At 43.1% G+C, this 57,671-nt stretch carries 50 protein-coding genes (1 of these 50 running past the window's edge); 23 read left to right on the forward strand and 27 right to left on the reverse strand.

The window, feature by feature from the left end:
• Positions 1 to 127 precede the first annotated feature (127 nt).
• The 4 genes from NI469_RS04695 to cxpE all read right to left on the reverse strand — a co-directional run bounded on the left by NI469_RS04695 (position 128) and on the right by cxpE (position 6,408).
• The gene (locus NI469_RS04695) at positions 128 to 2,539 is read right to left on the reverse strand and encodes a CSLREA domain-containing protein (protein ID WP_253174531.1); all 2,412 of its coding nucleotides are present in this window, start codon (positions 2,537 to 2,539) and stop codon (positions 128 to 130) included.
• Between the two features lie 9 nt (positions 2,540 to 2,548).
• Entirely contained in the window at positions 2,549 to 4,348 is a 1,800-nt protein-coding gene (rbtA, locus tag NI469_RS04700) for a rhombotarget A (protein WP_253174532.1), read from the reverse strand.
• A gap of 120 nt (positions 4,349 to 4,468) precedes the next feature.
• Positions 4,469 to 5,173, reverse strand: a complete 705-nt coding sequence (hda, locus tag NI469_RS04705; protein ID WP_004645685.1) for a DnaA regulatory inactivator Hda — start codon at positions 5,171 to 5,173, stop codon at positions 4,469 to 4,471.
• 14 nt (positions 5,174 to 5,187) lie between these two features.
• Entirely contained in the window at positions 5,188 to 6,408 is a 1,221-nt protein-coding gene (gene cxpE / locus NI469_RS04710) for a chloramphenicol efflux transporter CxpE (RefSeq protein WP_004645686.1), read from the reverse strand.
• 135 nt (positions 6,409 to 6,543) lie between these two features.
• Here cxpE and purM point away from each other — a divergent pair, with 135 nt between their 5' ends.
• Both purM and purN read left to right on the forward strand, forming a co-directional pair.
• Positions 6,544 to 7,614, forward strand: a complete 1,071-nt coding sequence (gene purM, locus NI469_RS04715; protein ID WP_253174533.1) for a phosphoribosylformylglycinamidine cyclo-ligase — start codon at positions 6,544 to 6,546, stop codon at positions 7,612 to 7,614.
• Between the two features lie 6 nt (positions 7,615 to 7,620).
• A complete protein-coding gene (gene purN / locus NI469_RS04720; RefSeq protein ID WP_044108829.1) occupies positions 7,621 to 8,250 on the forward strand; it encodes a phosphoribosylglycinamide formyltransferase in 630 nt (209 codons plus the stop codon).
• Between the two features lie 65 nt (positions 8,251 to 8,315).
• Here the strand turns inward: purN and NI469_RS04725 are convergent, their stop codons facing one another.
• Both NI469_RS04725 and sppA read right to left on the reverse strand, forming a co-directional pair.
• The gene (locus NI469_RS04725) at positions 8,316 to 9,119 is read right to left on the reverse strand and encodes an alpha/beta fold hydrolase (protein WP_180037143.1); all 804 of its coding nucleotides are present in this window, start codon (positions 9,117 to 9,119) and stop codon (positions 8,316 to 8,318) included.
• Positions 9,116 to 10,138 carry a signal peptide peptidase SppA gene (gene sppA / locus NI469_RS04730; protein WP_071850628.1) on the reverse strand — a complete coding sequence of 341 codons (1,023 nt, stop codon included), beginning with the start codon at positions 10,136 to 10,138 and terminating at the stop codon, positions 9,116 to 9,118. Before sppA ends, NI469_RS04725 begins: the two co-directional genes overlap by 4 nt.
• 126 nt (positions 10,139 to 10,264) lie before the next feature.
• Here sppA and NI469_RS04735 point away from each other — a divergent pair, with 126 nt between their 5' ends.
• Complete coding sequence (locus NI469_RS04735) at positions 10,265 to 11,239, forward strand: lysophospholipid acyltransferase family protein (protein WP_222112221.1); 975 nt, start codon at positions 10,265 to 10,267, stop codon at positions 11,237 to 11,239.
• Here the strand turns inward: NI469_RS04735 and NI469_RS04740 are convergent.
• The 3 genes from NI469_RS04740 to NI469_RS04750 all read right to left on the reverse strand — a co-directional run bounded on the left by NI469_RS04740 (position 11,228) and on the right by NI469_RS04750 (position 15,688).
• Positions 11,228 to 13,690: a DNA internalization-related competence protein ComEC/Rec2 gene (locus NI469_RS04740; protein ID WP_222112222.1), complete on the reverse strand. Its 2,463-nt coding sequence runs from the start codon at positions 13,688 to 13,690 to the stop codon at positions 11,228 to 11,230. The two genes, NI469_RS04735 and NI469_RS04740, sit on opposite strands and share 12 nt — an antisense overlap.
• Before the next feature lie 86 nt (positions 13,691 to 13,776).
• The gene (lolD, locus tag NI469_RS04745; RefSeq protein WP_004645694.1) at positions 13,777 to 14,460 is read right to left on the reverse strand and encodes a lipoprotein-releasing ABC transporter ATP-binding protein LolD; all 684 of its coding nucleotides are present in this window, start codon (positions 14,458 to 14,460) and stop codon (positions 13,777 to 13,779) included.
• Entirely contained in the window at positions 14,453 to 15,688 is a 1,236-nt protein-coding gene (locus NI469_RS04750) for a lipoprotein-releasing ABC transporter permease subunit (RefSeq protein ID WP_005106390.1), read from the reverse strand. The genes lolD and NI469_RS04750 overlap by 8 nt, the downstream gene beginning before the upstream one ends.
• Before the next feature lie 26 nt (positions 15,689 to 15,714).
• Here NI469_RS04750 and NI469_RS04755 point away from each other — a divergent pair, with 26 nt between their 5' ends.
• Entirely contained in the window at positions 15,715 to 16,278 is a 564-nt protein-coding gene (locus NI469_RS04755) for a PilZ domain-containing protein (protein WP_004279140.1), read from the forward strand.
• A gap of 9 nt (positions 16,279 to 16,287) precedes the next feature.
• On the opposite strand, the gene NI469_RS04760 is transcribed toward NI469_RS04755, so the two are convergent.
• Together NI469_RS04760 and NI469_RS04765 are read right to left on the reverse strand one after the other, a co-directional pair.
• Positions 16,288 to 17,202, reverse strand: coding sequence for a DMT family transporter (locus NI469_RS04760; RefSeq protein ID WP_253174534.1), 915 nt, complete (start codon positions 17,200 to 17,202; stop codon positions 16,288 to 16,290).
• A 21-nt stretch (positions 17,203 to 17,223) separates the two neighbouring features.
• Positions 17,224 to 17,709 (reverse strand): YaiI/YqxD family protein, encoded by a 486-nt coding sequence (locus tag NI469_RS04765; protein WP_171260766.1) that lies wholly within the window; start codon positions 17,707 to 17,709, stop codon positions 17,224 to 17,226.
• 250 nt (positions 17,710 to 17,959) lie between these two features.
• Between NI469_RS04765 and NI469_RS04770 the strand changes: the two genes are divergently transcribed.
• Positions 17,960 to 18,892 carry a hypothetical protein gene (locus NI469_RS04770; protein WP_005247636.1) on the forward strand — a complete coding sequence of 311 codons (933 nt, stop codon included), beginning with the start codon at positions 17,960 to 17,962 and terminating at the stop codon, positions 18,890 to 18,892.
• 410 nt (positions 18,893 to 19,302) lie between these two features.
• Here the strand turns inward: NI469_RS04770 and NI469_RS15840 are convergent, their stop codons facing one another.
• Both NI469_RS15840 and serC read right to left on the reverse strand, forming a co-directional pair.
• Positions 19,303 to 19,434 (reverse strand): hypothetical protein, encoded by a 132-nt coding sequence (locus tag NI469_RS15840; RefSeq protein ID WP_005103875.1) that lies wholly within the window; start codon positions 19,432 to 19,434, stop codon positions 19,303 to 19,305.
• A 39-nt stretch (positions 19,435 to 19,473) separates the two neighbouring features.
• Positions 19,474 to 20,553, reverse strand: a complete 1,080-nt coding sequence (gene serC / locus NI469_RS04775; RefSeq protein ID WP_005106386.1) for a 3-phosphoserine/phosphohydroxythreonine transaminase — start codon at positions 20,551 to 20,553, stop codon at positions 19,474 to 19,476.
• Positions 20,554 to 20,913: 360 nt separating this feature from the next.
• Here serC and NI469_RS04780 point away from each other — a divergent pair, with 360 nt between their 5' ends.
• Genes NI469_RS04780 through NI469_RS04795 form a run of 4 tightly spaced genes read left to right on the forward strand, consistent with a single transcriptional unit; the run spans position 20,914 to position 25,743 of the window.
• On the forward strand, positions 20,914 to 22,374 hold the full coding sequence (locus tag NI469_RS04780; protein WP_253174535.1) for a TolC family protein: 1,461 nt from the start codon (positions 20,914 to 20,916) through the stop codon (positions 22,372 to 22,374).
• 11 nt (positions 22,375 to 22,385) lie between these two features.
• Entirely contained in the window at positions 22,386 to 23,516 is a 1,131-nt protein-coding gene (locus NI469_RS04785) for an HlyD family secretion protein (RefSeq protein WP_253174536.1), read from the forward strand.
• Positions 23,516 to 24,646 carry an ABC transporter permease gene (locus tag NI469_RS04790; protein WP_048881914.1) on the forward strand — a complete coding sequence of 377 codons (1,131 nt, stop codon included), beginning with the start codon at positions 23,516 to 23,518 and terminating at the stop codon, positions 24,644 to 24,646. The genes NI469_RS04785 and NI469_RS04790 overlap by 1 nt, the downstream gene beginning before the upstream one ends.
• Entirely contained in the window at positions 24,643 to 25,743 is a 1,101-nt protein-coding gene (locus NI469_RS04795) for an ABC transporter permease (protein WP_253174537.1), read from the forward strand. The genes NI469_RS04790 and NI469_RS04795 overlap by 4 nt, the downstream gene beginning before the upstream one ends.
• Positions 25,744 to 25,770: 27 nt before the next feature.
• Here the strand turns inward: NI469_RS04795 and NI469_RS04800 are convergent, their stop codons facing one another.
• The 6 genes from NI469_RS04800 to NI469_RS04825 all read right to left on the reverse strand — a co-directional run bounded on the left by NI469_RS04800 (position 25,771) and on the right by NI469_RS04825 (position 33,238).
• Positions 25,771 to 26,196, reverse strand: a complete 426-nt coding sequence (locus NI469_RS04800; protein ID WP_253172427.1) for a DUF3887 domain-containing protein — start codon at positions 26,194 to 26,196, stop codon at positions 25,771 to 25,773.
• 68 nt (positions 26,197 to 26,264) lie between these two features.
• Positions 26,265 to 29,246 (reverse strand): DNA gyrase subunit A, encoded by a 2,982-nt coding sequence (gyrA, locus tag NI469_RS04805; RefSeq protein ID WP_253174538.1) that lies wholly within the window; start codon positions 29,244 to 29,246, stop codon positions 26,265 to 26,267.
• A 320-nt stretch (positions 29,247 to 29,566) separates the two neighbouring features.
• The gene (locus NI469_RS04810; protein ID WP_253174539.1) at positions 29,567 to 30,226 is read right to left on the reverse strand and encodes a hypothetical protein; all 660 of its coding nucleotides are present in this window, start codon (positions 30,224 to 30,226) and stop codon (positions 29,567 to 29,569) included.
• Positions 30,227 to 30,405: 179 nt separating this feature from the next.
• Complete coding sequence (locus NI469_RS04815) at positions 30,406 to 31,338, reverse strand: FAD-binding protein (protein WP_004280494.1); 933 nt, start codon at positions 31,336 to 31,338, stop codon at positions 30,406 to 30,408.
• Positions 31,339 to 31,356: 18 nt separating this feature from the next.
• The gene (locus NI469_RS04820; RefSeq protein WP_004731799.1) at positions 31,357 to 32,109 is read right to left on the reverse strand and encodes an electron transfer flavoprotein subunit beta/FixA family protein; all 753 of its coding nucleotides are present in this window, start codon (positions 32,107 to 32,109) and stop codon (positions 31,357 to 31,359) included.
• Positions 32,110 to 32,632: 523 nt separating this feature from the next.
• Positions 32,633 to 33,238, reverse strand: coding sequence for a LysE family translocator (locus tag NI469_RS04825; RefSeq protein WP_085064932.1), 606 nt, complete (start codon positions 33,236 to 33,238; stop codon positions 32,633 to 32,635).
• Positions 33,239 to 33,350: 112 nt separating this feature from the next.
• Here NI469_RS04825 and NI469_RS04830 point away from each other — a divergent pair, with 112 nt between their 5' ends.
• The gene (locus NI469_RS04830; protein ID WP_004645712.1) at positions 33,351 to 33,845 is read left to right on the forward strand and encodes an Lrp/AsnC family transcriptional regulator; all 495 of its coding nucleotides are present in this window, start codon (positions 33,351 to 33,353) and stop codon (positions 33,843 to 33,845) included.
• Positions 33,846 to 34,054: 209 nt separating this feature from the next.
• On the opposite strand, the gene NI469_RS04835 is transcribed toward NI469_RS04830, so the two are convergent.
• Complete coding sequence (locus NI469_RS04835) at positions 34,055 to 34,438, reverse strand: hypothetical protein (RefSeq protein WP_005103897.1); 384 nt, start codon at positions 34,436 to 34,438, stop codon at positions 34,055 to 34,057.
• A gap of 231 nt (positions 34,439 to 34,669) precedes the next feature.
• On the reverse strand, positions 34,670 to 35,587 hold the full coding sequence (gene xerA, locus NI469_RS04840) for a site-specific tyrosine recombinase/integron integrase (RefSeq protein ID WP_213687525.1): 918 nt from the start codon (positions 35,585 to 35,587) through the stop codon (positions 34,670 to 34,672).
• Positions 35,588 to 35,765: 178 nt separating this feature from the next.
• Here xerA and NI469_RS04845 point away from each other — a divergent pair, with 178 nt between their 5' ends.
• On the forward strand, positions 35,766 to 36,095 hold the full coding sequence (locus tag NI469_RS04845; protein WP_005103900.1) for a hypothetical protein: 330 nt from the start codon (positions 35,766 to 35,768) through the stop codon (positions 36,093 to 36,095).
• 54 nt (positions 36,096 to 36,149) lie between these two features.
• On the opposite strand, the gene dapF is transcribed toward NI469_RS04845, so the two are convergent.
• The 4 genes from dapF to NI469_RS04865 form a co-directional block, all read right to left on the reverse strand.
• Positions 36,150 to 36,995, reverse strand: a complete 846-nt coding sequence (dapF, locus tag NI469_RS04850; protein ID WP_222112228.1) for a diaminopimelate epimerase — start codon at positions 36,993 to 36,995, stop codon at positions 36,150 to 36,152.
• Positions 36,996 to 37,007: 12 nt separating this feature from the next.
• Entirely contained in the window at positions 37,008 to 38,252 is a 1,245-nt protein-coding gene (gene lysA, locus NI469_RS04855) for a diaminopimelate decarboxylase (protein ID WP_222112229.1), read from the reverse strand.
• 24 nt (positions 38,253 to 38,276) lie between these two features.
• Positions 38,277 to 38,510: an LPS translocon maturation chaperone LptM gene (gene lptM, locus NI469_RS04860; RefSeq protein WP_004645718.1), complete on the reverse strand. Its 234-nt coding sequence runs from the start codon at positions 38,508 to 38,510 to the stop codon at positions 38,277 to 38,279.
• Between the two features lie 132 nt (positions 38,511 to 38,642).
• Positions 38,643 to 40,046 carry an amino acid permease gene (locus NI469_RS04865; RefSeq protein WP_004731814.1) on the reverse strand — a complete coding sequence of 468 codons (1,404 nt, stop codon included), beginning with the start codon at positions 40,044 to 40,046 and terminating at the stop codon, positions 38,643 to 38,645.
• A 319-nt stretch (positions 40,047 to 40,365) separates the two neighbouring features.
• Between NI469_RS04865 and NI469_RS04870 the strand changes: the two genes are divergently transcribed.
• The gene (locus NI469_RS04870) at positions 40,366 to 41,712 is read left to right on the forward strand and encodes an alanine/glycine:cation symporter family protein (RefSeq protein ID WP_004731815.1); all 1,347 of its coding nucleotides are present in this window, start codon (positions 40,366 to 40,368) and stop codon (positions 41,710 to 41,712) included.
• A 102-nt stretch (positions 41,713 to 41,814) separates the two neighbouring features.
• Here NI469_RS04870 and NI469_RS04875 read toward each other — a convergent pair whose 3' ends face one another.
• The gene (locus tag NI469_RS04875; RefSeq protein WP_004645721.1) at positions 41,815 to 42,219 is read right to left on the reverse strand and encodes a hypothetical protein; all 405 of its coding nucleotides are present in this window, start codon (positions 42,217 to 42,219) and stop codon (positions 41,815 to 41,817) included.
• 174 nt (positions 42,220 to 42,393) lie between these two features.
• On the opposite strand from NI469_RS04875, the gene radA reads away from it, so the two are divergent.
• The 6 genes from radA to NI469_RS04905 all read left to right on the forward strand — a co-directional run bounded on the left by radA (position 42,394) and on the right by NI469_RS04905 (position 48,174).
• Positions 42,394 to 43,785 (forward strand): DNA repair protein RadA, encoded by a 1,392-nt coding sequence (radA, locus tag NI469_RS04880; RefSeq protein ID WP_138743374.1) that lies wholly within the window; start codon positions 42,394 to 42,396, stop codon positions 43,783 to 43,785.
• Positions 43,786 to 43,903: 118 nt separating this feature from the next.
• Complete coding sequence (locus NI469_RS04885) at positions 43,904 to 44,908, forward strand: Tim44 domain-containing protein (RefSeq protein WP_222112230.1); 1,005 nt, start codon at positions 43,904 to 43,906, stop codon at positions 44,906 to 44,908.
• A gap of 223 nt (positions 44,909 to 45,131) precedes the next feature.
• Positions 45,132 to 45,488, forward strand: a complete 357-nt coding sequence (locus tag NI469_RS04890) for a hypothetical protein (RefSeq protein ID WP_034438312.1) — start codon at positions 45,132 to 45,134, stop codon at positions 45,486 to 45,488.
• A 1-nt stretch (position 45,489) separates the two neighbouring features.
• A complete protein-coding gene (locus tag NI469_RS04895) occupies positions 45,490 to 47,223 on the forward strand; it encodes a PepSY-associated TM helix domain-containing protein (protein ID WP_222112231.1) in 1,734 nt (577 codons plus the stop codon).
• Positions 47,220 to 47,558: a DUF3325 domain-containing protein gene (locus tag NI469_RS04900; protein WP_180086270.1), complete on the forward strand. Its 339-nt coding sequence runs from the start codon at positions 47,220 to 47,222 to the stop codon at positions 47,556 to 47,558. Before NI469_RS04895 ends, NI469_RS04900 begins: the two co-directional genes overlap by 4 nt.
• Positions 47,559 to 47,655: 97 nt before the next feature.
• Positions 47,656 to 48,174 (forward strand): tetratricopeptide repeat protein, encoded by a 519-nt coding sequence (locus tag NI469_RS04905; protein ID WP_180086272.1) that lies wholly within the window; start codon positions 47,656 to 47,658, stop codon positions 48,172 to 48,174.
• A 34-nt stretch (positions 48,175 to 48,208) separates the two neighbouring features.
• Here the strand turns inward: NI469_RS04905 and NI469_RS04910 are convergent, their stop codons facing one another.
• Positions 48,209 to 49,237, reverse strand: a complete 1,029-nt coding sequence (locus NI469_RS04910; protein ID WP_224215610.1) for a DUF4917 family protein — start codon at positions 49,235 to 49,237, stop codon at positions 48,209 to 48,211.
• A gap of 223 nt (positions 49,238 to 49,460) precedes the next feature.
• Between NI469_RS04910 and ahcY the strand changes: the two genes are divergently transcribed.
• From ahcY to NI469_RS04935, 5 genes are all read left to right on the forward strand, one after another.
• A complete protein-coding gene (gene ahcY, locus NI469_RS04915) occupies positions 49,461 to 50,843 on the forward strand; it encodes an adenosylhomocysteinase (protein ID WP_005103920.1) in 1,383 nt (460 codons plus the stop codon).
• A gap of 181 nt (positions 50,844 to 51,024) precedes the next feature.
• A complete protein-coding gene (gene metF / locus NI469_RS04920) occupies positions 51,025 to 51,861 on the forward strand; it encodes a methylenetetrahydrofolate reductase [NAD(P)H] (protein ID WP_085064772.1) in 837 nt (278 codons plus the stop codon).
• A gap of 37 nt (positions 51,862 to 51,898) precedes the next feature.
• Positions 51,899 to 52,609 carry a 16S rRNA (uracil(1498)-N(3))-methyltransferase gene (locus tag NI469_RS04925; protein ID WP_005265841.1) on the forward strand — a complete coding sequence of 237 codons (711 nt, stop codon included), beginning with the start codon at positions 51,899 to 51,901 and terminating at the stop codon, positions 52,607 to 52,609.
• 177 nt (positions 52,610 to 52,786) lie between these two features.
• The gene (locus tag NI469_RS04930) at positions 52,787 to 55,663 is read left to right on the forward strand and encodes a putative bifunctional diguanylate cyclase/phosphodiesterase (protein ID WP_253174540.1); all 2,877 of its coding nucleotides are present in this window, start codon (positions 52,787 to 52,789) and stop codon (positions 55,661 to 55,663) included.
• A gap of 140 nt (positions 55,664 to 55,803) precedes the next feature.
• On the forward strand, positions 55,804 to 57,671 hold the 5' portion of the coding sequence (locus NI469_RS04935) for an NADP-dependent malic enzyme (RefSeq protein WP_004280528.1). 412 nt of this gene lie beyond the right edge of the window; 1,868 of the gene's 2,280 nt are visible here — the first part of the coding sequence; it begins with the start codon at positions 55,804 to 55,806; the stop codon falls past the right edge of the window.

Consider the following 57,671-nt stretch of genomic DNA (forward strand, 5'->3'; position numbering starts at 1 on the left):
TTTCAGATAAAGTCATAAAAAAAATGAGCGTATTGGCATACACTCATTTTTACTACATTTTTCTAATGTCTGCTTAACTGACTGGCATTACTCCATATGGAGGCTTTTTTGATGTTTCAATCATATTTTATTTTCTTAAGCGGCGATAACCTGCAAGCCCTAATAATCCTAGTAGCCCCCACATTCCAATTGCCCCACCACCACTTGAGGACGTATTCGTATTTTTAACTGTATTACGTAACAAGATTGTCGCTTTTTCTGACATTTTTTCATCAGCATCGAAAATCGCATAATCCATGCTGTAATTTGCCTGGCTTAAATTATTTTTTACACTAAATGTCAGCTGTCCCCCATAACAGGTCTGATTTTGATAGGTGTCAGGACAGGCTCCTTGTCGCTCTGCCTTCAGTGAAACTCCCGCAGGCAGCTTAACAATATGAATCGGGATCTCTTTTCCATCTTTATCTTGATAAAAAGCCGACTTTCCTGATGGTAGAGGCCCATCCCCATCATCACTATCATTTTCAAGCGGATTTACCGTCACTGTAAGATTATTCTCTGGACTAAGCTGATATTCATCATCTTTTGCAATTGGTGCAATGTTGTTAAAAGCTGCTCTTAAGAGGCCAGCACTGCTCGCACCTGTAGCCCGGTCTTTAAGGGTATAACTACAGAACTCCATATCAACCGAACTGGTCTGCTTACCATCAGTGCGATACATCATGATCCGGTTTAAATCAGGTTTCCACTCACATTTAAGATTTGGATCATTTGGATTTCCTTCCACAGTGGTCGAATTACCAGTACCAATTAACTTACCAACACCTAAAGTTTTTACACTGACCTCATAATTTTGTGAATTTAAGGCTTTAATTTGAATCTTATCATTGGTTAGAGTTTCTTGAGGCATAGCCAAGATAAAAGGATTAATATAGATTGCACGATATTTCTGATATTGCTTGGTATATTTAAGTAAATCCTGATAACTTTTCAATTCTTCCTTTAAACCAGGAAGCTCATTTTCTGGAGTATTTTTATCAGCAATGATTTCTTCGAGATCATCTATATTCTCCTGATAAAAGTCATTGAGTCCTACCAAACTCTTATTTTGCAAGTCCGTAATATCGGCTGCAGTCAAACGTCGGATTTCAACTGAGCCGATCTCACAGGTATTTTTTGCACTTGGATCAAATGTTAATGTGGATCCAATCACACGATCAATACCACGCTGGTCTTGTTCAATACAGCCACTCACTCCGATATCTACCAAATCCGTTGCGGTCTGATTATCACGCGGGTAATATAGCCCTAAATAGCGATTATCAATAGCAGGCTCAATATAATTTGTTAATAAACTGCTGATTATATTGTTAGAGACATCAAGATTATTTGAAGTAGTATTTTCGTCTAATTCTGGCAATACGCAACGTGATGGTCCAGTCGTTTGAATTGCATTTCGAATTGTTGAAAATTCAACGCGTTGTGGCTTGGTTGGATTTCCCTGATTTAAGGCATATTCACAAGACAGGCCTTGGTTAAAGGCTAAAACATTGAAATTAAAATACCTAAAACCGGTATTGTCATAAAATAAAGTAGATTGGGCTATATTTTCAACAATAGTATTACTTAATGCAGTTAAACTGGAGAATTTACTGAGCGGACGATTAACTTCATTCGTCATACGCACAATATGTCCTGTGGTACTTGCAGTATTCTTCGCAATAGTAGAGTTAACAATTTCTACTGTGGCATAGCCACAAAAATCAATAATACTGTTAGTAGTGTCTGAACCGTTTTTAACAATACTACTGGAATTAATTTTCACATTGGTTTGAGTTGTCCCTAAATTTCCCTGACAGTCCATCGCCAAAACACTACCATATGAACTCGCCTGATTTTTTTGAATCAAAGAATCCTGAATGACAATATTCCTTTCCGTATTCATTGCTACACTATAAATCGCCCCACCTTCTGCAGCTGCTCGGGAATTTACTATTTCACTGGTATTAATACTTAAAGGCCCAGCTACATAAAAAGTACCGCCATTACCCTTATCCAAGGTATTTATTGCTGCATAGCCATCCTTTAAGATCAGATGATGAATTTCCAGACTGGATTGGCTGGCCATACTATTAAATAATCTGGTTTTCCCCTGGCCTGAAATAGTACTTTTTAAAGCCTCCCGGGTTGGATATAACAGCGTAATCGGACTACGACTAGCATAGTTAAGCGGAGTTTTCCCATAAATTTTGAGCGCTGACTCTACGATCAGCTCTTTATCTAATTTGTACTCGCCTGCTTCAAGCTGAATCACATCTGCAGCTGAACCATCCAATCGAAGCGTACGTCCTACATTACATCCGCCATAAGATTTATCCAGTTTTGCAGTTTTAATGGCTTCTCGCAAAGAACAGGCATTATTATTCTCGCCATCTTCATCAGCAAAAGTAGTTACATATATCGTTTTATCTTCGGCTGCCATCAAACTCATGGCAGATAAAATCATGGCCGCAAGCAGTCCTTTTTTATAATTTTTCATGATTTTTCCTTAATCTTTTAATCCACGGCGTAAACCTATTAATCCGAGTAAAATCAGTAGCCCACCACCACCCCATGAGCCGCCTGAAGTTTTGACTGCTTTGTCTTCCATTTCATTTTTTGGCTCCTGAACAATTTGAGTAGTAATAGTCAAATAAGGTTTACTTTTATTAAACCGTGTCGATGAGGTCACCACTTGTAGTTCGAAAATATCTGCTCCATGCCAGGTAGAATCCGGGGTATAAACGACATTGCCATGAATATCGATGATTGTTTTACCCTTGGAAGCTGTTTTGGTTTGTACCACTTTCAAACAGCCATCTTGCCAAGGCTCCCCCGTCGGATTCTGACCAACAATGGCATTACACTGTTCTTTTGGAATTAAATCACTATCTCCCAGATAAGATTCAATTGAAAACTTGGCAATTTCACCCTTTAACAGATCTTGTCCCACCAGACTGCCTGAGATTGGTATCGTGATTTCAACAGCACCACGATCACAAAACAGATTATCCATCAAACGGTTGATCCCGCGCTGATCTGCCGCTTCACATGCTACCGTTGGATTTGCTAAACTCAATCCTGTGCCTCTATTCACAATCGGTGATTCACTCACAAGGATATAGTTCAACAAAATTCGTGGGCGCATATAACCGAGAAATTGTCCTTTAGGAACGCTATATGGACAAAGTATGGCATTATTATTTTCTTGTAGGGTCTGACAAATACCTTCACTTTTATCTGAGGATTCAGCAAAAAGTCGTGTACCATTCCAGAACTGGTTCGGCGCGACGGCATCCCCTACACCACACGAGGCTGTCAGCAGATTATTTTGCGACACAGACTTATCACCAGTGATAATTTGGCAATCCTGTGTACCATTTCTTAAAATAATACTATTCGCTACATAAGCTCTTCCATACGGTGCATGGATATTTAAAGCAGTATTTTCATTGTCAACTATGGTGAGATTATTCAATCCCATCCCGTCCAGGACATTAATGAGTACACCCTTATTTTTTAGTATCGTACTACTTAATACCTCCCCACTAATACCTTGATCTTTACTGGAGTCAGCAAACTGTCCCGCGCTATAAATATTGGTCGCGGAATTATCCAGTGTCTGATTATTTTTAAGTACACTTTGATAAATGAGGAAAGCAGGTAGCTCACTATACAGGATCCCGCCTCGTTGGGCTTTATTATTTTCGATCAGACTATTTTTAATTTGTGCACGGCTTGTTAAGTTCTGACCAAACTTGCCAGCATTATAAATTGCCCCACCCAAGTTGGCAGCAGCATTAAATAGACGGTTATATTCTAGAATTAGCTGACCTTTATTATAAATTAGGCCACCTTGTTCAGCACAACTGGTTTTACCACAGCCTTCAAGATCCAGTTCTTTCAAATTTACCTGAACCAATGTATCTGTACTGTTGATCCGGAAAAGGTTATCAGTACCTTTCATTTGAATATGAGCATTATGCAAGCCTAATGCTTTTTCATCCGTACTGAATTCGCCATCACTTTCTGCGACCGCACGGATGGTAAGAGATTTTTTAATCGCGATATGCTGGTTCAACACATAGGTATTTTTTTCTTTTAAAATAATGGTACTGGATGAGTTCTCCCCACCACACCCCATAAAACCTGATTTAGCTAAGCCACGGTTAACATACTCAACAGCTTCTCGAAGTGAACATTCCTTGTCATCTTTTTCAATATCTTCTGTAGTGGTTACAATAATATCTGCACTATACGACTGCCCCGCTATACATAGCAAAGCTATGCCTATGCTCTTCTTGAGCATAACCTTCTCCTTAATTTTTATTTCTTTCTTTTTCTTCTAAAGTTGCAGAATCCTTGCAACAGCGAATTATTTTGCCTTACTGTGTCATAGACTGAGTAATTACTCAAGAATTTTTATATTTTACCGATATTCGTCAATCAAGGCATATATCTGCCGCAGATTAGCATTGCTGACTTTCAATTTTTCCCCTTTAAGCAATTGAATAATCTGCTCTAATCTTTGAAGCAGCACTGAAGTTTGATGTGGCCCATGGCTTAGTAAATAGTCAAAGATTTGAGGGTCTAAATGGATCCCACGACGATCGAGTACCGAGGAAACCAGCGCATAGCGATCAGCATACAAACTGCCACTCGGAACACGGGTACTGACCGCCTGCGTGAGACGGGATTGTAAATCTGGCAATTCGAGTTTGAGTTCGATAGGTGCAAAACGTGACGAAAACACCAACTGCCCACCACCTTCATTATTATAATTAATCAAGTGAAATACTGCGCGTTGCCAATGGGGTACGCCACTAATCGCTTCGATATCATCAAGTGCTACCAGATCAAAACGATCTAGAGAAGTAATCGCCTCAGTCGGTGCATCTAAAAGCTCAAGCAAAGATACCTGAATTGCAGATTTACCTACTTCCAGATAAGAGTCACAGATGGCAGACAACAAATGACTTTTACCTGTACCGGCTCCCCCATAGACATAAAATTGGTTGATCAGGCCTGCATGTAATTGACGGACAGCATCAATGACATGCCCCCAACCCGGCCCTGAAAAATCACTGATTCGGGCATCGAGCTGAGGTTCTATATCTAACTGCAATTGACGCATACGATTTTTTGGCCTTATGAGTCTTTACGATGTGGATCGTGAATTTTACTTGAGTTCTCCTCTGCTTGCAGCGGTTTTTTCTGTGGCTTTTTCATTTCAATATCAACATCTAAGTCTGCTGTTTCAATATTGATTGAACCGGTAGAGGCATCTTGTATGATAACAGCCCGATCACCATAAAATGGCGTATGTTCATAATACTCACGGATATGCCGCAGCAGTACCACAATCACGGCTGCCACCGGTAAGGCAATCAGCATGCCCAAGAAACCGGCCAGTTGTGCACCTGCCAGAACTGCAAACACTACAGCTACAGGAGAAAGACCGATTTTATCACCTAGCAAGAACGGTTGCAGAATATAGCCTTCGACGGCCTGCCCGACCATAAAGACAATCCCGACCAATACCAGTTGCCACCAGTCGATTCCAAATTGGAAAAAGGTTGCAATGACTGCGGCAATAATTCCAACCGCAAAACCAAGATACGGAATGATACTGCACAATCCGGCAATCATCCCAATGATCAGGCCAATCTCTAGGCCAATCAGTTGCAGTCCCACTGCATAGACTACGCCCAGCAGAACCATGACTAGGAACTGACCTTTAACAAAGGCACCTAACACACTATGACATTCACTCACAATAGTTAAGGTTGTTTTTTCATAAGGACGGGGAATTAGACGGCGTAAGCTGTCTAACATACGATCCCAATCCAGCAAGAAATAAAAGGCAATAATCGGAATCAGGACAATCGTGCCACCAATCTGGATAAAGTTCAGACCAGATTGTGCCAGTTTCAGCAGCATTGCCTGAATACTGTCAGCACTATAATTGGTCTGGACATAGTCCATTACTACTGAGGAAATCTGGTCAGTATCGATCTCCATCGGAACCAGATTAAAGCTATCGGAAAGCCAAGGTAGGAACGTGTAATTGATCCAGTGAATCCCGGCCGGAATGCTATCACGCGCATACATCAGCTGCTGCCAGACTAGTGGCACCAGATACCACATCACCAATGTAACCACGATCCCAATCCCGATAAATACGATACTGATCGAGAGCCATCGAGCCAGCCCAATGCGGTGCAAAACATTAACCAAGGGGCTAAATAAATAAGCAATTAGAAAAGCTGCAACAAAAGGAACTACAACTGGTTTAAGCAGATATAAAACCCAAAGTATCAATGCTATACCAGCAAGTATAAGAATGCGCCGTAAAGTACGATCGACCATAGAATCTTGCCTTTTCTCTATTAATCATTCTAAAAATTAAAATATTTTAATAAAGATAGCATTTTAGGCCACAAATACCATAAGAGTTTTACATATTCAGGTTATAATCGCACCCGCGAATGCGGAGACTTCATTATGAGCAACTCAACTTCTACCCCAAACACTGGTTTAAGCTACAAAGATGCAGGTGTCGACATTGAGGCGGGCGACGCGTTAGTCGATCGTATCAAATCTGTCGCTAAGCGTACCTCACGTCCCGAAGTTATGGGCGGTCTAGGTGGCTTTGGTGCACTTTGTAAAATTCCTAAAGGTTATGAAGAACCTGTTCTCGTATCTGGCACAGATGGTGTTGGTACAAAATTACGTCTGGCACTGAATTTGAACCGTCATGACACAATTGGTCAAGACCTGGTTGCAATGTGCGTGAATGACCTTCTTGTCTGTGGTGCTGAGCCACTGTTCTTCCTTGATTATTATGCAACTGGTCACTTAAATGTTGATGTTGCTGCAAATGTAGTCACTGGTATTGGCGCTGGTTGTGAACTTGCTGGCTGTGCATTAGTTGGCGGTGAAACTGCTGAAATGCCAGGCATGTATGAAGGCGAAGATTACGATCTTGCAGGTTTCTGTGTCGGTGTTGTTGAGCAAAGCAAAATTATTGATGGCTCTAAAGTCAAAGCGGGTGACGTTTTAATTGGTGTAGCTTCTTCAGGTGCGCACTCAAACGGCTACTCACTGCTTCGTAAAATTTTAGACGTGAAAAACGTTGATCTAAATCAAATCGTGGATGGTCGCCCACTTGCAGATGCTGCAATGGAACCAACACGCATTTATGTGAAACCAATTCTTGAACTGTTAAAATACGTTGATGTACATGCGATGGCACACATCACTGGTGGTGGTTTACCGGGTAACTTACCTCGCGTACTTCCAAACGGTGCTCAAGCATTGGTAAATGAATCTTCTTGGGAATGGCCTGAGCTATTTAAGCTTCTACAACGCGAAGGCGGCGTAGAACAGTTTGAAATGTACCGTACTTTTAACTGTGGCGTCGGCATGGTGCTGGTTGTTAATGCAGCAGATGCAGACAAAACTGTTGAATTACTCAACCAGCTTGGCGAAAAAGCATGGGCGATGGGTCAGATTCAAGACAATGCTGAATCGGTTGCAGGTGCAGACGAAAAAATTCGTGTGATCTTCGCGTAATTTCGCATGATTAAAATTGCTGTACTTGTTTCAGGTAGTGGATCAAATCTGCAAGCCTTGATTGATGCCAATCTTTCAGGGCAAATTGTGGGCGTAATTTCCAATAAACCTGAAGCCTTTGCTTTATCGCGTGCACAACACGCAGGCATTCAGACTGCAGTTATTGAACACAAGCAATATCCAAGTCGTGAAGCTTTTGATGATGTGATGCATCAACAGCTTTTGGACTGGGATGTGGATCTGGTCGTGCTTGCCGGCTTTATGCGAATTTTAAGTGAAAAATTTGTGAAAGCCTGGGAAGGAAAAATGTTGAATATTCATCCTTCCCTGCTGCCTAATTATAAAGGCATGCATACGCATCAGCGTGTACTCAATACCGGTGATGTTCTGCACGGTTGTACGGTGCATTATGTTACGGCTGAACTGGATGCAGGCCAAGCGCTTGCCCAAGGTGTTCTCAAGGTTTCTCATCATGATACGGTAGAAAGTTTGGCAACACGTGTGCATAGCCTCGAGCATGTGATCTATCCACAAGTCGTAGAATGGATTTGTAGCGGAACGATTCAACATACTAAAGATGGTGTGTTATATCGAAATGAGAAAATGCAAGCGCCTGTTCAATTCTGCAAGTTCTAAAAAAATTTAGATATAAAAAAACGCATCCTCGGATGCGTTTTTTTATTTCCAATATATTCAATAATTCAAGCAGACTGTTGCTGAATCAGCTGTTTGACCAAGCCAGCTACTTGATCAGGTTGTTCCAATGGGAACATATGTCCACCATCCACCACGGTAAAAGGAATACCAAATTTCTTTTGCACTTGCTGCGGGAACTTGCGGGCCAGAAATGGACCTTTCTTAGCCACAACTAAATGCACAGGAATTTTGGGTTTTGCCTGAGGCAACCACCATAGTGACGGATTGGTTCTAAAGACTGCGACCTCATCCATTTTAGGAATAGTGAGTTCTACCCCACCCCGGATGGGATCATCCTGCAAGGCATGGTCAATATAAGCTTGGAAGCAATCTGCATCAAAATCCTGATAAAAACCTTTAGGGCGCAGCAATTCAGCGGCTTGTTCACGTGAATCCCAATGGTCACGACGGCGTTTGGACAGACCGGCCGGAGACATTTTATCCAATGCTTTTAAGCGAAAAGTTTTCGCAATATGCAAGGCAAAGGCTTCTTTGCCCATAATCATCGGCGGGTCCAGCATGATCATTTGTGAAAACAGTTCCGGACGCTGCAAAGCCGCCTGCAGAGTTAACACAGATCCCAAAGAATGCCCCAGACCAATGACAGGTCGCCCATGTGACTGACGTACAATACTGTCAATCACTTGCTGGGTCAGGCTTTTCCAATGGTTATCAACCGGATAACGCTTGTCTGGCCCTAAAAGCGGCACATAGATAACATCGTAATCATCTTGTAATCCATCAAACAGCTTTTGATAGACTTTGGATGGCACGCCATTGGCGTGCGCGAAATGAATCAATGGTTTCATTGCAGTGTCGTGCTATTTTCTGACTGAAGCTTCTGTGCAACCGAAGAAGCAATTCCATCCCCAATCGATGAACCCATACGACCCAAGACTGATTCAAATGGACTATATTCAATGGTGTAATTCAACGCTTTTTCAGTTTTCAGTTCACGTTTCAAAGTATTTAAGCTACCGATACGATCCGCAATTCCTAATTTCACCGCCTGATCACCGGTCCAGAACAAACCAGAGAAAATGGCAGGATCATTAGATTTCAATTTATTACCACGCCCCTGTTTCACTGCATTAATAAAGTGACCATGCACATTATCTAGCACACCCTGTACATGGGCTTTTTGTGCAGGATCAACAGGCTGAGTCATAGACAACAGAGCTTTATTTTCACCTGAAGTCATGGTGCGATCTTCAACGCCTAACTTTTGCAATAGATTAGTCACACCATAATTCGGCATGATTACCCCAATTGAACCAACCAGACTCGATGGATTGACAATAATTTCATCCGCGGCTGAAGCAATATAATAAGCACCTGAAGCCCCCGTATCGCCAATCACGGCATACAGTTTTTTCCCAGGATGCTGTTTTTTCAGATACTGAATTTCCTGCCAGATCTCATCCGACTGTACCGGTGAACCGCCAGGTGAGTTGATATTTAGTACCACTGCTTTGCTTTGTTTATTTTCAAAGGCTTTTTTCAATGATTTGATGGTATTGCTACTGTTGACACTCTGCTTGTCGGCTGCAATCGTACCCACAATATCCACGACTGCAATATGAGAACCCGCACCAGCGCTGGCATCTGACGAGACTGAACTACAGCTCTTGCCCAATGCCAGAATAACCACAAGCAGATAAGCAAAAGTCAGGAATTTAAAGAAAATTCCCCAACGGCGCGCACGGCGCTGTTCTTCTACCGAAGCTAAAACTGCTTTTTCAAGCAATTTCCATTCCGGACCAGTCGGTTGAACTGGCTGTTGCGTATTTTGTATTTGATTTTCAGGTTTTGGTGGCCAATCGGACATAAATAATCCAATAAATTGATTTATATTGAATCCATTATATACACTGAATCGGGTAATTCTGTCTAAACAAAACGTTTTCGCCTATAATAAATTTTGTTCTCTTTTTTTTGTACTTAGACGAAATCAATGACGAAACAGGGCTCACGGAATTCAGCTTACGGATTACTCAAATACATTAGCCGCCAACCGCTTCCGGTTTCTCGCTGGATGGCCCGTATTCTGGCCTTTATTGTGAACAGTTTTAAAGTCACTAAAACTTCGGAAGTCATTCGTCTCAACCTTGAAATCAGTCTTTCAGAACTGTCTAATCAGGAACGTGAACAGATTAACCGTGCTGCGGTTCGCAATGAATTAATGTCATATTTCGAGTTCTTTACTATTTGGGGCTCAAGCAATCAGAAAAATCTTAAACGCGTTCATCGCGTTATTGGCGAAGATCTACTTCATGATGCCATTGCACAAAATAAAGGCCTAGTGTTAATCGTGCCACATTTTGGTACCTGGGAAATTATGAATGCCTATGTTGCCCAGTTTACCTCCATGACTATTATGTATAAACCTGTAAAAAATCAGGCAGCGGATCAGTTTGTACGGGCTGCGCGTAGCCGCGAACAGGCACATCTGGTGCCGACCGATGAATCTGGCGTCCGTCAGATTTTTAAGGCCTTAAAACAAGGCGGCACTACGGTCATCCTGCCGGATCATACCCCGAATATCGGTGGTGAATATATTCCCTATTTCGGCGTGCCTTTGGCCACGAGTAATTTGAGTGCTAAACTGATTCAAAAGACCAAAGCGCGTGCCCTGTTTTTATATGCCTTGCGTAATACTGATGATGGATTCGATATCTTTATCGAAACGGTTGATGAAAAAATTTATAGTGGCAATGCCAATCAAGGCACGCAAGTCATTATCAATAGTATTGAAAATTTAATTCGTCGCCATCCGGAACATTATCACTGGAGTTATAAACGTTTTAATGCGCATCAAGACTTAGGAAATCTCTATAAACTTGAACATGAACAAGCCCTGAACAAAGTAAATGCGTTGAGAACACAAGAACTACATGAAGTTTCGCCCATATTGGAATCAGTCACTTAAAGGCTGACGATACAACCACTGCCATCCATGTCGTTCGGCAGAAAGCACCAGTTTTGAGCCTTGTTGCTGGAAGTGCACACTCCCCTGTTCTGCCGTGGTCAATAATGGAATATTAAGAGCTTTTAACCGTTGCTGCGTCAGTTGGCTCGGGTGGCCATAACGGTTAAATTTCCCAGCCGAGGCAATCGCCAGTTTAGGCTGCAAAACTTCTAAAAATTGATAGGCTGAACTGTGCTGACTGCCATGATGGCCGAGTACCAGCACATCGACCTGAAGTTCGGGATAGTCTTGGAGCAGCTGATATTCAGTCTCCCAGCCCGCATCGCCCATCAGTAAAAAGTTTTGATACGGTCCGGCATTTTTGATTTGCAGATATACCACACAAGAGCGGTCATTTTTATTGAAGTTTGGCATATTTAACTGCTGCTGCCGAGGTGCCAGAATTTTAAAGTTAATCGTCTCAGACCATTGCCATTGCTGTCCTGCATAACAAAACTGAAAGCTTGAAGAAGCAGCTGTTTCAGGCATCTGATTGGATGACACTTGTCGGATGTTTAGTTGATCTTTAATGCTGTGATATGCACCGCTATGGTCCTGATCCAGATGGGTCAAAATCAGTTGATCCAGTTCCCCAACACCTTGCACAGATAGAAACGGCCTAATCACTTGTCGACCAATACTGAATTTTTCTTCATTATAATAACCACCCATGTCGATCATCATGCTCTTTTGCCCTTCCCGAATGAAGATGGCCTGTCCCTGCCCGACATCCAGAACAGACAGCTGAAATGCATGCTGATTAAGTTGAGGAATGCACAGTGGTACACAGGCAAGTGCTGTCCAGCTTTTGGGCACTAAGCCACGCGGCAAAAAGACAATTAATAAGCCCAAAATACATAGAGCAATCATCCAGACATTCATGGCCACAGGAATCAGTTGCGGTGCAAACAGCCGATCAAGCAGATCTAGAAATGCCAGCAGTATATGAATAAAAATATCATTGAGCTGAAACAGCAGACTCGAAAGTGGTTCAGAGATGAAAAATAATAAAGCCGCCAGAATATCTACGGGAACTATCAGCAGGCCAATCCACGGGATGGCTACCAGGTTGCTTAGCGGGGTAATCCAAGCCACCTGCTTAAAAAACAGCATCATTAAGGGAAACAGGGCCAGAAAAATTTTCCACTGCGACTCCACTAAAACTTTCATTGCAAAATACAGCAGTTGTAATGCTGTTTGTATTGTTTGATTCGGTTGCTGCTGAATGGTTTGATAGATTCGCAGCAAGACAAAACAGGCTCCATAAGACAGCCAGAATGCGGCCGACAAAATGCTAAAAGGATCAAAGAGCAATAATAAGGCAGCACTTAAAATCAGCAGTTTTAATGGCTGCACACTTTGCCTGAGCAGCAAGGTTAAAGTTACAATCACACAAATCAGTAAAGTGCGTAGCGCCGGAATCTCAAAACCGACAAAGGCACAATACAGTAATACACATAACAAAAAAGGCAGACTCAAAAAATACTGCCTTGGCCATTTCAGATAAATCTGCGGTGCGTACCTTGAAATCAGATATTGCAAGGTGCCACAGACGATAAAAGCAAAGATCAGCACATGCGGTCCGGAAATCGCCAGTAAATGACTCATGCCAAAACGCTGGAATTGCTGTTCCGTCGCTTGATCCAAGAGACTTTCATCACCACTTAATAGAGCCAGTAACAAGCCTTTCTGCTGTACGGGTTGTCTGGCCACAAACTCTCTTAAGGCCAGTCGCTGTTGTTCTACCCAGAGCAAAAATCGCTGATTCAACTTTTGTTGCTGACGGAAATGTTGAGCATGACCTAGCGTATAGAGTTGTTGCAGTTGCAACTCCTGAATGCTCTTGATTCGGAAACCGGCCATAACATTTTGCTGTAATGCCCACTTTTCTGCATCAAAGGCACCTGGTGTGGCATAACTATGGCTAGGCCGAATCTGGCCTTGTAATAAATAATAGTGTCCCAGTTCAAGAGTCTGCTGTTTGGTTTCATCATTTACCAAACTGGATGTGGTAGGATCTGAAACTGGCAGAAAACCCATCCACTTAACTGTATTGCCATCAGGATTAAGCACATGCAAGGCTTGCTGGATATTCTGATCGCCCAGTTTATTCAGCTCTTTAATATACACCACGATTTCTTTTTCAGAGACCTCGTGCTCTCGCTTGGATAAACGTTCAACCAATTGCAGATTGGCATAAGCGTGGCCTAAAAACAGTCCTAAAAGCAGGCTTGATCCAGTGATCAACAAGCTTCGCAGCGGTGTATTCGAAATGAACTTTAATTTATGGCAAACCATATACCACAACAGCGCAACGATCAAAACTACCGTCCCGCTCAGTTGAACAGACAGGAAACTTTTCCCCATACAGGCAAGGCCTAAAATCCAGCCAATACATAGCCACTGCAACATTGAATCTTATTCTGTCTTGTTATTATTTTGCCCAATAATAAAGCCCACCGGAGTGAGCTTCAATCAAATGCGAATATTCTCGTTATTTATGGTTCAATCCAGAGACCATCCTGCATATGTAAAATCCGATCTGCTGCATGGGCTAGCTGTTCATCATGCGTCACAATCAGCATCGCCATATTGAACTCACGTTGCAATTCGGTCAGCAGTTCAAAAATCTTTGCTGCAGTCTTGCGATCCAGATTTCCGGTCGGTTCATCGGCCATCATCAGTTTAGGTTTACCCACCACTGCACGCGCCAAAGCTACACGCTGACGTTCACCTCCGGATAATTCACCCGGCTTGTGAGTCAGACGATGCGAAAGACCAACACGTTCCAGTAAATATTCAGCCTGCTGTTTGGCTTCCTTAAACTTCATGTTGTCGCGTAACATCAGCGGCATGGCCACATTTTCCAGTGCCGTAAATTCTGGCAACAGGTGATGAAACTGGTAAACAAAACCCAAATGCTCATTCCGCACATAACCGCGTTCTGCTTCAGACAAGGTATCAAAACGGCGGCCATTCACCATGACCTGACCCGAAGTCGGACGATCTAATCCACCCAGAACATGTAATAAGGTACTTTTGCCTGAACCACTCGAACCCACAATTGAGACAAACTCACCTGCTTTCACTTGTAGCGACAAGCCGCGAATCACATCGACAGTGGCTTTGCCATCGGTAAAGGACTTGTGAATATTCTGGGCATCTAAAATCAGATTACTCATAACGCAATGCCTCTGCCGGTTGAATTTTTGCTGCACGTAAAGCCGGATAAATTGTCGCGACAAAACTAAGGGCCAGTGACAAGCCTACAATCACTAGAACATCCTGCCAGCGCAGATATGAAGGTAAGTAATTAATAAAATAGGCATCAAACATATTCAGGCCTAAAGTATTGTTGAGCCAGCCAATAAAGCCACTAATACTGGTGGCCGCAATAATCCCGAGGATGGCCCCTGCGCAGGTTCCAATCACCCCAATCACGGTACCTTGCACCATGAAAATTTTGGTAATGGTGGCAGGTGAAGCACCCAGAGTCCTTAAAATGGCAATGTCCGATTTTTTATCCGTCACCACCATCACCAGCGAAGACACAATATTAAATGCCGCGACTAGAACGATTAGGAATAAAAGCAGGCTGACCATGGCTTTTTCCATCTGAATCGCACTGAACAGATTACCATGGGTATAAGTCCAGTCCGAAGCATAGAAATTCCCCGGCAAATCACGCACGATTTCCTGAGATACTTGTGGCGCCAGGAAAATATCGTCCAGCTTCATACGTACCCCCTGCGCACCATCCGGTAGACGCAGCAAGGTCGAGGCATCATTTAAAGCGATATAACCCATCATCGAGTCAACTTCAGCACCAATACTGAAGATTCCCACCACTTTAAAACGCTTGAAACGCGGGACAACACCAGCTGGTGATGGGGTGGCTTCTGGCAGAACCAGAGTAATATTGTCATTTAAACCCACACCCATGGCATCGGTCATTTGCTTGCCCAAAACAATACCAAATTCACCTTTTTTCAGGCTGTCGATACTGCCCTCAACCATATGGTTTTGTATGATCGAAACTTTTTTCTCATACTCGGGTTCGATCCCACTGACCATAATGCCGGCGACCTGACCCTGTGCGGTCAGCATGCCTTGTAATTGAGTAAAAGGTGCGACTCCCTGGACATGTTCATGCCCTTCAATTTGTTTTGCAAGTTCTGGCCAATTTGTTAAAATTTGTGTGGAGGAAACAGTCGCTTGAGGTATCATTCCTAAGACACGATTCTTTAACTCTCGGTCAAAACCATTCATCACAGACAAGACTGTAATAAGGACTGCCACACCGAGTGTGAGGCCGATCATTGAGACCAACGCGATAAAAGAAATGAAGTGGTTACTACGCCGTGCGCGAGTATATTTCAACCCTATATACAGCGAGATTGGTTTGAACATAACCATCTAGTCCGAGGTAATAAATTATGGAAAATGTACAGCATCCAAACGGATTTACGGAAAGACGCGTCATGTCTCGAATCGATGCTGCCTTACGAATTAATTATCAGATTATTTCCGATGATGTTGCCTTGAATGATCCTTACGATCCTAACTTCGTGTTGCCCCGCTATTTTCTACTACTTGCAGAACTAGATCAATTTGATCATGCGGTTAACTACGAATTAGAACAATTATCTGAAAAAGATCAACAAATTGCTCGAATCTTATCCTTATTTAATCAAAAGTTAAACCTTATTACCGGTTCTTTGTATGACGCAATTGTACAAAGCATGTTACCTGTACCGGAACAGGTGAATTTTTCGGAAACCGGTTTTAGCTTCTTTAATGAGCGCCCTATCGCTGAAGGCACCTATCTGCACGTGACTTTGAGTCATCCAGAAAATTTCTTCCATATTGCAGCAACCGCTCAGGTGGCCTACAGTCGCGAAGAAGAAAATGGCAAATATCGGACTGGTGCTTATTTTATTACTATGCATCCACAAGACCGTGTCAAACTGGGTGAATGCGTCAAGGCTCATTTTGTCTAAATTACTGCTTTAGTCAGTGCTGCTGGGTGATGAAAGGCGAGCGTTATAGCTCGCTTTAATTTCTCTGGAAAAATATAACAACAAACCAGCCAGTAAGATAACGACGCCAAAGACTGCTCCACCCGATAATTTTTCATCATTCAGAATCACCCCGACAAATAAGGCCAGCATCGGCGTCAATACGGTGGTCAATGACAAAGTGGTCGCCTTGATTTTCTGCACCAGTTTAAAATAACAGAACATCGCAATCAGGGAAGCCATGATTACAGCATAACTGAGTCCAATTAGCGATTGTGCCTGTGGGATCTGGGTTGGTGCAAATTGCCAGATAAATGGCAACATGGTACAGGCCATGACCGCTGAAACAGCAATAGAACCGGCCGCTTGTGCCATAGGTTCGAGAGGTGCATTAACTTTTTTCACCCAGAACATCGAAACACAGTAAATAAAAACACTGAGCAACATCAGGCCTATGCCAATCGGCTGAATATGCTGATCTTTGCCACCGACACAGATAATGCCCAGACCCAGCAAGGCAATCGCCATACCACCCCACTGCGAAGGATAGAGCTTAAGCTGAAATACAAAACGGCCAATTAAACCGGTAATAATCGGCGCCAGTCCGAACATCAGGGCAATAATGCCTGAACTCAGATAATCCGTGGCCAGATAAGTGAAAATCTGTGAGCCGATAAAACTGCATGCGCCAGCCAGGTAACTGTGCATGGATAATTTATCTAAGGGAAAACGGGTTTTAAATAGCCACAACAAGGCAAATGCAAAAGGCAAAGCCAAAAAGAAACGCAATGCCAAAGCCCAGAGCGGATGCAAATCCGTCACACTCCAGACAATAGCTAGCGGTGTCGTCGCCCAGATAAAAACCAATAAAAGATAGGTGGCAATCATATTGGTTTGTGTGGGCATGCGAGTCACTCTGAATAAGGCTTAAAGCGCGGAAGTTTTACGTTTTTGTTTTTGGATGGTCTGATCGAGTGCGCTGGAAAATTCGCGTTTATCCCGTTCTGAAATCGGTGGCGGACCGCCCGTTTGCACGCCCGCTCCGCGTAAGCTGTCCATAAAATCGCGCAGATGTAAGCGCGCTTTGACATTGGCCGTAGTATAAATTTCACCACGGGGATGAATCGCAATTCCGCCTTTTTCAATCACTTCCGCAGCCAAAGGAATATCTTGGGTCATGACAATATCATGCTCTTTCATGCGCAGAATAATCTCTTTATCCGCAGCATCCGCCCCACTCATCACCTGAATTGAATTAATTCTGATCGAAGGAGTTATTCCGACTGGTTGGTTGGCAACAAAAGTGACTTCTAGCTGATAGCGATCCGAAGCACGAATAATCACATCTCGCAGAATACGGGGCAATGCATCGGCATCGACCCAAAGTTTGAATGGCAACACAGGGCTTCCCATTAAGGTATAAATCATGGTTATTCTAGCAAATTGCAGTGATCAGGTTGATGATTAAATCGCTCCATTTTCATTGCATCTGTCATCAATATTTTAAAAAGTATGTGCCCGGTAAAACTGGCATGATTCACGCGAGAAAAAAAATTGACTTCATTTGACTGGCATTTTAATTTTAAAATTCATTCGATTGACTTGAAAAATCGCAATGACCCTCGATTAACTATAAATACATCATCCAAGATCAATTGTGCATATGAAAAATCAGAATAGCCCAGAGATCATCACCATTGATGATCAAAATTTCGGTAGTCATGTCGAACATTGGACCTTGCTCACCGACAACCCTGGCACAGATGTTCCACAGTGGTTAGGCAAAGCTCTTGATGAACCAATCATGCCGATGGGCCTTTGTACACAAGAATGTGATATGGATGCAGAGACCTGGCTGATTCAGGGACCGAGCAAAGCTGCGGTACAGTTGAGTCAAGTGATTGCCGTCGAAAACAACAAACCTCAAGCAGTAAAAACTGCATTTCCGTGCTTTGACAGTCCTTATCAGGTGAAAGCCACGATTGACCGGATTATTAGCTGTAAATCCAATACTCAGGCTGTATTGCGCCTGAATCTGGGTGCTAATAATATTATTTACGCTTTCGATAACCTGTATAGCGTCAATCATCCGCATTATGAAAAAGACCAGTCCTATGTGGTGAATCTGAATGGCTGGGCCTATGAACTTGAAGCGGTCGCAGATCATGAGCATCTGGTGGTTGATGATCCGGCTTCGATCAAGCACCACCGTGCCTTGAATGATATTCTGGCTGCCAATAATGGTGTAGCACCGGATAATTTGCAGGAACAGATTGATGCCTGGCAGCCGCAGTGCGAAGAAGATAAAGAACCTGTAACCGTAGATTTTTCTAAAATGGTAGCTTATCTATACGGCGAAACCATGGGTCAGGAAGATGAAGCCTGGTTCCAGGGCAATATTGTCGGTAAAACGACTATGCAGTTTATGGGTCAGGACTATACCCTTTATGATGTCACTCTCATTCATGATGAAGGCCAGCCTGCGACCTTGATCCGGATTGCAACGCGGAATGACCAGTACAGAGACTTCCAGATTGGCCAGTATATTCGTGGCAACTTGTGGATTCAGGCCAATATTTATAGAAAAGCGGCCTAAGTTCAAACAGAAAAAGAAGATATTCATTTTGATGGGTATCTTCTTTTAATCCATCTATATCCTTATTTGTCATTTTAATTTTTGATTATTTTTTATACATATTTTCTGGCTTAATAATCTATTTAAATTCATTAAAAACCGAGTTATCCACATTTTTAAATTCAAATAAATTCATTTTAAATATTTAAAATAACCCTAAAAACCTTGTAAAAATAAGCGATTGATTTCTCATATAAATAATCTGTTGTCATACAAATCTAATATTTAAATAAAAATGAAATTTATGCTCTTTAATTAAAAATGTACTTTATTTAATCAATTTTTTATGATAAAAATACTCACAACAAATTAGTATTAACGATAAATAGATCGGACAATAAATATCTATGAAAATCGTGCAAGAAGAAACATTACAACAGGTCGAGCATCATCTTAGCTCCCGCTATAATATTGATATGATGTCCTGCCTTTTTTTCATGTTGGGGATGCTGATCTGCGGATTCATCCTGCATACTTTTATTTTCTAAAATTATTGTATTCATAAAAAACCCAGCCTGTGCTGGGTTTTTTCGTTTCAGGAATTAACCATTGCGTTTGGCAAAGTCATCCATAAAGTTCACCAATGCCTGCACGCCCTCTAAAGGCACGGCATTATAAATACTTGCGCGCATACCGCCAACCGAACGGTGACCAGCAAGATTCAATAAATGCTGCGCTTCAGCTTCTTTCAGGAACTGTTTCTCAAGATCAGCATTGGCCAAAGTAAATGGTACGTTCATGATCGAACGGTTTGCTTTTGCAATCGGATTCGCATAAAAATCGCTTTGATCGATATAACCATAAAGCAAGTTAGCTTTCTCAAGGTTCACTTTGTGCATGGCATCTACACCGCCATTTTCTAGCAACCACTCAAACACCAGACCAGACAAGTACCATGCATAAGTTGATGGTGTGTTAACCATTGAGCCATTTTTCGCTTGATCTGAATATTTCAAGATGCTTGGAATTTCAGGTTTAGCTTGATCAAGTAAATCTTCACGAATGATCACCAGCGTTAAACCAGCAGGCCCGATATTCTTTTGCGCACCCGCATAGATCAAACCAAATTTAGAGACATCTACTGGCGCAGATAAAATACTAGATGAATAATCGCAAACTAATGGCTTGTTTGTTTCAGGAATTGAAGCAAATTGCAGACCGCCAATGGTTTCATTATCGGCATAATGCACATAAGCTGCATCATCAGAAAGATTCCATTCGCTTTGTGCACTGATCGCATATTTGCCATCAATTTGGATACCTGCTTTTACAACATTGATATCGCCATAACGCTGCGCTTCTTTCAAGGCTTTTTCAGACCAGATACCGGTATCGATATAGTCTGCTTTGTTGTTTTTGCCAAGCAGGTTCAATGGAATTGCCGAGAACTGTAATGATGCCCCACCCTGCAAGAACAATACTTTGTAGTTCTCAGGAATATTCATGAGTTTACGTAAGTCTGCTTCCGCTTTTTCAGCCATGGCAACATAGTCGGCACTACGGTGGCTCATTTCCATGATCGAAAGACCTTTGCCGTGCCAGTCAAGCATTTCAGCTTGAGCTTTTTCAAGTACGGCAGTCGGTAATGCAGCAGGACCAGCACAGAAGTTGTACGCGCGCATGATTTTTCCTTTCAGAGTGAAACACAATAAAATGATGGCATTTAACCATATCTGGCAGGGTCTTGCACAAAATTATTTCAATCTATGAGTCAAGATAGAGTCAAAAAATCAATGTAGATTCACAAGATAAATTGACCAGTATTTTAGCCTGCTGTTTTTATCATCTTTGCACTCACAATTGAAAATATTCAAGATTAAGCCATTTTTTGATTCTAGATATTCCATTAAAAACAGCCGATAAGTATTTGAAATACAGATGTAAAAGAAACAATACTATAACTTTACACTAGTTCTATCTGCAAACCTTTGATTTATACTAGCCGGATAACATTATCGGCTTTAAATCAGTTTAGCGACTTTATGAACTTAAAGAAAAATAAAAGACAGCTTGTCTGGGGGTTAAATCTGCTTGCATCGATGATGTATGGCAGCTTTGCTCATGCGCAGAGCATCAGCTTTCAGGACGCTGAACGTCAGTTATTGCAAAACTCTTATAGCAGCCAAGCCTATCAAAGTCTGGAGCAGGCTTCAAAACTTGAAGCTGAAGCAGTAAAAGGCGTAGGTCTGCCGCGTGTCGATCTGAATGTTCGTGCGTATGCCTTTCATAATGAACTCGATCTGCCTTTAGGTGCATTAAAAAATAATTTAGAGCAATCCTTAACGGATGGTGTAAATAATAGAATTGATGAACTGAACTTAGGTGATCTGGCTGACCCGCTAAAAAATAGTCTAAGACAACCTATTCAAAATGGGGTGGGCTTAATTCCTGATAGTGCGAATGTCGTGCTGGATGATCAGGTGATTCGCCCAACGGTTTCAGTTATGATGCCGCTTTATACCGGTGGACTGACAAGCAGCGCCAAAGAAATCGCCAATATTCAGGTCGGTCGTAGTCAGCTCAGCAACAAACAGCAGCAAGACACGCAGCGTTTTGAACTGATTCAAAGTTATTTTAATGTACAACTCCAAAAGCAACTGCATGCAGCAGCACTATTTAACTTGAATGCCATGCAACAGCATTATCGCAATGCCTTAAAGATGGAACAGCAAGGTTTTATCAGTAAAGGCCAGCGCATGCAGTTTGAAGTGGCACGCAATAATGCCGAGCGCAGTCAGCAAAATACGCAGGCCAATTTGAATGCTGCCCTGTTCCAGCTGAATAATCTGCTTCAGGAAAGTAGCATCACCGAACTTTCGACGCCTTTATTTGTCAATAAAACCGAGCCACAGGCCTTAAATCATCTGCTGAAAACCTTTAGTCAGAACTCTGCGTTGATTCAAAAAATGCAGCTGGATACCCAATTGGCCCAAGCCAATGTCAAAGCCCAGCAAGCGGCAAAAAAACCGAATGTTTTTGCTTTTGGTGAATATAGTCTGGATCAAAATGAAAACTGGATTGTCGGAGTTGCCGCACGTTATAACCTGTTTTCCGGAATTGATAAAAACAAAAATATTCAGGCTGCCGAACTCAAACGCTCTGCTACAGAATTACTCACTGCACGCACCCAGCAGGAAATTGAAAATTTGATCTATAAATCTTATAGCGAAGCACTCAGCGCACAGCAAAGTGATGCGCTTCTGGCACAAAACTTGAAAGCCGCACAGGAAAATTTACGCATCCAAGAATTGTCCTTTAAAGAAGATATGGGCACCGCCACACAGGTCATCGATGCACAAAATATGCTGAGCGGACTACGAGCTGAAACTGCCTTGAATGCCTATAAATATGTGATGTCACTGGCCACCCTATTACAAAGCCATGGCTCGATTGCAGAATTTCCGAACTACATCCAACATACCAACACTCACTATATTCGCTAATGGAGCCGAACATGAACGAAGATCAAAAAACCAATGATCCTGTGAATGAAGCGGCTTCATCCAGCGATACAGAAAAATCGCCTGCGCAACAGGTAGAAACAAAAACTGAAATAGAAAACAACGCGACGACTTCGACCGAGCAACAACAAGCTCCTGAAATCGCTAAAAAGAAAAAATATTTATTGCTCGCCCTGATTCCAGTTCTGCTGGCAGTCATCGCATTTGGATTATGGAAAAGCTACCAACCGGCTCCGCTTGAATTGCAGGGTCGTGTAGAAGCTGAAACGGTTCAGGTGGCGACCAAAGTGCCAAGCCGTATTGAAGAAATTTATGTAGAAGAAGGTCAGCAGGTCAAAAAAGGCGATGTGCTGGTGCGCTTAAACAGCCCGGAAATTCAGGCCAAAAAACAGCAAGCCGCAGCGGCTTTACAATCTGCGCTGGCCTTACAATCGACTGCTGAACGTGGCTCGCAGGAAGAAAATATCGCCAGTCTGTATGCCAACTGGCAAGCGCTGAAAGCACAGCAAAATTTAGCCAAAGTTTCTTATGAGCGTGGTGCAAATTTATTGAAGGAAGGTGTGATTTCACGCCAGCGCCGTGATGAATTGTATGCAGCCAGTCAATCAGCGGCGCAAATGACAGAGGCGGCGTATCAGCAATATGCACGTGCCAAACGTGGCAGCACTTCGCAGCAAAAGAGTTCCGCCGATGCACAGGTAGATATTGCCCAGGCTGCGCTGGATGAAGCCAATGCTTTAGAAGCAGAAACCCAATTAGTAGCACCTGTAAACGGAACGGTATCTAAAACCTATGGCAAAGTCTCGGAGCTGGTAGCCACCGCAGTCCCTGTGGTCAGCCTGATTGAAGATCAAATGTGGGTGAGCCTGAATATTCGTGAAGACCAATATGCCCCGTTTCAGAAAATGAGCAGTATTGAAGGTTATATTCCCGCCCTAGATAAAACCGCCACTTTTAAAATCAAGCAGATCAGTGCTGAAGGTGAATTTGCCACCATTAAGACCACACGCCAAACCGGCGGTTATGATGTGCGAAGTTTTAAGCTGCATCTTGTGCCCACACCAGCGATTCCTGAACTGAAAGTTGGGATGAGCGTGTTATTTAAACTGAAAGAGACCCGATAATGTGGACGGGTATATGGCGCGAACTGCGCTATCTGCTCCGCGAAAAATGGGATCTGTGTCTGGTCACGCTCGCACCTGCACTGGTGATTATTTTATTCAGCAGCATGTTTGCTCAAGGGAAACCGGATCATTTACCGATTGCGATTATTGATCAAGACCAGAGTGCGCTGAGTCAAAGCATTTATCAGCATGTGGCGCTGAATCATACTCTTAAAATTGCTACGGTGTCGGAACAAACAGCTGAAATTGAGCGCCTGTTAAATCAAAATAAAATTTGGGGTTATATCCATATTCCCAGCGGTGCCGAGCAACGTCTGGTTCGTGCCCGGGATGCTGACATCAGTATTGCCTTTAACCAGAGTTATTTCAGTATCGGAAATACCATTTCCTCTGCCATGCTGGTCAGTACCCTGCAAGCACTGGCTGAATTTAGCGGACAGCAATATCTGGGCAACCGGCTGCCTTCTCTCGAAGCACCGTCACCGCATATCAAAATATCGCCGCTGTATAATCCACAACTGAATTATGAATTCTATCTGGAACTCTATGTCATTCCGGCAATTCTGCATTTACTGCTGTGTTGTTGTGTGGCATTTTCCGTCGGTCAGGAACTGAAGCGGCAGACCTTAACAAGCTGGATTAGCAACTCATCCATCTGGATGGCATTACTGTCTAAGAACCTGGTCTATGTGGCTATTTTTAGTCTATGGACCTGGATCTGGATGTTCTGGCTGATTGAAATTCGCGGCTGGTTTGTTGCCGGCTCGCTCGCTCTGATTCTATCGGCACAATTTCTGCTATATAGCGCTTATGCATTTTTAAGCAGTGCAGTGGTTCTGGCAACCAAAGATTTAAGTAAATCTTTTGGCATCATTGCGGTCTATGGTGGTTCATCTTTAAGTTTTGCCGGTGTGACCTTACCTTTAAATAATGCGCCCCTATTCACCCAGTTCTGGTCCAATATTATTCCGTTCACGCCCTATGCCAAATTACAAACTGAACAATGGGTGATTGGTAGTCCATTGCATATTTCACTGCAAGCTGGATTAATGCTGCTGATCTATGCCCTAGTCTACGCTCTGCTGGCTTATCTGTTTCTTAAAAAAATCGCCAAAGGAGCAACACCATGAAATCCCTTTGGTTTTACTATCTACAAAGCTTTAAAGATATCGTCAGTCACGGCACGATCTTTACCACGCTGATTCTATCCGTCTTGTTTTACAGCTTTTTTTATCCAACCGCTTATCAGGCACAGCAGGCTGAAGCCTTACCGATTATTATTGTCGATGAAGAACAAAGTAGCTTAAGTACCCGCATTATTGGTCAGGTGGCACAAAGCCCCAATGTCGAAATTCAGGCGATTACCGGAAATTTTGCCGAAGCCAAACAATGGGTGGAATCTCAAAAAGCCGATGGCATTTTACTGCTGCCGGACAATTTATCGCAAAGCTTAAGGCATGGTGAAACAGGTGGCATTGGACTGTATTTAAGTACAGCCAACTTTTTAGTGACCAAACAAATTGGTCTGGGCTTAGCCACATCGGTTGAGCAAACTTTGGCAGACTACACTGAACGCTTTGGTGAGGTCTCGGATTTTTCACCTGCCCTTTCTGTGCATCAAATTCCTTTATTTAATCCGCTGTCCGGCTATGGCAGCTATGTCTTTCCTGCGGTTGCACCTTTAATTATCCACCAAACCATTCTTTTAGGTTTGAGTATGCTGATTTTGGTATATCGGGAAAGAAAAGTAGAATTAAACGCAAATGCGTTCATTGGTATGTGTTTAGCGGTCTTCACCATTGGCTGTCTGGGATGTTTCTATTTATTCGGCTTTAGCTTCTGGCTATTTGATTATCCGCGCGGTGGCAACCTGCTTGGAATGCTACTGGCTGTTCCGGTTTTTATCTACACGATAATTGGCATGACCTGTCTATTTGCCAGTTTTCTGGATCTGCCAGAACGTGCGGGTCATGTGATTGTATTCACTTCCATTCCACTGTTCTTTTTATCTGGTGCGGCCTGGCCGCATGCCGCCATGCCCATCTGGATGCAAGTCGTTGGCGAAATCCTGCCTTCCACCCAAATTGTGCAGATGTTTATTCAACTCAATCAGATGGGTGTGCCTACTGCACTGGTCTTGCCTAAACTGCTCTATCTTGGAATGATCGGCAGCTTGTGTTTTTTCCTGGCTTATCGACGTTTAATTCCTATTCATCAAAGCAGATAGAGCATTATAGTAATGCTCCTATTCCACTTATTTACTCGACTCACCAAAGACCTGAATATTGAAATTGCGAATCTTGTTGCTGCCATTCGGCTTGTCAAAACTCACATCATACTGAACCAGATTCTCCGGATAGGAAATTTCATAGCTGACCTTATATTGTCCCGGTTGATTGGTTGCTTCTTCAATCTCTTTGGTCATTAAAGTCTTAGACTTGTATTCACCTTGAGGAATTGAACGTGAAAAGCGTTTCATCAGCTTTTCATTATCCTTAAACTGGGTTTGCAACTGCGGTTCTAACTGATCCAAAAACTCGTCATATTTCCCGTCACGCAAATCCTCATAGGCTAGCTGTGCCGCCTTTTCCTGTTCAGGACTCGGATTCGGAATATTGTCCATTGAATTACAGCCACTCAATGCAACCGCTGCTGCTAACAACATTAATTTGGTTTTCATCGCTTACCCTTATGCGGTCAAGGTTTATAAAAAAGGACGCCGAAGCGCCCTTTTTATCAGTAAAAAACTTATTCTTCTACTGAATTTTCACCATCTTTTTCAACTTGCTCAGTTTCAGCTGCTGAATCTGTTTCTGCCACTAAAGCGTCTTCGCTTTCAATCGCTTCAACAAACTCATCTTCTTCAACAGCTTCGATTGAAACCACACCGACCAGCAATTCCTCATTACCTAAGCGGATCAGACGAACACCCTGTGCGTTACGACCAGTTTGCGCCACTTCAGATGCACGGGTACGAACCAGCGTACCGCCATCTGAAATCAGCATCAGTTCTTTAGACGCATCAATGGCAACAGCGCCCACCAATTGACCATTACGTTCAGAGGTCTTGATCGCAATCACGCCCTTACCGCCACGTTTCTTGGTCGGGAAGTCGTCTACTGGAGTACGTTTACCATAACCATTTTCAGATGCACACAGTACTTCGCCAGTTTCAGGTACAACAACCAGTGATACGATTCGGCTAATCAATGCTGAATCTGAACCATCTTCGTCATCAGACTCGATCTCAGTTTCGTCATTTTCTTCTAGCTGTGCAGCTGCACCAATGGTCACGCGCATACCGCGTACACCTTTGGCAGAACGCCCCATTGAACGTACATCAGTCTCTGCGAAGCGAATAGCTTTACCTTCATTCGAGAACAACATGATTTGCTGTTCGCCATCAGTAATCGCCACACCAATGAGGGTATCGTCACCATTCAACTCAATCGCACGTAAACCGTTTGAACGAACATTCGAGAACTGCTCAAGCTCTACACGTTTAATCGTACCGTATTCGGTTGCCATAAACACATAGAAGTTTTTACGTACCGCTTCAGCCTGCTGAGCAAAGTCATTGATGATGTCATCATCAAGATCTGTTGCAGAAAGCTCCAAGCCCAACTGTTTCAATTGAATACGCAATGCATCAGAAATATCATCCGCACCATCTTCAGATTCTGTCAGCGCTGCTTCAAGCTCGGCAAAATGAGCATTGATCACTTCATTGGCTTGCAACTGCGCTGCATTGGCTTTGACAAATGCCTTGAAGGCAGCCAGACGTTCCTTGAATTTCTTCGGCGCGTCAATCACAGGCAAAATCGCGGTAATGGTCTCGTTTTCATCCAGTGGCAACAAATTCACCATTGGGCGACCTTTGGCACCACGTGAGGCTTGCGGCACTTCATAGACTTTCAGACGGTAGACCTTACCAACGTTGGTAAAGCAAAGTACCGTCGCATGACTTGACGTCACAATCAGATGTTGAATGTAATCATCTTCTTTCATGCTGGTCGCAGACTTACCACGGCCACCACGACGCTGTGCAGCGTAATCAGACAATGGTTGAGTTTTCGCATAACCTGATTTCGATACCGTCAGCACCATTTGCTCTTCAGGAATCAGATCTTCACGAGAGAAATCGATACGTGACTCGACAATCGACGTTTTACGCGCATCGCCATACTGCTGAAGAATTAATGCCAGCTCTTCACGAATGACACTCATCAACAGATTAAAGTCATTCAAAATTGCAGTCAGTTCAGCAATTTGTGACAGGATTTCACTATATTCAGCATGTAACTTGTCTTGTTCCAGACCAGTTAAACGATGCAAGCGAAGTTCCATAATTGCATTCACCTGGGTTGGAGACAGACGATAAATCTCGCCATCCAAACCAAACGGGCGACTTGGGTCTTCACCTTCAATCTCATCCGGACGAACAGAAACTGAACCGGCTTTTTCCAGCAATGCCAAAACACCGCCACCTGCCCATTCACCTGCCTGCAAACGCTCCCGCGCTTCAGCCGGATTCGCAGAACTCTTAATGGTTTCGATGATGGCATCAATATTCGCCAGGGCAACGGTTAAACCTTCCAAGATATGCCCACGTTCACGCGCTTTGCGTAATTCGAACATGGTACGACGCGTGACCACTTCCTGACGGTGACGGATAAATGCCGCAATGATGTCTTTCAGGTTCATCAATTTTGGTTGGCCATTGTCCAGACAAACCATGTTGATGCTGAAAGAGTTTTCAAGTTGCGTGTTCTGGAACAGGTTGTTCACGATCACTTCAGCGTTTTCACCGCGCTTCAGGTCAATCGCGATACGCATACCGTCTTTGTCAGACTCGTCACGAAGCTCTGAAATGCCTTCCAGTTTTTTCTCTTTGACCAGTTCAGCAATACGCTCAATGGTTTTTGCTTTATTGACCTGATATGGAATTTCAGTGAAGACAATCGTGGTACGGCCATTTTTCGGATCTTCTTCGAAATGGTACTTACCACGAATATGCAAACGGCCCTTACCGGTACGATATGCATCGACGATGCCTGATTTACCGTAAATGATACCGCCTGTCGGGAAATCCGGACCAGAAATATGTTCCATCAATCCTTCAATGCTGATTTGAGGATCATTGGCATAGGCCAGACACGCATTCACAACTTCAGTCATGTTATGCGGCGCCATATTGGTCGCCATACCGACTGCAATACCAGTGACACCATTAATCAACAAGTTCGGAACACGGGTTGGCATGACTTGAGGAATACGCTCAGAGCCATCGTAGTTGTCTTCCCACTCGACGGTATCTTTTTCAAGATCCGCTAACAGTTCGTGGGTCAGTTTACGCATACGTACTTCGGTATAACGCATTGCTGCTGCGCTGTCGCCATCGACCGAACCGAAGTTACCTTGACCATCAACCAATTGGTAACGCAAGCTGAAATCTTGCGCCATACGTACAATGGTTTCGTATACGGCAAAATCACCATGCGGGTGATATTTACCAATCACGTCACCGACTACACGTGCAGACTTTTTATAAGCTTTGTTATAGTCATTGCCTAATTCGTGCATTGCGAAAAGCACACGACGATGAACAGGTTTTAAACCATCTCGTACATCGGGCAATGCACGTGACACAATCACGCTCATCGCATAATCGAGATATGAGCTTTTAAGTTCATCCTCAATGGCAATCGGTCTAATTTCCGATACGCTCATGCATACTCCTTATTCTACAAGCCAATTTTGGCTTGTATTTATATGTCGTAAAACTAGCAAAATCATTAACTCAAACGACTGAGTTAAAAACTAAAATACAGCCCTAAATTATAGCATAAACACTTGTATTTTTGTGTCGAAATATTCAGCTTAACCTTGTTAATTATCTTCATTTTAGTGATCATTTTCTTGTTATTTCAAAACCGAAAATTAGCGCATCCAGACAGGATTTTTGAATACCCAAAATTTTGAGAAATACAGTACTACAAAAACAAAATGCGCCAATCAACTGGCGCATCCTTATCATTTTTTCTATATTTTTATTGTGCCTGGTTCAGTACTTTACGATAGCTCAGCACAGCCACAACCAATAAAACTGGCAATAACATTTCTACCCCTTCCTCAATGGTCATAATCATGATTTGAGTATGCGGCACCAATTGGATGCCGAATTCATCTTTCAGGGTTGAAGTCGTGCGATCGAGCACCTTGCTTAGTCCGCCACAGGCAATGGTGAGAAAGATAAAAAAATGTGCAATATTCAAAGAATTTTTCATGTTTCGTATGGTTTGAACCAGCTTTTTCGCCAGTACCAGAAAGACAAAAACAATCCCGAGCAATAAAATAAATCCGAGCAGCTTATCCATAAGCGGAATTTCAGCACTGCGATAGAAATTCGTTTTGATAAAACTCATTTCAAACACCTGCTTATGGAAATCCATTTCCCGTAATCCCAACAATGTCGCTGCTATAGCCGTAAACACTCGGGTATTAGGTTTGATTTCAACATTAAGCAAACACAGCACTGCCAGCAAGTACCATAACCATGGACTCATGACTTCAAAAGCGCCTGATTCACTAAATAAATACTGAGTTACCGAAGCTGGTGCATTCAGGGCAGTATGAATACAAATACCCAGATAAAGCGCAATCAGCAAAAAACTAATAAACAGGATATGGGCGGCTTTGGAAAAGGACATGATTAAAAACAGGAGAAAAAGCAAACCGGGATTTTATCACTTTTCATGCAAATGAAATACTCTAGTTTCGACTGTCGAGTATTTTTAAAATTTTTGCATAAAAAAACGCCCTTGGACAAAACAGTAAAGCATTGCTTTCACTGCCTGCGCAAGAGCGTCTTTTAAACTGTGTTCAGGAATTAGATTTTAGAAACCAATTCAGGAATAACAGTGTTCAGGTCACCGACTAACCAGTAGTCAGCGACTGCATTGATTGGCGCTTCTTCGTCTTTGTTGATCGCAACGATCACTTTAGATTCTTTCATACCTGCCAAATGCTGAATCGCACCAGAGATACCTACAGCGATATACAGATCAGGTGCAACGATTTTACCCGTTTGACCAACTTGCATATCGTTTGGTACGAAGCCGGCATCTACCGCAGCACGTGATGCACCTTGAGCAGCACCAAGCTTGTCAGCCAATGGATCAAGGATTTTGTGATAGTTCTCACCAGAACCAACACCACGACCACCAGAAACCACAATACGCGCAGCTGTCAGTTCAGGACGTTCAGATTTTACGATTTCTTCGTTGATAAACTTAGAAATACCCGCATCACCCGTAGACGCAGCAGCTTCAACAGCAGCAGAACCACCCTCAGCAGCTACAGCATCAAATGCTGTACCACGAACAGTCGCCAATACGATGTTTTCGCCTGATTCTACAGTCGCAATTGCGTTACCTGCATAGATCGGACGTTTGAAAGTCTTAGGACCATCTACCGCGATGATGTCAGTGATCATGCTTACGTCAAGAAGCGCAGCTGCACGTGGCAAAATGTTTTTACCAGTTGTTGTAGAAGCAGCAAGGATATGTGTATAGCCTTTACCTAATTCAGCAACAAGTTTAGCTACGTTTTCAGCCAATTGGTTTGCATAAGCAGCGTCATCAGCAAGTAATACTTTGCTTACGCCTGCAACTTTAGCCGCCTGGTCAGCAACTGCCTGAGCGCCAGAACCAGCAACCAATACAGTGATATCACCACCGATTTTTTGCGCTGCAGCAACAACGTTTAAAGTAGCAGCGTTTAATGCTTTGTTGTCGTGCTCAGCGATAACTAAAATACTCATGATTTTTATCCTTCTGTATTAGATCACTTTCGCTTCGTTTTTCAATTTTTCTACAAGTTCGTCTACAGACTTCACTTGTACGCCAGCTTTACGCTCTGCAGGTGATTCAACTTTCACTGTTTTCAGTTTAGTTGCAGGGTTTACACCGAAATCTGCAGGTGACTTGGTATCCAGCGGTTTTTTACGCGCTTTCATGATGTTTGGAAGTGCCGCATAACGTGGCTCGTTCAAACGCAAGTCAGTGGTAATGATTGCTGGAAGTGTCAGTTCAACAGTTTGTAAACCGCCGTCTACTTCACGTGTTACTTGTACTTTGTCGCCATCTACTTTTACTTCAGAAGCGAATGTACCTTGACCTGCACCCATTAGAGCGCCAAGCATCTGACCAACCTGATTCGAGTCATCATCAATTGCTTGCTTACCTAGAAGGATCAATTGTGGTTGCTCAGCGTCAACAACGCCTTTCAGAATTTTAGCGATTTCCAGCGCACCCAGTTGGCTGTCATCAGCTTCAACCAGGATACCGCGGTCAGCACCAAGCGCCATTGCAGAACGGATTTGTTCTTGGGCTTCTTTAGGACCAATAGAAACAACAATGATTTCTGAAACAGTTCCTTTTTCTTTTAAACGAACCGCTTCTTCCACTGCGATTTCACAGAATGGATTAATTGACATTTTAACGTTAGTTAAGTCAACACCACTGTTGTCCGGTTTAACACGAACTTTAACGTTGGCATCAACCACACGTTTTACAGCAACAAGAGCCTTCATGTAATCCTCGGCTGTTTTAGCAAATGTAAATGTTGAGAAAAGTTAGTGTAACTCTTCACTTAAATTTTTTTAGGTGCCCTATCTTGCAATGTGTACGGCATTTCGGTCAAGTCACAATTCAACAAAGAGGTGTAAAAATGCGTAATTTTCCCTGAACGATGCGTTCACAATTAATTGTTATCGTTTTATTACAATGAAATGTATCAATATTTACTTAAAATTTAACCATTGATTTATATTATTTTTTTATCTGATTAATCACATCAGAAGTTTTGATTGATCACATTTAATTTAAATTGATTTAAAGCAGCTTGCAGCAAAACAGCCGGGATATACGTATGTCAGCTTTTGTCATTTTGGACAGAATTCTTTTTGAGAGCGAATTAAACCTAATATAAAGACAAATTGACCAAATAATAAACCAGCGCATTGAATTCTACGCCGACAAAGTGAATATTTAATTTCAAATCTTCACAATTATAAAAAAAGCATACTGCGAACAGTATGCTTCTTTGCAATCCGATTAATTAATGATTAACCAGCTTGCGGCAAGTGCCAGTAAACCACCAGAAGTTCCATCTACCCATTTTTGTTTACGTTCATCCATTTGGGTTTTTTGGCTGATTTTGCTGAACAAAATACTTAAGCTACAATACACTACAAAAATCAGACTGATAAAAATAAAGGACAGGATCAAACCTTGGCTGACAGTATTGGCTGATTTATCAATAAACTGCGGCAAAATCGCAAAATAAATCAACATGCCTTTCGGATTTAACAGCGCAGTAAAAAAACCTTTTTTAATCGGATTGGCTGAGGTCTTTTTCTCAATGTTCAGCGCGTTTTTACTGAATACCGATTTAAGTAAACTAAATGCCAAATACAGCAGATAAGCAATCCCGAGCCAGCGAATCGTTTCAAACAGCACCGGAAAAGAGACAATAATAGCCGCAATTCCGAGTGCCACAAGGATCGAATGCACCAGATAACCGCAACACACCCCTAAGGTTGCCATCATGCCTGCTTTTGCATCTTTACCCATCACTTGAGACAGGATAAATAACATATCGGGTCCAGGCGTAAAAATCAGGGGAAGCACGGTCAGTGCAAAGAGTACAAATACAGACATTTCCTTTTCCTTTCAAACTCCAGAAAGTGAAATAAGTATCTGCGATTTTTTACAAAATTGGCTTTCAATTTATTTTATAATAAGTATTATTTTTCGAATATTATTCTAATTTATGAAAATATCCACCAAGTCTGTGCGGGTAAAACTTGATCGAATTGATAAAAATATCATTCGACATTTACAAGCCAATGGCCGTATTCAGAATAATGATCTGGCACGTGAAATCGGACTTTCACCTTCGTCCTGTTTACGCCGGGTAAAATTACTGGAAGATGCAGGCGTCATTCAGAATTACACGACTATTGTCGACCAACAAAAAATTGGTTTTCAGCTGATTTTATTTTCGCGCATCTGGCTGGTCGGTCAGGATGCCGAAACCATTGATACCTTTATTGAGGCGATGAAAGAATTGCCGCAAGTGATGGAGTGCTACATTATTTTGGGAGAGAGCGATGCCATGTTGAAAGTTGTGGTGCCTGATCTGGAAAGTTACCGTAAATTTCAGTCGACCCATCTGACAAAAAAAAATGGTATTACCAGTGTCAAAACAGATTTACCGAGTCAGATTATTAAACAGAGTTTCCAGCTGCCTTTAGAAGATTTATAGGCAAACTGATTTTAGACAACGACGCTATGTTCTTAATTTAAGATTTGCATAATCGTATGCTTGCTTAAACCATAACATGTGCTGCAAGCGCATAGATTGAAAGTTCTACTATAAGAAAAGGTTGCCTATAGAAGACAACCTTTTCCTCTTGAGCAAAGCCAAATCACAGGACTGAATCTTATTTTTATGTTATGTGGATGCTTCAGAATTTACTCAGTTTCTTGTGCTAAAAAATCACGATGTACATGGCTTAAATCTACCAGCTCATAGCCTGCCAATTCAAAAATTTGCCAAATTGCAATCGCATCTTCTTTTAAATCGACTGCCTGGGTCGCACGATTCGACAATTGCCATTGCAAATCAGAAATCCATAAATAGTATTGCCTAGTCGCCGCATTAAAGGCCTGAACTTTTCCATCGGCATTAATCCCTTGAATGATGGCGCCTTCAGGTAAGGTCGCTTCAAGATTGGGTAAGCTAATGTCCACAAAATGCTTGATTTGTCGCAGACCATAACCTGCAAACATTTCTTTTTGAGCTTCACTTAACTGTGCATATTTTTGCTCTATATCTGCAATTACCAGTGTGTCCATGTCACCTCCCATCGGTCAAATGCTGAGACTCTACTCAGCAATATTTCATTTTAAATATTAAATACTAGTTATTGTTATACCTGAAATGGCGCATTTAACGAATAAGACAATAGTGAAATGCTTACCCGAACGCCAATGTTCAGTTCAATTCCATTTTAAGGTTTATATATGAAAGTTTTGTGCCAAAAATACAATTTTCATGATTTTTATTCTTTAAAACTGGGCACATGATCAATCTTCTTTATGCTGCGCACGCGGATGGGCCTGATCATAAATCTGGGCCAGATGGTCAAAATCAACATGGGTATAAATTTGCGTGGTGGTTAAATTACTGTGTCCCAGCATTTCCTGCACGGCTCGTAAGTCCCGGCTATTCGATAACATGTGACTCGCAAAACAATGTCTTAACAAATGCGGATGTAAATCTACATTCACGCCTGCGCGCTGCGCCTGAAACTTGACCCGATTTTCAATTTGTCGTGCACCGAGCGGATTGCCTTTCTGGGTAATAAATACATTCGCCTCCGGTACAAAATCGCCATTCCATAAGGGATAGACTTGCAACCAAGCCATCACGCTGTCTTTGGCCTTGGAACCGAAAGGCACTATCCGGGTTTTATTGCCTTTACCAGTAATGCGTAATAACTGCCGGTTGAAATCAATATCTTTAATTCTCAGGCTTTGCAGTTCTGCCAGACGCAGCCCACTGGAATAAAGCAATTCTAACATCGCTTTGTCCCGAAGCCACATTTGCTGCTGTGCCTCAGTTTCAGGTGCAGGCTGATCAATAATCTGGTTGATGGTTTCAATATCCACCATGCCGGGCAAAGGACGCGATTGACGTTTTAACTGAAAATCATCCGCCGGATTAAAAGCCATATGCTGAGCCTGCTCGGCCCATTTCATAAACTGGCGAATAGCCGAAAGCATACGTTGCAGGCTGCTAGGACTGAGCTGATGCTGTTCCACTTTCTCAGCCAGAAACTGGCGTAAATCGGTAGCTTCTACATCATTTAAATTGAGCTGTTCATGCTGGCAAAATTCTAAAAAATCCGAGACATCACGTTCATAGGCTTGCAAGGTATGTTTGGACTGGTTTTGAATTTCACGTTCTTTTAGCCAGATGGATAATAATTGTGTTGCATCCATTAATATAAACCTTCCTACACCAATCCACCTTTCTCAATATTACATCTATCTATATTTTGTATCTAAAAAATCAATCATTTAAAATTCATTTTATAAGATAAATTCTGATCAGCTTTTGCTAATATCAAATCACTTACCAAAAAACATGACATAAAAACGATTTCATAGCGAGTATAAAATGCATTCATTTGAAAAAATTGCAGCATCTTTTAATTTGAACAGCCTACAGGTCGAAGAACTCACCAATGAATTAAAGGAGTTACAAAAGCGCTTTAATCCAGATAATATCCAAGACTTCTATCCTGAATTTGAAAAAATTGCCTCAAGCTTTGGCATTCAAGATGATCAAATTGAAGTATTTGTAGACATGCTTTATGCCAACCCTGAATTTAGCAATCTAGTGACTTTTATCATTCCAAGTTTCTACAGCATTGGTGGCGATCGAATGATATTTGAAGCCACGTATGAACAAATGATGGCAGACCTGCAAGCAGAATTAGATCAATAAAATAGAAAGCAAAAAGCCTATCTCATGGATAGGCTTGTTTCAAAGTAATACCGCTTAACCCTGGAAATAACGTAAATCCAGACGCCCTTCATATACGGTCGCCGTTGGTCCAGTCATCCAGACCACATCACCTTCTTCCCACTCAATTTGCAACTTGCCGCCTGCCAGCTCAACTTCAACTTTACTCGAAAGCAGACCACGGCGCATACCTGAAATTGCGGCAGCACAGGCACCTGTACCACAAGCCAAGGTCTCGCCTACACCACGCTCGTACACACGTAAACGTGCATGTTTTTCATCAATAATCTGCATAAAGCCAGCATTGACTCGTGCCGGGAAGCGCGCATGTGATTCAACTTGTGGACCAATACGTGCGACATCGGCAGCAATCACATCCGGCACGATTGTCACCGCATGTGGATTCCCCATATTGACCACATCAATGGTCAGCTTTTCACCGCCAGCAAGATCGATGTCATACAGGCTCTCCGGCGCATCAGCTACAAATGGAATTTCCTGAGGCAAAAATTTTGGATAGCCCATATTGACCCGTACCCAACCATTCGCACCCAATTCCGGCTCTACAATACCAGATTTGGTTTGTACCTTGATTTTGGTTTTGGTCGTGAGCTGACGATCATGCACAAATTTGGCAAAACAGCGCACGCCATTGCCACATTGCTCCACTTCCGAACCATCGGCATTAAAAATCCGGTATTTAAAGTCTGCACTTGGTACATCGGGTGGCTCAACCACCAAGAGTTGATCAAAACCAATGCCGAAGTTACGGTTGGCCAAACGCTGAATGGTCAAAGTATCCAGATAAGCACGCTGGCTGATCAGATCAACCACCATAAAGTCATTGCCTAGACCATGCATCTTGGTAAATTCTAATAACATCCTGATTTATCCTTAAGGCAATAAACGCTCACGTTCCCAGAGTGATTCAATGGTTTCACGTTCACGAATCAAATGCGCCTGATCAGCATCGACCATCACCTCAGCAGCACGACCACGACTGTTATAGTTTGAACTCATCACAAAACCGTATGCACCCGCGCCCAGCACTGCCAGCACATCATTTTCCTTGATCGCAAGCTCACGCTCTTTACCTAGGAAATCACCAGTTTCACAAATTGCGCCCACGACATCCCATTCTTTGCTTTCGACATCGGTACGAGGTGTAACAGATTGAATGTCCATCCATGCTTCATATAACGCAGGGCGAATCAGGTCATTCATCGCTGCATCAATGATCGCGAAATTACGATGATTGGTCGGTTTTAATAGATCTACTTTAGTCAGTAACACACCAGCATTGGCAGAAATACTACGTCCCGGTTCCATATACACTTTCAGGCCCAGTTTTTCTAAAGCTGGACGCAGCGCATTGGCATATTCTTCAACCGACGGCGGGGTTTCATCTTTATACGTCACACCCAGACCACCACCGATATCGATGTGTTTAAGATGGATACCCAGCTCTTTTAACTGGTCGATCATGACAATGACACGATCCAGTGCATCCACAAATGGCTGGGTTTCAGTCAGCTGTGAACCAATATGGCAGTCAATCCCGACCACATCCAGATTTGGCAATGACGCTGCATATTGATAGGTTTCGAACACGCTATCCGATGGAATACCGAATTTATTTTCTTTTAAGCCGGTTGAAATATAAGGATGGGTTTTGGCATCGACATCCGGATTCACGCGCAATGAAATCGGTGCTTTGACATTTAATTCAGCCGCAACTTTCTGGATACGATCCAGCTCAGCATACGATTCGACGTTGAAGCATGCAATCCCGACTTCTAAAGCTTTTTTGATATCCGCTTCAGATTTACCCAGGCCCGAAAATACGATTTTCGAAGGCTCACCACCGGCTTTCAGCACACGCGCCAATTCACCACCGGTCACAATATCAAAACCGGCACCCTCTTTGGCCAATACATTCAATACCGCAAGATTAGAGTTGGACTTTACCGCAAAACAGATTTGATGGTCGATAAAATCAAAAGCACGGTCCATATCTAAAAAATGCTTTTCCAAAGTGGCTTTAGAATAAACATAGAGTGGTGTGCCAAATTGCTCCGCGAGCTGTTGTAATGAACATTGCTCAGCGTGCAATACCCCTTTAATGCGGGTGAAACTCATGAAGGTATCCTTTCTGTGAAAGCGTTATGGTGTGGTTTTAACGTCTGAATCGGTAGGTGCAGCAAACTGTTGTTGCACAGGTGCCTCTCGTTCTTCATCGGACGCTTTAGGCTCAGTTTCAGTATTTTTGTATAACAAATACTTGGCACGCTTGTCGTAATTCGGATCATTCGGCAAGTGCAAAGCACCTGACTGTCCACAACCTGCAAGAGCAAGACCTGTCGCTAAGATACTGATGTAGCAAATGACTTGGCGCATCTGACCACCTAATGTAATAGTTTCGATGAAGTATAACGCGATCATTCGGCATGACCCAAGCGTTAAACGCTAGAGAGTATCTTTAGACAAAAAAAAACGCCAGCAGATCGCTGACGTTTTTATTGATAAGGTTTATTTATGTTTCTGTTTATAGAAACCAAAATATCCAATGATTAACAGGATAAACCAGATCGGGCTGATCATCAGTGCCTGGCGAGTATCCTCTTCCAGCGCCAAAACCACGATCATGCTCAGGAAGAAGATAATCACGATCCAACAGGTCACCAGACCGCCTGGCAACTTAAAGGTCGATTTAGCATGTAGTTCTGGACGTGTTTTGTAATACACGATATAGCTCCAGATAATGATGATCCAGACACAAATAAACAGAATCGTGGATAAAGTCGTGGCCAAGGTAAAGGCTCGAACGGTATCCGGAACAAAATACTGAAGTGCTGCACCCAACAACAAACACACGGCAGAAAAATATAGGGCATTTGCAGGCACTGCGCGACGGTTCAAGCGACCAAAGGCAACCGGTGCCTGCTCTTCACGCGACAGGCCAAACAGCATACGACTGGTTGAGAATACGCCACTGTTCATCGATGACATCACCGAGGACAATACCACCAGGTTCATGATAATCGCAGCCGCTGCAATGCCAGCCTGACTGAACAGGTTTACAAAGGGCGAAACATTCGGGTCAATCTGGTTCCATGGAGTTACTGACATCACAATGAGCAGTGCCAATACATAGAAAATAATGATACGGATCGGAATAGAGTTCACCGCTTTTGGCAGGTTCTTTTCCGGATCTTTGGTTTCAGCCGCGGTAGTCCCCACCAGTTCCACCCCCACAAAGGCAAAGATGGCAATCTGGAAACCGGCCAGAAAGCCCATGGCACCCGTTGGGAACAAACCGCCATGCTCCCAGATATGACTAAAGGATGCGACCGTACCAACATCATTGGTAAAGCCAGTAAACACCATCCACAGACCAACAGCAATCAGCACCACAATGGCGATAATTTTGACCAGGGCAAACCAGAATTCCATTTCACCAAACAGTTTTACCGTGACCAGATTCAGCCCCATGATAAACACAATCGCGGCAACACTGATCATGACGCCTTCTTCAGGGCTAAAGGGCAAGCCATTATTGAAGAATTGCAGATAGTAAATAATGGCTGACAGATCTGCGATCCCGATGGTGATCCAGCACAGCCAGTAGGTCCAGCCGACAAAGTATCCGGCCCAAGGCCCGATCAGATCCGTGGCAAAATCAATAAATGATTTATATTGTAAATTGGAGAGCAACAACTCACCCAATGCACGCATCACCAGAAAGACCATAAAACCGATGATCATATAGATCACCAGAATCGAAGGACCTGCGAGACTGATGGTTTTACCCGAACCCATAAACAGGCCGGTTCCGATGGCGCCCCCAATGGCAATTAACTGTAGGTGCCGATTGGACAAACTCCGCTTTAATTCACCGTGCTCTGCCGACGAATTGTTATATTTTTCTGACATTATTAATTACAACTTTGAGTTTTACTCGCGACAAATTAACGTAAAAAATGCTGAATACAAAAATAAAATTTGCATCATTTGTATTTCCTGATTAATTGAAGAAGTTAATTTATTTTTCTTATATCGCTCTACGGTTACACTTCTGCTTTATTTTTGACCTGCGATATTCCAGTAATTTCTTGTCAAATTTTTAAAACTGTGTAAAAAATAGAACACTATTCAGTCAATTTATGCATTCAGGATGAATGTATCTGGCATAGCAATTGCTTTTTAATCAATACCTCGAACTACACAGACATGGATCAATAAGAAGAATTTTATGCAAAATTTACAAAGTTTAATGGAAACTTTAAGCGGCTGGGTCTGGGGCCCTTATATGCTGGTACTAATTGTTGGTACCGGGATTTTCCTTACCTTCCGTTTATTGTTCTGGCAGTTCCGCATGTTGCCCCTAGCCTTCAAACAGGTCTTTGGCAAGCACCCTGACCATTCAGGGGACATTTCCCAATTTGCTTCATTGATGACCGCACTCTCTGCCACGATTGGTACCGGTAACATTGCCGGCGTAGCCACTGCCTGTGTCCTCGGTGGTCCGGGCGCCGTGTTCTGGATGTGGATGACTGCCCTGTTTGGTATGGCGACCAAATATGGCGAAGGTGTTCTGGCAGTCAAATACCGAGTCAAAAATGAGAAAGGTGAAATGTCCGGTGGTCCGATGTACTACATCGAGCGGGGTCTGAAATGGAAATGGCTGGCGCTGATTTTTGCCTTGTTCGGAACTCTGGCTTCTTTTGGGATCGGCAGCTCCGTACAGTCCAATACCGTAGCATTGGCAGTGCAAAACAGCTTGGGCATCGAAACCTGGATGACCGGTATTATTATTACTGCCTTTTCGGCACTGGTGATTTTGGGCGGGATTAAATCGATTTCCAGAGCAGCGTCACTGATTGTTCCTATTATGGCTATAGGCTATGTGGCAGGGGGATTAATTATCATTTTTAATAATCTTGAACTGGTCGTTCCTGCGCTTAAAATCATCTTCACCTATGCCTTTACTGGAGAAGCCGCAGTGGGCGGTGCAATTGGTGCGGCGATTCGTTATGGTGTGGCACGTGGTGTATTCTCCAACGAAGCCGGCATGGGTTCTGCGCCGATTGCTGCTGCAGCGGCAAAAACCGATCATCCAGCCCGTCAAGGTCTGGTGTCTATGACCGGTACCTTCATTGATACCATTATTGTCTGTTCAATTACCGGTATTGTTCTGGTGATGGGTTATATCATGACCGGTAATTCATTCGGAGATCAAACCGGTGCGGTACTGACTATCGGTGTATTCGACAAGCTGCTACCTGGTATTGGCGGCTGGGTGGTGACTTTCGGGATCATTTTCTTCGCTTATTCCACCATTTTGGGCTGGAGCTACTATGGCGAAAAATGTACCAGCTATTTACTTGGCGAAAAATTCGTTTTGCCCTATCGCATTATTTATATTGCCTCAGTGTTTATCGGCTGTATTGCAACACTGGATCTGGTCTGGCTATTCGCCGATACATTTAACGGCCTGATGGCGGTTCCGAACTTAATCGCATTATTATTACTGTCTGGCGTCATTGCCAAAGAATCCAAAGACTTCATTGCAAGACGTAAATCTGGTGAACTTTATTAATTGATAAGTTATTATTTAACTACTCAATTCAAATAGTAAAAAGCCACGTTAATCGTGGCTTTTTATGCTTCATCTTTTCCATTCTTTCTTCATCATGAAAATTTAGCAACGTAAACCACTACAAGCCAGCTTGTCCCACTCAGATTCAAGCTCCAACGCTAGTCCTAAAGATAAAACAAAAAACTGAATGCCTTTAATTTTCATATTGCCCTGTTCATCTTCCAGATATCCACTCAATTTTTGATAGGTTTTATGATGCAGATCAAAAGGTACATCCAGATAAAGACCACCCAGGTAGATTTCACTATGGACGGTTTGATCCACACCTAAACACGGCATATAGACAATGCCCTGTTGCTCTAGCCAGCCGATCAACATTTGGCGAACCGAGTTTGCGTCCCGATCTGGATGTACATAATGATCAAAATGCACAAACAGCACATCACGGTTTTTTTCACGTGCGATCGCATCAATATGTTTCAGCAATTGTGACAAGATCTGTTCCATTCCAGCATAACAAGATGGGCATTATAGACGGCGTTGACGCATAGCATTCAAATCAGCATAAATAAAAACGACAAGCCTTGTCGTAAAAACCATGATTTTTCAGGTGAAAGGCTTGGTTTTCTATAGCATTCACCGCTATGCTGTCACTCAATTTCAATCGCTACATCTTCAAATATGGCTAAAGCAAAAAGTGTGTATCGTTGTGAACAGTGTGGTGCCGATCATCCAAAATGGTCGGGGCAGTGTTCTGAATGCGGGGAATGGAACAGCCTGGTTGAGGTGACCATTGCACCGGCAGTGACGCATCGCGCCCAGCCAAAAATCGGTGGTGGATATGCAGGCCAGGCGTCCAGCATCACGACTTTAAATCAGGTCTCAGTCTCTCATGAAACCCGTCTACCAACGGGTATCAGCGAATTTGACCGGGTCTTGGGCGGCGGACTGGTAACCGGGTCGGTGGTCCTGATCGGCGGTGATCCCGGGATTGGTAAATCTACCATCTTGCTACAAACAGCCACACACATGGCATCTGCCAAAAATCCGGCCCTGTATGTGACCGGTGAGGAATCCTTGTCTCAGGTGGCTTTACGTGCCCAGCGTCTGGATCTGCCGACCGACCAGCTCAAAGTCATGGCAGAAACCTGCGTCGAACGTATTTGTGAAGTACTGGCCCAGCAAAGTCCTGCGGTGGCAATCCTGGACTCGATCCAAACCCTGTACACCGAAACCCTGCAATCTGCACCAGGTGGTGTCTCACAAATTCGTGAATCAGCGGCCTTGTTGACCCGTTTTGCCAAAAATAGTGGCACGTCTTTGTTTCTGGTCGGTCATGTAACCAAAGAAGGCGCACTGGCCGGCCCACGTGTACTGGAACATATGGTGGACTGTGTGCTGTATTTTGAAGGCCAGTCGGATTCACGTTACCGGATGATCCGAGCGGTCAAAAACCGTTTTGGTGCGGTCAATGAGCTCGGTGTGTTCGGCATGACCGATAAAGGTCTGCGCGAAGTTTCCAATCCTTCAGCCATCTTTTTAAGCCGTTATGATGAAGCGATTCCCGGTTCGATTGTAATGATCAGCCGCGAAGGTACGCGCCCGCTACTGGTTGAGGTTCAGGCACTGGTCGATGATGCACATGGCCAACCAAGACGCGTAGCGCTCGGTTTGGATCAGAACCGTCTAAATATGCTCCTTGCAGTCATGCATCGGCATGGTGGTGTGCAAACCTCCGGCCAGGATGTTTATGTCAATATCGTCGGTGGTTTGAAAATCACCGAAACAGGTTCGGATCTGGCGGTACTTCTCGCCTGCGCTTCCAGCATTCGTGGCAAAGCCTTACCGCAACAGCTGGCGGTTTTTGGGGAAGTCGGACTGTCTGGAGAGATTCGCCCTGTGCCGAACGGTCAGGAACGGCTGAAAGAAGCGATTAAACATGGTTTTAAATACATTATTGTCCCTCGCGGCAATGCACCGCAAAAATCCATCGAGGGCGTGCAAATTATTGCAGTTGCGCGTTTACATGAAGCCTTGAGCGAGGCAATGGCGCTGAGTGATGAACTCAATTAACTGTAAACCGGCTCATTTCGTACAAAGAGCAAAAAAATACAGATTTTTGATTGAAATTCCACATAAAGCCTATATAAATAGACTGTACAAACAGGTTTTATTCTCATAGGAAAAATGAATGGAAGTTCGACAGCGCAGTTTGATCACAGGTATCTTGACAGCAGTTTTATTGGTTGCGCCTTTTGCAGCTGAAGCAAAACGTGCCGGTGGCGGTAAAAGTCACGGCATGCAACGTTCTGCACAACCTACTCAATCTTATCAACAACCTCGTCAAGCTGCGCCTGCTCAACAAGCGCCAGTTGCCGGTGCTGCAACCCAGCAAAAATCCGGTCCGGGTGTCGGCGGCATGGTTGCCGCGGGTGTAGCCGGTGCTGCGATTGGTGCAGTTGCTGCCAATGCCTTGGCGGATGATCAAAGTGTAGCAGCATCTGAAGCTCAGGCTGCTCAAGCCGAAGAGGAAAAAGGTGGTATTCCAGGCTGGATCTGGATCCTTCTTGCTGCTGCTGTTGCCTTCTTCATTTTCCGTAAGATGGGCGCAAAAAAAAAAGTAGCTTCTAACCCATACGCACCAAATAGCGGTGCTGGTAATACAGCACCTTTTGGTCAGGCACCGACTGCACCTCGCGGTGGTGACAGTACCAATATTTTTGGTCAGAATGTGGGTGGTCAAACGTCAAGCAACAATGCTCCGTTCGGTTCTGCTCCGGTAAATAACGCGCCTTTTGGTGCAGCTTATACCCAAAGTGGTAGCCAGTTACCGGATGGCACTGAACCTGCAGCATTCTTGCGTGTAGCGCGTCAGCGTTTTAACCATATCCAGTCTATGAATACAGCAAGCAACATTTCTGAAATTCAGCGTTACTTGACCCCTGATCTTTATCAGTCGATGTATAACGACATCATGAGCAATCAGGATCAGGATGTTGCCGAGTTTTCAAATCTAAATGCGATGGTTGTCGACTCATCGACTGACAATGGCCAATATATTGTCAGCGTACGCTTTACCGGTACGGTAAGCGAAGACTTGAACAGCTTGCCACAACCGTTTGCAGAAATCTGGCATTTCACCAAACCAGCAGGTTCAAATCAGGACTGGGTAGTTGCAGGTATTCAGCAAGACTAATCGTGAATAAATGAAGTTTAGACAGCGGCCTTCGAGCCGCTGTTTTTATTTTCAAGCCTTACATTTTGATCTTTTTTAATTCCCTTCCCCCTCTCTTTTTTAACCTAACTTCCAGTTTTACTTATTTTTCATATAAATAGTTCAGCAACCCATATTTAAAATATAAACAATAATTGTTATCATTATCATTAATTAGTTCATAAATTTGTAAATAGAATTTTCGATGATGAATAGTCCGAATATGCAAGCCATAGCGACTGGAACAGTTACTGCACCGAAACCATCAAGCAAAAATAAAGTCAAAGCAAATATGCTGGCTTATCGTGGGATGATTTTATATCGCTTTATTCTGGCGGGTGCTGGCGGTTATCTACTGGCTACACTGGCAACGATCTTGATTGCCCAGCTTTTTATCGACAGTGGAAGCAGTGCAGCCATGTCCGCCACCCTGATTGGCTTTAGCTTGAATGCTGCTGCATTTATCTGGGTATTTATGGTGAATAAGACGCTCAAAGCTACGCTCGGGATCGCGATTCCCGGTGTTTTACTCTATATCGCCTATAAGCTTTTAGGAAATTGAGATGAGAGTAGATGCAAAACCCGAAGGTCCACGCCAGTCGATGTCGTGGTTGCATACTTGGGCCAGTCTGATTTTAGGCTGGCTTTTATATGCGATTTTCTTGACCGGAACCTTAAGCTTTTTCCAGAACGAAATTACCGTCTGGATGAAACCGGAATTTCATCAGTCAGTTCCACCAAAGACTCAAATCGAACAAACCCGTGTTGCACTGGCTTATCTGCAACAGCACCATCCGGATGCCGGCAGCTGGGCGATCCAGCTTCCCCATTCACGCCAAAATACCACCACCCTGACTATTCGTAGTGCCGGCGAAGATCCGCGTGCCCGTCGTGGTGGTACCCGCGTGACGATTGACAGCGCCACGGGCGAAGTTTTGCAAGCGCGTGAAACACGTGGCGGTTCCTTCCTATACCGTTTCCACTTTGAATTGTACGGTTTGCCAAGAATCTGGGCGCGCTGGATTGTCGGCATTGCGACCCTGCTCATGTTGGTGGCGATCATCAGCGGTGTCATTACCCATAAGAAAATTTTCAAGGATTTTTTTACTTTCCGTCCCGGCAAAGGTCAGCGTTCTTGGTTGGATGCACATAATGCTACTGCGGCATTTGCCCTGCCCTTTCATCTCATGATTACCTTCAGTGGCTTATTACTATTACTCTTTACCCTCATGCCCTGGGGCGTAAACCAGATTTATGAAAATCGTGGTGCTTTCCTTCAGGATCAACGTAAAAGTTTGATTCAGAACACCAGTATTCAAGCTGAATCCCGTGAAGGCCGTAGTGAGAGTAAAGAACGTCGACCGCAAGCTGAGAGAGAAAATCGTAGCGAGCGCGGTGAAATGTCTGCACGCAGTGAAGGTCGCCGCTCTCGTGATGAAATACAAGCTGTACCTCCTGCACCATTAACCGATCTGACTCCGATCTTGGCAACAGCCGAAAAAGAATGGAAAAATAATTCAGTGGGTACGATAACCATCATCCAGCCAAATACCGTAAAAGCTGAAATTGAACTTCGTGCCTTAAACGGAGTCAGCGTAGCTTATCGCAATATTTATCTGAGCCTTGCTTTCAATGGTGTGACTGGTGATTTAGAGCCGGATCAAACCACACTGAAAATGCCTTCAGTCGCAAATGGTATCTATAACGTGTTCACCACACTGCATGAAGCACGGGGCGTAGATCTGGCTTTACGCTGGTTATTGTTTCTGTCTGGCGTAGTCGGCACCTTGATGATTGCCACCGGCTTGATTCTATGGTGTGTTAAACGTGCACCGCAGCAACAGAAGCAAGGTTATAAATCGTTTGGATATCGTCTTGTGGAAGTCACCAATATCGCTGCCATTATTGGTTTACCTATTGCCTGTGCTGCCTATTTCTATGCCAACCGTTTTATTCCGGCAGACATGAACATGCGTTTGAACTGGGAAATTCGTAGCTTCTTTATTGTCTGGTTGCTGACTTTACTGTATGCCATGATTCGCACTCATCATCAGGCCTGGCTGGAACTATTACTGCTCGCCACTGCTGCATTTGCCTTGCTGCCAATTGTGAACTTTATGACGGGTGGTCAAGCGATCTGGAACACCATTATGCATGGTCAATGGGTCATTGCTTCTTTTGATCTGGCGATGTGGGTACTTGCGATCTTGTTCTGGTTTTCATTTAAAAAAGTGAAAAACCATAAAGGCTTGTCGCCTAAAAAAGCCAAGGTTGCTCTCAAGGAGAATCAGTCATGATGTTTTTCTTACTGATTTGGGCTTTAACTTCACTGGGTTTCTTTGCGCTTGCAACGTCGATGTCCAAACATCAAAAACAAATTTTTGACACAGAACTCAACCCTGCAAAAACACAACTTGCGACTATTCTCGGTTGGGTATTGCTCATACTCGCCCTGATTCTGTGCCTGTGTACAGGAGCTATCAGCAATATGATCAGTTACTGGCTGGGTAGTCTGACTTTTGCAGCACTGGTGGTCGGCTTAAGCCTGAGTTATCTGGCAAGTAGAATTAAAGTGATCGTAATGTTCTGTGTGTTCATCGCCTCGATCTCAGGGATTCTTTGCTTGATCTAATCATTTGATTGACCAATCTCTTTAAAAAGCTGACTTTCGGATTGGCTTTTTTGCTTTAAACCTTTTAGTCTACACACAATATTTTTGAGATGTTGATATGACCCAGCGTGTTTCTCCCCCTGCTGCCCTGACCAATCTTGCCTTAGCCGGCAATGCTGAAGCGCAATTTGAACTGGCTGAACTGTATATGCAAAGCGAGCATGATGATGACATCATTCTTGCTGAAGAATGGGCGTTGAAAGCTGCCAACGGCGGGCTGGTGGATGCAATGTACTGGTTAGGTGAAGGTTATACCGTTTATGCCAAAGAGTTAGCAGAAAAAGATCCTGAAGAATCCAAAGCTCACTTTGAGTTAGCCTATTACTGGTTAAGCAAGGCCAATATCGAGAAGCACCCTGCTGCGACTTTGGAGCTGGCAGGTTTTTACCGTCGTGGCGATGTAATTGAAAAAGACGTCGAAAAATCGATTGCTTTGGTAAAACAGGCTGCGGAATGGGGCGAAGTTCAGGCGATGCGTGATCTTGCATTTATTTATGCCAATGGTTTAGGCGTAGATGGCAATGAAGAACAGGCTGAGTTCTGGACTCAAAAAGCAGATGCTGCTGAAGCTAAATAAGTAAAAAAAAGCCCATCAGATGATGGGCTTTTTTTTAAGGATTATTCCAACAACCTGAACTTTGGCTGTCAAAAAATTCTATTTCGATATTTGGAGCTACTTTTTCATTTTTTATAAGCCGATAAATTCGATGGCACTCTTCCTGATTATTTTGAAATATAGAAATAGCCACCTTACCTGATTGTTTGTTCTTAAATATCTGCTTTACCAAATGTGATTCCTGCTTGCCTAAGCTCCAGCCATAAATGACTAAATTAGCTTTTTGAGTTATTAAATCTGGTAGAACTTCATAGAAAATAGTACTCAAATAGGAACTACTTTTTATAGATTCAAGCTTTTTAGTTCCCGTACCCTCGGCAACAAATAAAGGAATTTTATTATCTTCCCATTGTGAAGTAATAACTTCTAACAAACCCTCAAAATCCCCTCTTTGAACTTTAGTTTCGGTATTTTTTGCATCTCTGAAAATAGATAAATTACCATGTTGATAAAGACTCAAAGTTACTTCTTTTTCCTTACGAATAGGATTTCTCAAATCTTGCCAATTATTTCTAAATAACCCGCTACCTTGAAAACAATCTTTAAATCTATGCCCATCTTCATTTCTATTTCCATACATTAAAATCCAATACAGGATTAAATCGTAATTAAGGGAGACTACTGTTCTAAATTGTTTTGTAAATTGATATAGCTGAGGTAATTGATCCGCGATATCAGAATGTTCACAATGAACTTCCTTCACCACTTTAATAAGAGCTTGTTTTATATTTTCGTAAGCTGAATCAAGTTTTTGATCAACTATTCCCAAATGCTTATTTATTAACTTCGCATGCCAAACCAATCGTAAAATTAATTCAAAATCAGATGTATCAAACTCAATAAAAAGTTTAGATATATCATCATTAAAAAGTCTTAATTTTTCAGCCTCTTCTTTTAAAGAATCAAAACGAAATTTTTGATGCAAAGCAACACTCGCCCCATTACCAATAATTAAATTGCCATTCTCATAATTATCCTTAATTTCAGCCCAGTCTTTGATTGCATACTCAAAACCATCAGTCATAGTTTATTCTCAAAATTTTCTTATTAGTCAGATATTAATCAATTTAGGATTGGAACAAAATCAATTTCCAAGTACAATACTGCGCTAGTCGAGGGATGCTGCGACGTTTTACAGGCACTAAATGTAAAATCGCTAGGCTCGACCATCGGTCAGACATTCGTTCTGATCAACAACGGCATCCGCGAACAGAACGATCCAATCTATTTTTTCCTAGGAGATCCTGATGAACGCGGTTACTGCTTCATTTACAGATTACAAAGTTGCTGATATTTCACTTGCTGATTACGGCCGTAAAGAAATCAAACTTGCTGAAGCTGAAATGCCAGCCCTAATGGGTCTGCGTAAACGCTATTCAGCAGCAAAACCACTTGCAGGCGCGAAAATTCTCGGCTGTATCCACATGACCATTCAAACAGCTGTTCTTATTGAAACACTGGTTGAATTAGGCGCAGAAGTTCGCTGGACTTCATGTAACATCTTCTCAACTCAAGACCATGCTGCTGCTGCTATCGCTGCTGCAGGCATTCCTGTGTTTGCCTGGAAAGGTGAAACTGAAGAAGAATACATGTGGTGTCTTGAACAACAAATCAATGTAAATGGCACGCCTTGGGATGCCAACATGATTCTGGACGATGGCGGTGATTTAACGCTACTTGTTCACGAAAAATACCCAGAAGTGATTGAAAAAATTCACGGTGTAACTGAAGAAACAACGACAGGTGTTCAACGTCTGTATGAAATGCTTCGTGATGGCACTTTAAAAGTTCCTGCAATCAACGTAAACGATTCAGTAACCAAGTCTAAAAACGACAACAAATACGGTTGCCGTCACTCACTGAACGATGCAATCAAACGTGGTACAGATATGCTTTTATCTGGCCGTCGTGCACTTGTGATCGGTTATGGTGACGTAGGTAAAGGTTCTGCGCAATCCCTTCGTCAAGAAGGCATGATTGTACGCGTAACTGAAGTTGATCCAATCTGCGCAATGCAAGCATGCATGGACGGTTACGAAGTTGTATCTCCATACAAAAATGGCGTGCAAACTGGCAAGAAAGAAGACATCAATGTTGACCTTCTTCAAAACACTGACCTTATCGTAACTACAACAGGTAACTACCACGTATGTGACGCTGCAATGCTTGATTCATTAAAAGCTGGCGCAGTTGTTTGTAACATCGGTCACTTTGATACTGAAATTGATACAGCTTACCTACGTGGCTACAAGTGGGTTGAAGTTAAACCTCAAGTACACCAGGTGTATCGTTCAGAAAATGAAAATGATTACCTGATCCTTCTTTCTGAAGGCCGTTTGGTGAACCTTGGTAATGCGACTGGTCACCCATCACGTATTATGGATGGTTCATTTGCCAACCAGGTATTGGGTCAAATGCATTTATTCGCTGAGAAATTTGCTGATCTTCCAGAATCTGAAAAAGCTGCACAAATTCGTGTAGAACTTCTTCCTAAGAAATTAGATGAAGAAGTTGCTGCTGCGATGGTTGCTGGTTTCGGTGGTGTCTTGACTCAACTGACTCAAGAACAAGCGGATTACTTGGGTGTTCAAGTTGAAGGTCCATTCAAGTCTGATGCTTATAAATACTAATTTTTGTTTTTACCTCTCCCTAGCCCTCTCCTAAAAGGAGAGGGAAACTTCTATTGTGAAAATAGTTAGAGGGTAAGTTTTAAAGACTTTAACTATCGTAATGGAAGTCCCTTCTCCCTTTGGGAGAAGGTTAGGATGAGGGCAATCCAAAATTACAAGTATTTATAAAAAGGATTTGAACATGTCTAAACAGATTCCAATTTCATTTGAATTTTTCCCGACCAAAACTGATGTAGGTGCGGAAAAACTCAAGGTTGTACATCAAGAGTTACAACTCTTAAATCCAGAATTCTTCTCTGTGACCTATGGTGCTGGTGGTTCCACTCGTGAACGCACCCTGTCTACTATCAATGACTTTAATGGCAAAGGTGCACCTGTTGCCCCTCACCTGTCTTGTATTGGCGATGACAAAGCGCGTATTGCTGAACTTCTAGATCTGTACAAATCTCAAGGCATTGACCGTATTGTTGCCCTGCGTGGTGACTTGCCTTCAGGCCAAGTGGGTTTGGGCGAATTACCTTATGCAGCTGATCTGGTTCGCTTTATCCGCGAACATTCAGGCGATCATTTTAAGATTGAAGTCGCAGCTTATCCGGAAATGCATCCTCAGGCTGAAAGCTTTGACAAAGACATTCAGCACTTTGTTGATAAAGTCAATACAGGTGCCAATGCTGCTTTAACTCAGTTCTTCTTCAATCCAGATGCTTATTTCTATTTTGTAGATCGTATCCAGAAAGCAGGAATCGATATTCCAGTTGCGCCAGGCATCATGCCAATTACCAATGCCAGCAATCTGATTCGCTTTGCTGATGGTACTGGCGCTGAGATTCCACGCTGGATTCGTAAGCAACTGGCAACTTATGGTGACGATACTGCCAGCATTAAAGCCTTTGGCCATGAAGTTGTAGTTAAATTCTGTGAGCGTCTGCTTGCAGGTGGTGCACCAAGTTTGCATTTTTACACCATGAATACTACTGACCCGACCCGTCAGCTAGTCACCGATCTTGGTTTAGCTTAAGCCCTTTATTTCACCGATTTTTTGAGTAGAACGATCAATGCCACGTTTTTATATAGATGCTGATTTAACTGTTGATGTCAGCCTTGAGCTTACGGAAACTGTATTTCATCATTGGGTAAAGGTTTTACGCGCGCAAGTCGGTGAAAGCGCGACCCTGTTCAATGGACAGGGTGGCGAATATGACGTGACTTTAACCGAGGTTGCTAAAAAATCAGCCACCGTCTCGGTCAATGCATTTAATCCTGCCAATCGCACACCAAAGTTCCAGGCTTTGCTCGGTCAGGTGATGAGTAAAGGCGACCGTATGGATTATGCGATTCAGAAAGCAGTCGAACTGGGCGTTTCCGAAATTCAGCTGCTGACTTCGGATCGTTGTGAAATGCGTTTAAAGTATGATCGCGACCAGAAAAAGCTGGATCACTGGCAAGGCATTGCTATTGCGGCTTGTGAACAATGTGGTCTAAACATTGTGCCTGAAATTTTAGCGCCCATGTCACTTGAAAAATGGCTGGATACTGAACTTCCGAACACCAAACTGGTTTTAGCACCCAATAAAGATGAAACAGATGTACTGGCAGATGCGACTTTAGATCTTGCCCTGCTGATTGGCCCCGAAGGTGGCTTGAGTGAGGCAGAAATTAGTGCCGCAAACCAGAAAGGTTTTCTCAACTGGTGTATCGGCGAGCGTGTACTACGTACCGAAACTGCTCCTGTTGTTGCCCTGTCAATTTTGAATTATGTGCTTTAGTTCATCGGATGGGTAAAAATTTGTCTTTAATTTTGTTGATTTTTATTTTTAAGACATCTAATCTCGACTAAAGAATAACAAATACTTATTAATTGATTTCACACATTTCCTGGGGTTTTTATAACAACAATGCACAAGGACGAAAACCGTTTAGGATGAATACAGGCATTGAATCACATGGTTGATAATCAGGACGACTATATTCAGCAGCATTTGCATGATGCTCAAATTGCGAATACGCTTCGCCATAGTCGCTATTTTTTGCTCAGTATCATGGTGATTTGCCTCTATATTTTTTGTATTTATCACATTCAATATAGTCCTTCTAATACGTATTTTAATACCTGGTTTATTCTGACAGAACTTCTGGTCAGCATATGCTGGCTGGTGAATACGCTGTATTTCAAACCCGAACAATATAATCAGAAAAGCGCGCACCGCTGGTTACAGATGCAGAGCCTTGCAGTCGGAAGCTGTATCGCGGCCGGTATTTATACAATTTATTACTATTTGCCGCAGGCCAATCCTGTATTTGAAGATATTGAAGCACTGACCTTGTCTGCCTTGTTGCTGATTGTAAGCCAAGCATTTGGCCTGACCTACCTGACCCAGAAACTGAGCTATTTTTGTCTGGTCTTTTTGCCGTCCTTATTCCCTTTTTTACTGTCGCAGCTTGACCATGTCGGTCATTCCAATCCCTTTTTTGGTCTGGCCTTAAACTTTGCGCTCATAGTGATTCTGCTGTGCGCGACAAGTAGTTATCGAATTCACAGCCGCACCTCACGTCTGTATGCGGAAAATGATATTTTGGTGAAAAATGCAGAACAGCAAGTGCATTGGACTGATGAACTGTGCCAGCAACTCAAAACTGAAGTCAATAAATCCAAAGATATTGAACAGCAATTACAGCTCAGTAACCAATTGCTGGAGCAAAAAGTACGGGAACGTACCTATGATATTGAACAGATCAATCATGATCTGAAGAATCAGCAGCAGAATCTAAAACTTGCACATGAAATTGCCGGTATTCGGCCATGGGACTGGAATATTCAAGAGCGCAGCATCACCTTAACCAATCATAAAGACGAAAAGATTCTGCGCGATTCCAAAGATCATCATCTGCAATTACAGTATCTGATTCACCCTGAAGATCTGGCCTATTTTAAGCGCAATATGAAGCAGCATCTGCGTGGCCAGATTGAACGCTATGATGCCACTTACCGGATCAAGCTCAGTGAAGGTGGCTGGAGTTGGGTACATGATATTGGCCGGGTGATCAGTCGTGATCCTAAAAATAAAAAACCCTTGCGTATGGTGGGCATCCGTCGTGATATCCAGCAGGAACGTCTGTCTCAAGAACGTTTAAAGCTGGTGGCCAGTGTACTGGAACAGGCTGCGGAAGGGATTTTCATTCTGAATCCTGAATTAGATTATATCGATGTCAATCCTCACTACGAATACTTGAGCGGTTTTGAGCGTGACGAGATTATCGGTAAATCCTTATTTGATATTGCAGTGCAAAATAAATCCCAGCAACGTACTTTTCAGGCCAATATTGTCAAACAGATTCAAAAGATTGGTTCTTATGATGGAGAGGTTTATGCAAAATTTCTGTCTGGTAAAGAGTCGACCTTATGGCTGCATATTAATGCCGTGACTGATGATGAAGGCAGGATTACTCATTATATTGGTATCGTATCAGATCTGACTGAACGTAAATTACAGGAACAGCGCCTGTCCTATCTGGAAAATTATGACACGCTGACTGACTTACCGAACCGCTTTTATTATAATTATCAGCTGCATCAATATCTAGTTTCGCAAAAAGACTCGATTAAAGAGATGGCTGTGATTCGGCTTAACATCGACCGTTTCCGGCCATTAAATGAATACCTGTCCAATAACGGCGGTGATGAACTTTTACGCCAGGTGGCGCAGCGGCTGCGGATGACCAATGCAGAAGCGCTATTTGTGGCACATCTAAATGGAGATGATTTTGCGATTCTCTATGAAATTTCGCATATTCGCCCTTCAGTTCAGCACCATTGTGAACGCATTGCTCAGGCCTTTAGCAGACCGTTTAATATTTACGGTCAGGATCATGTGATTACCCTATCCATGGGTGTGGCATTTTATCCGGATCATGGCCGTCAGCTGGATTATTTAAATAACTGCGCAGAACAGGCATTGAACGAAGCCAAAAATCTTGGCGGTAATACTATTCACTTTTATTCCAGTGACAATAATGCGTTACAGAACAAAGGGGTTTTTCTGGAACGGGATTTGCGTAAAGCGATCCAGAATAATGAACTGGTTGTGTATTATCAGCCAAAAATAAATTTCAGCGATCAAAGCATTTATGGCTTTGAAGCGCTGATTCGCTGGAATCATCCAGAAAAAGGCATTATTGTGCCAGGGCTGTTTATCCCTTTAGCTGAACAGACCAGCCTGATTTCAGACATTGGCCGTCTAGTGATCCAGCAGGCCGCTAAACAGATTCGCCAATGGAATGATCTGGGCTTTAATCATATTTGTGTATCAGTCAATATCGTGGCACAGCAATTGCGCCGTGGTCAATTGCTCGATGATTTGGACCAAGCCATTGCAGATAACCATATTTCTGGCGCCAGCCTGGAACTGGAAATTACTGAATCTTCTTTAATCGAAAATTCGGAAGCGGTCAAAAATCTGTTGAATGAGATTAAACAGCGACATATTCATATTGCTCTGGATGATTTTGGTACAGGTTATTCCTCTCTCTCCTATCTTGCTGATTTTCCGATTGATACTCTAAAAATTGATCGCAGTTTTGTTTGCAAGATTGGGGAAAACAAACAGGCAGCCATTGTCAGTGCTATGGTGGCCATGGGTAAAGCCATGGGCATGACCGTGGTCGCGGAAGGCATCGAGACTGAAGAGCAGCTAGAATATCTACGTGATTTAGACTGTGATATTGCCCAAGGTTACTTATTTTCCAAACCGCTTCCTGAGCAGGATGCAACCGCTTATTTAGTGCGAGACAAGACGCATCAGACTTATATATCCCAAGTCTAAGTCCATACCCCACCACAATAAGTTTGTTGGAAAAACGGCCGTCTTTGTCTGTCCGAACTGGCTAACAAATGGTATATTCAGGAACATAAATAAATTCTTTGCCCGCTGACCGGGTAATCTTTACAACGATCGAGAGACTGATGGACGAACAATCTTTAAAGCAACAGGCCCTTTACTATCACGAGTTTCCTACCCCGGGGAAAATCAGCGTTACACCAAGCAAACAATTGGTCAACCAACGTGACTTGGCCCTTGCTTACTCGCCTGGCGTAGCTGCACCATGTCTTGAGATTGAACGCGATCCTTCAACTGCTGCATTGTATACGGCTCGTGGCAACCTGGTTGCTGTCGTGACCAACGGTACTGCCGTGCTTGGCCTGGGTAATATTGGTCCTTTGGCTTCTAAACCAGTGATGGAAGGTAAAGGCGTATTATTCAAAAAATTCGCTGGCGTTGATGTATTCGATATCGAAATTGCTGAAAATGATCCAGACAAGATTGTGGATATTGTCGCTGCATTAGAACCGACTTTCGGCGGGATTAACCTTGAAGATATCAAGGCGCCAGAGTGTTTCTATATCGAGCAAAAACTGCGTGAACGCATGAATATTCCGGTATTCCATGATGATCAGCACGGTACTTCGATCATTGTCGGTTCTGCGCTCCTCAATGCGTTACAAATCAACGGCAAAAAAATTGAAGATATCAAGATCGTGGCTTCAGGCGCGGGTGCTGCTGCACTGTCTTGTTTGAATCTGCTTTGTGCTCTGGGTGCTAAAAAAGAGAATATCATCGTTGCCGATTCACGCGGTCTGCTGACTACGCATCGTGAAGGCCTGGATGAATCCAAGAAAGCCTATGTACAAGACATCGAAGCCACTCAGCTCGGTGACGTGATTGCGGGTGCAGACATGTTCCTCGGTCTTTCTGCTGCGGGCATTTTGACCAAAGAAATGGTCAAGGTCATGGCTGAAGATCCGATCATCTTTGCCTTGGCAAACCCGGATCCAGAAATTCTGCCTGAACATGCGCATGAAGTACGTGATGACGTGATCATGGCAACTGGCCGTTCTGACTATCCGAACCAGGTGAATAACGCACTGTGCTTCCCGTACATCTTCCGTGGTGCACTGGACGTTGGTGCAACCACCATTAACGAAGAAATGAAAATTGCCTGTGTCCACGCGATCGCGCGTATGGCACACGTTGAAGCTGATGCGGCGACTTATGGTGAAAAATCTGCATCATTTGGCCGTGAATACCTGATTCCGGGACCACTGGATCAACGTTTGATTCTAGAAATCGCACCTGCTGTTGCACAAGCAGCCATGGATTCTGGCGTGGCAACACGTCCAATCACGGATTTCTCGCATTATCGTCAACGTTTGTCTGAGTTTGTCTACAACTCTGCATTCATGATGAAACCGATTTTCGAACAAGCCAAATCTGATCCTAAACGTATTGCTTATGCGGAAGGTGAAGACCTGCGTGTACTTCGCGCAGTTCAAATTGCGGTAGATGATGGTTTGGCAATTCCAATTCTGGTGGGTCGCCCAGCGGTAATTGAAGCCAACATCAAAAAATTGGGTCTACGTCTTGAAGATGGCGTGAATATCACGATTGTTGATCAGGAAAAGAACCCCAACTATGAAATGTTTGCAGATGATTACTACAACATCATGCAGCGCAAGGGTGTAACGCCTGAATACGCACAGCGTGAAGCACGTCGCCGCTCTACCCTGATCGCAGCGATGCTTGTGAAACATGGCATGGCAGATGGTATGCTGTGTGGTACGTATTCAAGCTATGACATTCACCTGGACTTCGTCAGCAACATCATTGGCAAGAAAGATGGTCATAATACCTTCTTTACCCTGAATGCCTTGATGCTTGAAGACCGTAACCTGTTCATTGCCGATACCTATGTCAACACCAATCCAACGGCTGAGCAGCTAGCTGAAATGACGATTCTAGCTGCTGAAGAAGTTCGCCGTTTTGGTATGACGCC

Source organism: Acinetobacter lwoffii (assembly GCF_024129735.1).
Taxonomy (GTDB): domain Bacteria; phylum Pseudomonadota; class Gammaproteobacteria; order Pseudomonadales; family Moraxellaceae; genus Acinetobacter; species Acinetobacter lwoffii_H.

Coding starts and splice junctions, on each gene's coding strand:
- NI469_RS04695 (WP_253174531.1), bottom strand. CDS start 2,539: ATGAAAAATTATAAAAAAGGACTGCTTGCGGCCATGATTTTATCTGCC.
- rbtA (WP_253174532.1), bottom strand. CDS start 4,348: ATGCTCAAGAAGAGCATAGGCATAGCTTTGCTATGTATAGCGGGGCAG.
- hda (WP_004645685.1), bottom strand. CDS start 5,173: ATGCGTCAATTGCAGTTAGATATAGAACCTCAGCTCGATGCCCGAATC.
- cxpE (WP_004645686.1), bottom strand. CDS start 6,408: ATGGTCGATCGTACTTTACGGCGCATTCTTATACTTGCTGGTATAGCA.
- purM (WP_253174533.1), top strand. CDS start 6,544: ATGAGCAACTCAACTTCTACCCCAAACACTGGTTTAAGCTACAAAGAT.
- purN (WP_044108829.1), top strand. CDS start 7,621: ATGATTAAAATTGCTGTACTTGTTTCAGGTAGTGGATCAAATCTGCAA.
- NI469_RS04725 (WP_180037143.1), bottom strand. CDS start 9,119: ATGAAACCATTGATTCATTTCGCGCACGCCAATGGCGTGCCATCCAAA.
- sppA (WP_071850628.1), bottom strand. CDS start 10,138: ATGTCCGATTGGCCACCAAAACCTGAAAATCAAATACAAAATACGCAA.
- NI469_RS04735 (WP_222112221.1), top strand. CDS start 10,265: ATGACGAAACAGGGCTCACGGAATTCAGCTTACGGATTACTCAAATAC.
- NI469_RS04740 (WP_222112222.1), bottom strand. CDS start 13,690: ATGTTGCAGTGGCTATGTATTGGCTGGATTTTAGGCCTTGCCTGTATG.
- lolD (WP_004645694.1), bottom strand. CDS start 14,460: ATGAGTAATCTGATTTTAGATGCCCAGAATATTCACAAGTCCTTTACC.
- NI469_RS04750 (WP_005106390.1), bottom strand. CDS start 15,688: ATGTTCAAACCAATCTCGCTGTATATAGGGTTGAAATATACTCGCGCA.
- NI469_RS04755 (WP_004279140.1), top strand. CDS start 15,715: ATGGAAAATGTACAGCATCCAAACGGATTTACGGAAAGACGCGTCATG.
- NI469_RS04760 (WP_253174534.1), bottom strand. CDS start 17,202: ATGCCCACACAAACCAATATGATTGCCACCTATCTTTTATTGGTTTTT.
- NI469_RS04765 (WP_171260766.1), bottom strand. CDS start 17,709: ATGGGAAGCCCTGTGTTGCCATTCAAACTTTGGGTCGATGCCGATGCA.
- NI469_RS04770 (WP_005247636.1), top strand. CDS start 17,960: ATGAAAAATCAGAATAGCCCAGAGATCATCACCATTGATGATCAAAAT.
- NI469_RS15840 (WP_005103875.1), bottom strand. CDS start 19,434: ATGAATACAATAATTTTAGAAAATAAAAGTATGCAGGATGAATCCGCA.
- serC (WP_005106386.1), bottom strand. CDS start 20,553: ATGCGCGCGTACAACTTCTGTGCTGGTCCTGCTGCATTACCGACTGCC.
- NI469_RS04780 (WP_253174535.1), top strand. CDS start 20,914: ATGAACTTAAAGAAAAATAAAAGACAGCTTGTCTGGGGGTTAAATCTG.
- NI469_RS04785 (WP_253174536.1), top strand. CDS start 22,386: ATGAACGAAGATCAAAAAACCAATGATCCTGTGAATGAAGCGGCTTCA.
- NI469_RS04790 (WP_048881914.1), top strand. CDS start 23,516: ATGTGGACGGGTATATGGCGCGAACTGCGCTATCTGCTCCGCGAAAAA.
- NI469_RS04795 (WP_253174537.1), top strand. CDS start 24,643: ATGAAATCCCTTTGGTTTTACTATCTACAAAGCTTTAAAGATATCGTC.
- NI469_RS04800 (WP_253172427.1), bottom strand. CDS start 26,196: ATGAAAACCAAATTAATGTTGTTAGCAGCAGCGGTTGCATTGAGTGGC.
- gyrA (WP_253174538.1), bottom strand. CDS start 29,246: ATGAGCGTATCGGAAATTAGACCGATTGCCATTGAGGATGAACTTAAA.
- NI469_RS04810 (WP_253174539.1), bottom strand. CDS start 30,226: ATGTCCTTTTCCAAAGCCGCCCATATCCTGTTTATTAGTTTTTTGCTG.
- NI469_RS04815 (WP_004280494.1), bottom strand. CDS start 31,338: ATGAGTATTTTAGTTATCGCTGAGCACGACAACAAAGCATTAAACGCT.
- NI469_RS04820 (WP_004731799.1), bottom strand. CDS start 32,109: ATGAAGGCTCTTGTTGCTGTAAAACGTGTGGTTGATGCCAACGTTAAA.
- NI469_RS04825 (WP_085064932.1), bottom strand. CDS start 33,238: ATGTCTGTATTTGTACTCTTTGCACTGACCGTGCTTCCCCTGATTTTT.
- NI469_RS04830 (WP_004645712.1), top strand. CDS start 33,351: ATGAAAATATCCACCAAGTCTGTGCGGGTAAAACTTGATCGAATTGAT.
- NI469_RS04835 (WP_005103897.1), bottom strand. CDS start 34,438: ATGGACACACTGGTAATTGCAGATATAGAGCAAAAATATGCACAGTTA.
- xerA (WP_213687525.1), bottom strand. CDS start 35,587: ATGGATGCAACACAATTATTATCCATCTGGCTAAAAGAACGTGAAATT.
- NI469_RS04845 (WP_005103900.1), top strand. CDS start 35,766: ATGCATTCATTTGAAAAAATTGCAGCATCTTTTAATTTGAACAGCCTA.
- dapF (WP_222112228.1), bottom strand. CDS start 36,995: ATGTTATTAGAATTTACCAAGATGCATGGTCTAGGCAATGACTTTATG.
- lysA (WP_222112229.1), bottom strand. CDS start 38,252: ATGAGTTTCACCCGCATTAAAGGGGTATTGCACGCTGAGCAATGTTCA.
- lptM (WP_004645718.1), bottom strand. CDS start 38,510: ATGCGCCAAGTCATTTGCTACATCAGTATCTTAGCGACAGGTCTTGCT.
- NI469_RS04865 (WP_004731814.1), bottom strand. CDS start 40,046: ATGTCAGAAAAATATAACAATTCGTCGGCAGAGCACGGTGAATTAAAG.
- NI469_RS04870 (WP_004731815.1), top strand. CDS start 40,366: ATGCAAAATTTACAAAGTTTAATGGAAACTTTAAGCGGCTGGGTCTGG.
- NI469_RS04875 (WP_004645721.1), bottom strand. CDS start 42,219: ATGGAACAGATCTTGTCACAATTGCTGAAACATATTGATGCGATCGCA.
- radA (WP_138743374.1), top strand. CDS start 42,394: ATGGCTAAAGCAAAAAGTGTGTATCGTTGTGAACAGTGTGGTGCCGAT.
- NI469_RS04885 (WP_222112230.1), top strand. CDS start 43,904: ATGGAAGTTCGACAGCGCAGTTTGATCACAGGTATCTTGACAGCAGTT.
- NI469_RS04890 (WP_034438312.1), top strand. CDS start 45,132: ATGATGAATAGTCCGAATATGCAAGCCATAGCGACTGGAACAGTTACT.
- NI469_RS04895 (WP_222112231.1), top strand. CDS start 45,490: ATGAGAGTAGATGCAAAACCCGAAGGTCCACGCCAGTCGATGTCGTGG.
- NI469_RS04900 (WP_180086270.1), top strand. CDS start 47,220: ATGATGTTTTTCTTACTGATTTGGGCTTTAACTTCACTGGGTTTCTTT.
- NI469_RS04905 (WP_180086272.1), top strand. CDS start 47,656: ATGACCCAGCGTGTTTCTCCCCCTGCTGCCCTGACCAATCTTGCCTTA.
- NI469_RS04910 (WP_224215610.1), bottom strand. CDS start 49,237: ATGACTGATGGTTTTGAGTATGCAATCAAAGACTGGGCTGAAATTAAG.
- ahcY (WP_005103920.1), top strand. CDS start 49,461: ATGAACGCGGTTACTGCTTCATTTACAGATTACAAAGTTGCTGATATT.
- metF (WP_085064772.1), top strand. CDS start 51,025: ATGTCTAAACAGATTCCAATTTCATTTGAATTTTTCCCGACCAAAACT.
- NI469_RS04925 (WP_005265841.1), top strand. CDS start 51,899: ATGCCACGTTTTTATATAGATGCTGATTTAACTGTTGATGTCAGCCTT.
- NI469_RS04930 (WP_253174540.1), top strand. CDS start 52,787: ATGGTTGATAATCAGGACGACTATATTCAGCAGCATTTGCATGATGCT.